Origin of the sequence: Streptomyces sp. Ag82_O1-12, from assembly GCF_900182715.1 — a bacterium.
Classification (GTDB): domain Bacteria; phylum Actinomycetota; class Actinomycetes; order Streptomycetales; family Streptomycetaceae; genus Streptomyces; species Streptomyces massasporeus.
On record NZ_FXUW01000001.1, the window covers coordinates 7603463 to 7661133 of the forward strand.

The 57671-nt window shown below is 70.3% G+C and carries 48 protein-coding genes and 1 pseudogene (2 of these 49 running past the window's edge); 31 read left to right on the plus strand and 18 right to left on the minus strand.

All coding sequences use genetic code 11. The features are described 5' to 3' along the window. Together QOL88_RS34625 and QOL88_RS34630 are read left to right on the plus strand one after the other, a co-directional pair. Window positions 1-6289, plus strand: the 3' portion of a protein-coding gene (locus QOL88_RS34625; protein WP_097222169.1) for a non-ribosomal peptide synthetase. It extends 4616 nt beyond the left edge of the window; the window shows 6289 of its 10905 coding nt (coding positions 4617-10905); its start codon lies off the left edge, out of view; it ends in the stop codon at window positions 6287-6289. After that, window positions 6279-7979 carry an ABC transporter ATP-binding protein gene (locus tag QOL88_RS34630; RefSeq protein ID WP_097222170.1) on the plus strand — a complete coding sequence of 567 codons (1701 nt, stop codon included), beginning with the start codon at window positions 6279-6281 and terminating at the stop codon, window positions 7977-7979. Before QOL88_RS34625 ends, QOL88_RS34630 begins: the two co-directional genes overlap by 11 nt. Window positions 7980-8258: 279 nt before the next feature. On the opposite strand, the gene QOL88_RS34635 is transcribed toward QOL88_RS34630, so the two are convergent. Then, window positions 8259-9365, minus strand: coding sequence for an alpha/beta hydrolase-fold protein (locus QOL88_RS34635; RefSeq protein WP_097222171.1), 1107 nt, complete (start codon window positions 9363-9365; stop codon window positions 8259-8261). A 94-nt stretch (window positions 9366-9459) separates the two neighbouring features. On the opposite strand from QOL88_RS34635, the gene QOL88_RS34640 reads away from it, so the two are divergent. From QOL88_RS34640 to QOL88_RS34650, 3 genes are read left to right on the plus strand one after another with little or no spacing between them, the layout of a single operon-like run. Then, window positions 9460-9672: an MbtH family protein gene (locus tag QOL88_RS34640; protein ID WP_097222172.1), complete on the plus strand. Its 213-nt coding sequence runs from the start codon at window positions 9460-9462 to the stop codon at window positions 9670-9672. An 8-nt stretch (window positions 9673-9680) separates the two neighbouring features. Further along, window positions 9681-11255 (plus strand): amidohydrolase, encoded by a 1575-nt coding sequence (locus tag QOL88_RS34645; protein ID WP_097222173.1) that lies wholly within the window; start codon window positions 9681-9683, stop codon window positions 11253-11255. 30 nt (window positions 11256-11285) lie between these two features. Next, window positions 11286-11807, plus strand: coding sequence for a GNAT family N-acetyltransferase (locus QOL88_RS34650; RefSeq protein ID WP_097222174.1), 522 nt, complete (start codon window positions 11286-11288; stop codon window positions 11805-11807). On the opposite strand, the gene argB is transcribed toward QOL88_RS34650, so the two are convergent. After that, complete coding sequence (gene argB, locus QOL88_RS34655; RefSeq protein ID WP_179879040.1) at window positions 11794-12681, minus strand: acetylglutamate kinase; 888 nt, start codon at window positions 12679-12681, stop codon at window positions 11794-11796. The genes QOL88_RS34650 and argB overlap by 14 nt on opposite strands. A gap of 230 nt (window positions 12682-12911) precedes the next feature. On the opposite strand from argB, the gene QOL88_RS34660 reads away from it, so the two are divergent. Next, window positions 12912-14003, plus strand: coding sequence for a beta family protein (locus QOL88_RS34660; protein ID WP_097222175.1), 1092 nt, complete (start codon window positions 12912-12914; stop codon window positions 14001-14003). A 445-nt stretch (window positions 14004-14448) separates the two neighbouring features. On the opposite strand, the gene QOL88_RS34665 is transcribed toward QOL88_RS34660, so the two are convergent. The 3 genes from QOL88_RS34665 to QOL88_RS34675 all read right to left on the minus strand — a co-directional run bounded on the left by QOL88_RS34665 (window position 14449) and on the right by QOL88_RS34675 (window position 17753). Continuing rightward, window positions 14449-15642: a threonine aldolase family protein gene (locus QOL88_RS34665; RefSeq protein ID WP_097222176.1), complete on the minus strand. Its 1194-nt coding sequence runs from the start codon at window positions 15640-15642 to the stop codon at window positions 14449-14451. A 72-nt stretch (window positions 15643-15714) separates the two neighbouring features. Next, the gene (locus QOL88_RS34670; protein WP_097222177.1) at window positions 15715-16422 is read right to left on the minus strand and encodes an MFS transporter; all 708 of its coding nucleotides are present in this window, start codon (window positions 16420-16422) and stop codon (window positions 15715-15717) included. Between the two features lie 449 nt (window positions 16423-16871). Further along, on the minus strand, window positions 16872-17753 hold the full coding sequence (locus QOL88_RS34675; protein ID WP_097222178.1) for a helix-turn-helix domain-containing protein: 882 nt from the start codon (window positions 17751-17753) through the stop codon (window positions 16872-16874). 171 nt (window positions 17754-17924) lie between these two features. Here QOL88_RS34675 and QOL88_RS34680 point away from each other — a divergent pair, with 171 nt between their 5' ends. From QOL88_RS34680 to QOL88_RS34730, 11 genes are all read left to right on the plus strand, one after another. Beyond that, window positions 17925-18941, plus strand: a complete 1017-nt coding sequence (locus tag QOL88_RS34680; RefSeq protein ID WP_097222179.1) for a zinc-dependent alcohol dehydrogenase family protein — start codon at window positions 17925-17927, stop codon at window positions 18939-18941. Between the two features lie 187 nt (window positions 18942-19128). Beyond that, window positions 19129-19794, plus strand: a complete 666-nt coding sequence (locus QOL88_RS34685) for an SDR family NAD(P)-dependent oxidoreductase (RefSeq protein WP_097222180.1) — start codon at window positions 19129-19131, stop codon at window positions 19792-19794. Window positions 19795-19811: 17 nt separating this feature from the next. Further along, entirely contained in the window at window positions 19812-20330 is a 519-nt protein-coding gene (locus QOL88_RS34690; protein ID WP_179879041.1) for a cyclophilin-like fold protein, read from the plus strand. Window positions 20331-20510: 180 nt separating this feature from the next. Then, on the plus strand, window positions 20511-21767 hold the full coding sequence (locus QOL88_RS34695) for an MFS transporter (RefSeq protein ID WP_097222181.1): 1257 nt from the start codon (window positions 20511-20513) through the stop codon (window positions 21765-21767). A 69-nt stretch (window positions 21768-21836) separates the two neighbouring features. Beyond that, window positions 21837-22604, plus strand: a complete 768-nt coding sequence (locus QOL88_RS34700; protein WP_097222182.1) for an SDR family oxidoreductase — start codon at window positions 21837-21839, stop codon at window positions 22602-22604. A 99-nt stretch (window positions 22605-22703) separates the two neighbouring features. After that, a complete protein-coding gene (locus QOL88_RS34705) occupies window positions 22704-23471 on the plus strand; it encodes an SDR family NAD(P)-dependent oxidoreductase (protein WP_097222183.1) in 768 nt (255 codons plus the stop codon). Window positions 23472-23507: 36 nt separating this feature from the next. Further along, window positions 23508-23921 (plus strand): (R)-mandelonitrile lyase, encoded by a 414-nt coding sequence (locus QOL88_RS34710; RefSeq protein ID WP_097222184.1) that lies wholly within the window; start codon window positions 23508-23510, stop codon window positions 23919-23921. 403 nt (window positions 23922-24324) lie between these two features. Next, complete coding sequence (locus QOL88_RS34715) at window positions 24325-24975, plus strand: (2Fe-2S)-binding protein (RefSeq protein WP_097222185.1); 651 nt, start codon at window positions 24325-24327, stop codon at window positions 24973-24975. 12 nt (window positions 24976-24987) lie between these two features. Beyond that, window positions 24988-25968 (plus strand): FAD binding domain-containing protein, encoded by a 981-nt coding sequence (locus tag QOL88_RS34720; protein ID WP_097222186.1) that lies wholly within the window; start codon window positions 24988-24990, stop codon window positions 25966-25968. Then, the gene (locus QOL88_RS34725; protein ID WP_097222187.1) at window positions 25965-28160 is read left to right on the plus strand and encodes a xanthine dehydrogenase family protein molybdopterin-binding subunit; all 2196 of its coding nucleotides are present in this window, start codon (window positions 25965-25967) and stop codon (window positions 28158-28160) included. Before QOL88_RS34720 ends, QOL88_RS34725 begins: the two co-directional genes overlap by 4 nt. A 168-nt stretch (window positions 28161-28328) precedes the next feature. Beyond that, window positions 28329-29459, plus strand: a complete 1131-nt coding sequence (locus tag QOL88_RS34730; RefSeq protein WP_097222188.1) for an XdhC family protein — start codon at window positions 28329-28331, stop codon at window positions 29457-29459. 247 nt (window positions 29460-29706) lie between these two features. Here QOL88_RS34730 and QOL88_RS34735 read toward each other — a convergent pair whose 3' ends face one another. Next, the gene (locus QOL88_RS34735) at window positions 29707-30666 is read right to left on the minus strand and encodes a helix-turn-helix domain-containing protein (RefSeq protein WP_097222189.1); all 960 of its coding nucleotides are present in this window, start codon (window positions 30664-30666) and stop codon (window positions 29707-29709) included. A gap of 223 nt (window positions 30667-30889) precedes the next feature. Here QOL88_RS34735 and QOL88_RS34740 point away from each other — a divergent pair, with 223 nt between their 5' ends. The 4 genes from QOL88_RS34740 (at window position 30890) to QOL88_RS34755 (ending at window position 34277) form a co-directional block, all read left to right on the plus strand. Continuing rightward, on the plus strand, window positions 30890-31735 hold the full coding sequence (locus tag QOL88_RS34740) for an SDR family oxidoreductase (protein WP_097222190.1): 846 nt from the start codon (window positions 30890-30892) through the stop codon (window positions 31733-31735). Between the two features lie 73 nt (window positions 31736-31808). Further along, the gene (locus QOL88_RS34745; protein WP_097223320.1) at window positions 31809-32291 is read left to right on the plus strand and encodes a nitroreductase family deazaflavin-dependent oxidoreductase; all 483 of its coding nucleotides are present in this window, start codon (window positions 31809-31811) and stop codon (window positions 32289-32291) included. Between the two features lie 383 nt (window positions 32292-32674). Then, window positions 32675-33655: an aldo/keto reductase gene (locus QOL88_RS34750; protein ID WP_097222191.1), complete on the plus strand. Its 981-nt coding sequence runs from the start codon at window positions 32675-32677 to the stop codon at window positions 33653-33655. Between the two features lie 82 nt (window positions 33656-33737). Then, window positions 33738-34277, plus strand: a complete 540-nt coding sequence (locus tag QOL88_RS34755; protein WP_097222192.1) for an NAD(P)H-dependent oxidoreductase — start codon at window positions 33738-33740, stop codon at window positions 34275-34277. A 307-nt stretch (window positions 34278-34584) separates the two neighbouring features. Here QOL88_RS34755 and QOL88_RS34760 read toward each other — a convergent pair whose 3' ends face one another. From QOL88_RS34760 to nac, 6 genes are all read right to left on the minus strand, one after another. Then, window positions 34585-35433 carry a GRP family sugar transporter gene (locus tag QOL88_RS34760; RefSeq protein ID WP_097222193.1) on the minus strand — a complete coding sequence of 283 codons (849 nt, stop codon included), beginning with the start codon at window positions 35431-35433 and terminating at the stop codon, window positions 34585-34587. After that, entirely contained in the window at window positions 35426-35971 is a 546-nt protein-coding gene (locus QOL88_RS34765; RefSeq protein ID WP_097222194.1) for a MarR family winged helix-turn-helix transcriptional regulator, read from the minus strand. The genes QOL88_RS34760 and QOL88_RS34765 overlap by 8 nt, the downstream gene beginning before the upstream one ends. Before the next feature lie 341 nt (window positions 35972-36312). Then, entirely contained in the window at window positions 36313-37341 is a 1029-nt protein-coding gene (locus QOL88_RS34770; RefSeq protein WP_097222195.1) for an L-idonate 5-dehydrogenase, read from the minus strand. Window positions 37342-37369: 28 nt separating this feature from the next. Beyond that, the gene (locus tag QOL88_RS34775) at window positions 37370-38140 is read right to left on the minus strand and encodes an SDR family oxidoreductase (protein WP_097222196.1); all 771 of its coding nucleotides are present in this window, start codon (window positions 38138-38140) and stop codon (window positions 37370-37372) included. Next, window positions 38137-39144 carry a 2-hydroxyacid dehydrogenase gene (locus QOL88_RS34780; RefSeq protein WP_097222197.1) on the minus strand — a complete coding sequence of 336 codons (1008 nt, stop codon included), beginning with the start codon at window positions 39142-39144 and terminating at the stop codon, window positions 38137-38139. Before QOL88_RS34780 ends, QOL88_RS34775 begins: the two co-directional genes overlap by 4 nt. Before the next feature lie 149 nt (window positions 39145-39293). Then, window positions 39294-40223, minus strand: a complete 930-nt coding sequence (gene nac / locus QOL88_RS34785; protein WP_097222198.1) for a nitrogen assimilation transcriptional regulator NAC — start codon at window positions 40221-40223, stop codon at window positions 39294-39296. Between the two features lie 323 nt (window positions 40224-40546). On the opposite strand from nac, the gene QOL88_RS34790 reads away from it, so the two are divergent. The 7 genes from QOL88_RS34790 to QOL88_RS34820 all read left to right on the plus strand — a co-directional run bounded on the left by QOL88_RS34790 (window position 40547) and on the right by QOL88_RS34820 (window position 47144). Continuing rightward, window positions 40547-41329 carry a LamB/YcsF family protein gene (locus tag QOL88_RS34790; protein ID WP_097222199.1) on the plus strand — a complete coding sequence of 261 codons (783 nt, stop codon included), beginning with the start codon at window positions 40547-40549 and terminating at the stop codon, window positions 41327-41329. 1 nt (window position 41330) lies between these two features. Continuing rightward, window positions 41331-42044, plus strand: coding sequence for a 5-oxoprolinase subunit B family protein (locus tag QOL88_RS34795; RefSeq protein ID WP_097222200.1), 714 nt, complete (start codon window positions 41331-41333; stop codon window positions 42042-42044). Then, window positions 42037-43023 carry a 5-oxoprolinase subunit C family protein gene (locus tag QOL88_RS34800; protein ID WP_097222201.1) on the plus strand — a complete coding sequence of 329 codons (987 nt, stop codon included), beginning with the start codon at window positions 42037-42039 and terminating at the stop codon, window positions 43021-43023. Before QOL88_RS34795 ends, QOL88_RS34800 begins: the two co-directional genes overlap by 8 nt. A 94-nt stretch (window positions 43024-43117) precedes the next feature. Beyond that, a complete protein-coding gene (locus QOL88_RS34805; protein WP_097222202.1) occupies window positions 43118-44434 on the plus strand; it encodes an MFS transporter in 1317 nt (438 codons plus the stop codon). 48 nt (window positions 44435-44482) lie between these two features. Beyond that, window positions 44483-45226: an SDR family oxidoreductase gene (locus QOL88_RS34810; protein ID WP_097222203.1), complete on the plus strand. Its 744-nt coding sequence runs from the start codon at window positions 44483-44485 to the stop codon at window positions 45224-45226. A gap of 3 nt (window positions 45227-45229) precedes the next feature. Continuing rightward, window positions 45230-46444, plus strand: coding sequence for an aspartate transaminase (locus QOL88_RS34815; RefSeq protein WP_097222204.1), 1215 nt, complete (start codon window positions 45230-45232; stop codon window positions 46442-46444). A 25-nt stretch (window positions 46445-46469) separates the two neighbouring features. Further along, window positions 46470-47144: a 4-carboxy-4-hydroxy-2-oxoadipate aldolase/oxaloacetate decarboxylase gene (locus tag QOL88_RS34820; RefSeq protein ID WP_097222205.1), complete on the plus strand. Its 675-nt coding sequence runs from the start codon at window positions 46470-46472 to the stop codon at window positions 47142-47144. Window positions 47145-47673: 529 nt separating this feature from the next. On the opposite strand, the gene QOL88_RS34825 is transcribed toward QOL88_RS34820, so the two are convergent. The 5 genes from QOL88_RS34825 to QOL88_RS34845 form a co-directional block, all read right to left on the minus strand. Next, window positions 47674-49626 carry an alpha-L-fucosidase gene (locus QOL88_RS34825; RefSeq protein WP_283445918.1) on the minus strand — a complete coding sequence of 651 codons (1953 nt, stop codon included), beginning with the start codon at window positions 49624-49626 and terminating at the stop codon, window positions 47674-47676. A 1423-nt stretch (window positions 49627-51049) separates the two neighbouring features. Beyond that, window positions 51050-52072 (minus strand): LacI family DNA-binding transcriptional regulator, encoded by a 1023-nt coding sequence (locus tag QOL88_RS34830; protein ID WP_097222206.1) that lies wholly within the window; start codon window positions 52070-52072, stop codon window positions 51050-51052. A gap of 78 nt (window positions 52073-52150) precedes the next feature. Then, the gene (locus QOL88_RS34835) at window positions 52151-52987 is read right to left on the minus strand and encodes an ATP-binding cassette domain-containing protein (protein ID WP_097222207.1); all 837 of its coding nucleotides are present in this window, start codon (window positions 52985-52987) and stop codon (window positions 52151-52153) included. Continuing rightward, entirely contained in the window at window positions 52987-54000 is a 1014-nt protein-coding gene (locus tag QOL88_RS34840; RefSeq protein WP_097222208.1) for an ABC transporter permease, read from the minus strand. The genes QOL88_RS34835 and QOL88_RS34840 overlap by 1 nt, the downstream gene beginning before the upstream one ends. A 146-nt stretch (window positions 54001-54146) precedes the next feature. Beyond that, window positions 54147-55163: a sugar ABC transporter substrate-binding protein gene (locus QOL88_RS34845; protein ID WP_097222209.1), complete on the minus strand. Its 1017-nt coding sequence runs from the start codon at window positions 55161-55163 to the stop codon at window positions 54147-54149. A gap of 266 nt (window positions 55164-55429) precedes the next feature. Here QOL88_RS34845 and QOL88_RS34850 point away from each other — a divergent pair, with 266 nt between their 5' ends. The 3 genes and pseudogenes from QOL88_RS34850 (at window position 55430) to QOL88_RS34860 (ending at window position 57266) form a co-directional block, all read left to right on the plus strand. Further along, window positions 55430-56416 carry a carbohydrate kinase family protein gene (locus QOL88_RS34850; protein ID WP_097222210.1) on the plus strand — a complete coding sequence of 329 codons (987 nt, stop codon included), beginning with the start codon at window positions 55430-55432 and terminating at the stop codon, window positions 56414-56416. Between the two features lie 14 nt (window positions 56417-56430). Beyond that, complete coding sequence (locus QOL88_RS34855) at window positions 56431-56730, plus strand: putative quinol monooxygenase (RefSeq protein ID WP_097222211.1); 300 nt, start codon at window positions 56431-56433, stop codon at window positions 56728-56730. Between the two features lie 45 nt (window positions 56731-56775). Beyond that, window positions 56776-57266: pseudogene (locus QOL88_RS34860) on the plus strand (nucleotidyltransferase domain-containing protein). Between the two features lie 52 nt (window positions 57267-57318). Here QOL88_RS34860 and QOL88_RS34865 read toward each other — a convergent pair. Further along, window positions 57319-57671: the final stretch of a glycoside hydrolase family 32 protein gene (locus QOL88_RS34865; RefSeq protein WP_097222212.1), read on the minus strand. 2206 nt of this gene lie beyond the right edge of the window; 353 of the gene's 2559 nt are visible here — the last part of the coding sequence; its start codon lies off the right edge, out of view; it ends in the stop codon at window positions 57319-57321.

A 57671-nucleotide genomic window follows, 5' to 3' on the forward strand; every position in this document is an offset into this window, starting at 1 on the left:
GACCATCACGGCCCTCGTCAACGAGGGCGCCCCGCACTACCCGCTGACCCTCGTGGTCGAGCGCGCCCCCGACGGCCGCCCGCGCTTCAACCTCATCTACGACGGTGAACTGCTGCGCGAGTCGACCGCCCGGGCGATCCTGCACACGTTCAGCGGGGCCCTGACCGGCCTGCTCGCGCAGCCGGACACCCTGGTCGACGACCTGGCGGCGGGAGCCGCACGACGCCCCGCCCCTCTCACCCCGACCACCCTGGGCGGACTGTTCGACACCGCGGCCCGCCGCGACCCGGCGGCCACCGCAGTCACCCAGTGCGGCCTCGACGGCGCCACCCGCTCCCTGACCTACGGCGAACTCTCCGCCGCAAAGAACGACCTCGCCTCCGCCCTGCGCGTGGCAGGAGTCGGCCCGGGCAAGCGGGTCGCCGTCGCCGTCCCCCGCTCCCTGGAGCAGGTCGTCGCCCTCGTCGCGATCGTCGGCGCGGGCGGCGCGTACGTCCCCCTCGACCTGGCCTACCCGGACGAGCGGCTGGAGTACATCCTCGCCGACGCGGCCCCGCAGGTCGTCCTCGTGGACCGGGACCAGCGCGACCGCTTCACGGACCTCCTGGCCCGGGCGGGGGCGCCGGCCCAGGTGCTGGTCCAGGGCGAAGAGCCCCCGGCCGCTCCCACGGAGCCCGCCCCCGAGCCCGACTGGCACACCCCCGCCTACGTGATCTACACCTCCGGATCCACGGGCCGCCCCAAGGGCGTCGTCGTCCCGCACTCCAGTGTCGTGTCGCTGCTCGCGAACACCGGGCCGGACATGGACTTCGGCCCACGGGACGTCTGGGTCCAGTTCCACTCCTTCTCCTTCGACTTCGCCGTCTGGGAGCTGTGGGGCGCGCTGGCGTTCGGCGGCGAGCTGCTGGTGCCCGAGTACGGGCTGACGCGCTCCCCGGTCGACTTCCACCGCATGGTCCGCGAACGCGGCGTGACCGTGCTCAACCAGACCCCGTCCGCCTTCCACCAGTTCATCGAGGCCGACCGGCTCGCCGGCGAACCGCTGCCCGCACTGCGCCGGATCATCTTCGGCGGCGAGGCACTGGACCTCGGACGGCTGCGCGGCTGGGTCGAACGGCACGGCACGTCCGCACCCGAGCTGGTCAACATGTACGGCATCACCGAGACCACCGTCCACGTCACCCACCGGGTCCTGACCGACGCCGACTTCGGCCCCGGCGACGACGTCAGCCCCATCGGCGGCCCGATCCCCGGCCTGGTCACCTACCTGCTCGACGACCGGCTCCGCCCGGTGCCGCCGGGCCGCGAGGGCGCCATCTACGTCGCCGGCGACCAGGTGGCCCTCGGCTACCTGGGCCGGCCCGGGCTCACCGCGGGCCGCTTCGTCGCGAACCCGTTCACGTCCGACGGCTCCCGCATGTACCACACGGGCGACCTCGCGCTCCGCACCCTCGACGGCGAACTGGTCTTCACCGGCCGCGCGGACGATCAGGTGCAACTCAAAGGATTCCGCATCGAGTTGGGCGAGGTGGAGTCCGCGATCAGGGCCATCGACGGCGTGACCGACGTGGCGGTGACGGTGGCGGACACCGGGGATCACCTGGTGGCGCATGTGGTGGGCAGCGTGCCGCCCGACCTGACGGCCCGTCTGTCGTCCAGTCTTCCCGTCCACATGGTCCCGGGCCAGATCCTCACGATCGAGGCCCTACCGCTGACGATCAACGGCAAGCTGGACCGGAAGGCCCTGGCCGAACGCCCCCTCAGGGGCGCGGGGAACTGCGCGACCAGCCCCCACGCACCCGCAGACGAAACCACCGCGGTAGCCGCACTCACCAACATCTTCACCGAGACGCTGCCCGGCGCTTCCGTAGACGCCGACACCGACTTCTTCCGCGCCGGAGGCGACAGCATCATCGCCATCACGGTCGTGAACAGGGCCCGCACCCTCGGCCTGCCCATCGCACCCAGGGACGTCTTCCTGCTCAAGACCCCCCGCGCGCTGGCCGAACACCTGAGCACCAGCACAGCCCCGACCCCTCAAGCCCCCACCCGCCGCGAGGACGGCCCCCTCACACCCACCCCGATCATCCTCCGCCAACGCGAACTCGGCGGCTCCCTCACCCGTTTCGCCCAGGCCAGGACACTCCGGGCCCCCGACGGCACCGGCTTCACGGACGCCGTACGCGCCGCGAACGCCGTGGTCGCCGCCCACCCGGCCCTGCGGCTGAGGCTCCGCACAGAGCACGGCGTGTGGTCCCTGCGCACCGAACCCGCCCACGACGTCACCGTCGTACGCCCGGACACCACCGACGCGACGGCCGTGGCGAACGAGGCGGCCGGACGACTCGACCCCGAGTCAGGGAACGTCATCGCGTTCGCGTGGCTGGAGGCGAGTCACACCCTCGTCGTCACCGTGCACCACCTCGCCGTCGACGCGGTTTCCTGGCTGATCCTGCTCGACGACCTGGCCACGGCCCTGCGCGGCGAGCCCCTCGCCCCGCCGACCACCTCGTACGCCGAGTACGCCGAAGCCCTGACGCTCCGGGCGGCCCAGGACCTCGACGACCTCGGCCACTGGGTCACCACCCTCCAGGCTCCCGAACTGCTTCCGCGTACGGGGGCGTTGCGCAGGACGACGGTGGTACTCGCCCCGGACGTGAGCGACAGCGTCACCCGCGCCGCCCCCGCCGCACTCGGCGTCGGCCTCACCGAACTTCTCTGCGGCGCCCTGCGCACCGCGCTGACCCGCATCCAGCCGTCCCCCGGCGACCTCGCGATCGACCTGGAGCGGCACGGCCGGGTCCCGGTCCTCGAACAGCACGACTACACCCGTACCGTCGGCTGGTTCACCGCCATCGCGCCCGTACGGCTCACCGCGCACACCGACCCCGTCGCCGCGGCCCGCGAGGTCGCCGAGCGCCAGCCGGACGAGCGCGGACACGTCGCCTACGGCCGGCTCAGGTACCTCGACCCGCAGACGGCCCCACTGCTCACCGCCCGCCCGCAGGTGCTGTTCAACTACCTCGGCCGGGGCAGCGAGTCCCAGGCGCTGCACCTCTCCGGCGGCGACCAGGGCAGCCCGTACGCCGTCGAGGTCAACGCCTGGACCGACGAGGCAACCGGCGCCCTGCTCGCCGAGTTCGTCCTCGCCGAAGGCGTCCCCGACGCGATCACCGAGTACTGGCGCAGCGCGCTGAAGCACCTCGCGGACGCCGCGACGACGGCCGAGCGCACCGCACCGGTCACCCCGCTCCAGCGCGGCCTGTTCTTCCAGGCCCAGATGGCGGGCTCGGCCGGACACTACGTCGCACAGAACTGGTTCACCTTCGACCGGCGCCTGGACACCGGCGCGCTGGCCGAGGCGATGACCCACGTGATCGCGAGGCACCCGGTCGCCGGCGCCGGCTTCGGCACCGACGAGGACGGAAACCCGGTCCAGATCCTCAAGGCCGGGCGACGGGTCGACGTCCGTACGATCGCCCTGTCGACGGACGCGGAGGTCGACGCCCTGCGCGCCCGGGACCGGGACACGGGCTTCGATCCGGGCGAGCCGCCGCTGATCCGGCTGACCGTCGTGCACCTGCCCGGCGACCGGGACGGCCTGCTGCTCAGCTACCACCTGCTGCTGTGGGACGGCTGGTCCCGGGAGATCGTCCTGCGGGACCTCTTCGACGCCTACCGCGCCGTCCTCGCCGGCGAGCCGCTCGATCCGACGCCCGCCACACCGAGCTTCGAGGAGTACGCCCGGGCCCTCGACGCCAGGGACCCGGCGGCGTCGGAGCGCTTCTGGGCGGACCACCTGGCCGCTCTCCCCGGCCCGACGCTGCTCGCCGGACCATCGCCGTCCTTCTCGGACGACCTGCCGAGTGCGCTCGTGCACACCCTGTCCGCCGAGCGGTCCGCGCTGGTGCGCGAGGCGGCCCGGGTGCACGGCGTCACCCTGAACTCCGTGCTGACCGGCGCGTTCGGCCTGCTCCTCGGCGCGCACACCGGCCGCGCCGACGCCGTGTTCGGCGTGACCGTCTCCGGCCGGGACGGCGAGGGGCGCTCCGACATCGTCGGCGTGCTGCTCAACACCGTGCCGATGTGGACCCGGACCCGCCCCGACGACACGGTCGGCGCCTACCTGTCGGCCGTCCAGACCGCCCGGGTCGAGGCAATGGAGCACGAGCACCTCGGGCTCGGCGAGATCCAGCGGGCCAGCGGGCACGACACCCTGTTCGACAACCTCTTCGTGCTCCAGAATTTCCTGGACATGGACGCGTTCGCCGAGATGAACACCCGGCACGGCATCACCTCGGTGAAGGCCGACGACTCCACCCACTATCCGTTCACCTGGGTCGTCACGCCCGGCGACCGGCTCACGGTCAAGCTGGAGTACCGCGACGGCGACACCGGCAACGCCCGCCGTCTCCTCGACGACTACCTGGGCGTGCTCGAAGACCTGGCCCGTGCCACCGGGCCGGTCGGCGCGCTGCGGGGTCTGGGCCCGGTGCCCGAGCCGGCCGCACGCACCGACGTCGGCACGGACACGGTCGTCGACCGGTTCGACCGGGCGGCGGACCGCGACCCGCAGCGGGTGGCACTCGTCGCCCACGGCTCGACGATGACGTTCGCCGAACTCCGCGACCGCAGCCGGGCCGTGGCGGGCGTGCTCGCCGCGCGCGGCATCGGACCGGAGACGACCGTGGGGCTCGCCATCCCGCGCTCCCTCGACTGGATCGCGGCGCTGTTCGCCGTCCTGCGGGTCGGCGCCGCATACGTGCCGCTGGAGCTGGACCACCCGGACGAGCGGATCGCGGCCATCGTCGACGACGCCCGCCCGGACGTGATCCTCACCGTGAGCGCGGTCTCGCCCCGGCTGACCGGCGACCTGATCGAACTGGACCGGCCACTTCCCGACGCCGAGCCCTACGTGACGTTCGCGCCGGACGACCCGGACCGGCTGCGCCACCCCGCGTACACGATCTACACCTCCGGCTCCACCGGGAAGCCCAAGGGCGTGGTGACCGAGTACGCCGGTCTCACCAACATGCTGATCAACCACCAGCGCAGGATCTTCGAGCCGGTGCTGGCCGAGCACGGACACCGCCTCTTCCGGATCGCGCACACCGTGTCGTTCGCGTTCGACATGTCGTGGGAGGAGCTGCTGTGGCTCGCCGACGGCCATGAAGTGCACATTTGCGACGAGGAGTTGCGCCGGGACGCGCCCAGGCTGGTCGCGTACTGCCTGGAGCACGGCATCGACGTCATCAACGTGACGCCGACCTACGCGCAGCAACTCGTCGCCGAGGGCCTGCTCGACGACCCGGCGCGGCGGCCGGCGCTGGTGCTGCTCGGGGGCGAGGCCGTCACGCCGACGCTGTGGCAGCGGCTCGCCGACACCGAGGGCACCGTGGGCTACAACCTGTACGGGCCCACCGAGTACACCATCAACACCCTGGGCGTCGGCACCTTCGAGTGCCAGGACCCGGTCGTGGGCGTGGCCATCGACAACACCGACGTGTACGTCCTGGATCCGTGGCTGCGGCCGCTGCCGGACGGTGTGCCCGGCGAGCTGTACGTGTCGGGCATCGGCATCGCGCGCGGCTACCTCGGGCAGCCCGCCCAGACGGCCCACCGTTTCGTCGCCTGCCCGTTCGGCGAGCCCGGCGAGCGCATGTACCGCACCGGTGACCTGGTGGTCCGCCGTCCGGACGGCAACCTGATGTACCTGGGCCGCACCGACCAGCAGGTCAAGATCCGCGGCCACCGCGTCGAACTCGGCGAGGTCGAGGCGGTGTTCGCGGCGCACCCGGCGGTGCGGTTCGTCGCCGCGGTCGCCCAGCCCGACCCGCAGGTCGACGGCGCCCACCGGCTGGCCGCCTACCTGGTCCTGGACGGGGCGGATCTGGCGGACGTCGCCGCCGACGTGGGCGCCGGACTGCCGGACTTCCTGCGGCCCACGCACTACGCCCAGGTCGACAGCATCCCGCTGACGGTGAACGGGAAGGCTGACACCAAGGCGCTGCCCGAGGCCAAGCCGCTGGGCGCGCTGACCACGGCGGGGGAGCGGGGCCCGCAGACCGAGACCGAGACCGTGGTGTGCGAGTACTTCGCCGAGGCACTGCATCTTGACGACGACGAGGTGAGCGCGGTGAGCGACTTCGTGTCCCTGGGGGGACACTCCATGCTGGCGGTGCGGCTCGTCGGGCTGCTCCGCCGCGAGTACGGTCCCGTGCTCACCATCCGCGATCTGTTCACCCTGCGAACCCCGGAAGCGATTGCCCGCCACCTCGATGACAACTGACACCCAGCGGCCCCGCCACGGGGCCGCCATCCTCCGGACCGCCCTGCGCCGCAACATCGGCGCCATGGCCTGGGGCACCCTCCTCATGGGCCTCTACCAGGCCGGCGAGACGGCCTTCCCCATCGCACTCGGCCTGATCGTCGAGCACACGCTGCGGGACGGCCGCAGCCTCCAGGCGCTCGCCGTGTCGATCGGCGCCCTGGCCGTGATCATCACGACGGTTTCGCTGTCGTGGCGGTTCGGCATGCGGATCCTGCAGAAGGCCAACACGACCGAGGCGCACCGCTGGCGGGTGAAGGTCGCGGCCTGCGGTCTGCAGCCCGTGGCCCGGGACGTCGACCTCAAGTCCGGCGAGGTGCTGACCATCGCCACCGAGGACGCCGACCAGACCGCCGACATCATCGAGGTGGTGCCGCTGCTGATCAGCTCGCTCGTGGCGGTGCTGGTCGCGGCGGTCGCCCTGGGCCTGGCGGACATCCGGCTGGGGCTGCTGGTGATCGTGGGCACCGTCGCGATCCTGTCGATCCTCAGCGTGATGTCCAAGCGGATCGGCAGCAGCACCCAGGAGCAGCAGGCCCGGGTGGCGCGGGCGGGTGCGAAGGTCGCCGACCTGATCGCCGGCCTGCGCCCGCTGCACGGCTTCGGCGGCAACCACGCCGCCTTCCGGTCCTACCGGCAGGTCAGCACGGAGGCGAGACGCCAGTCGATCACCGTCGCCAAGGTGAACGGCGCCTACGCGGGCACCGCGCTGGCCCTCAACGCGGTCCTCGCCGGCGCCGTGACCCTGACGGCGGGCTGGCTGGCGTTCGAGGGACGGGTCACCATCGGCGAACTCGTCATGGCCGTGGGCCTGGCGCAGTTCATCATGGAACCGCTCAAGCTGTTCTCCGAGATGCCCAAGTACGTGATGATCGCGCGCGCCTCGGCCGAGCGGATGGCTCTGGTGCTGTCGGCCCCGCCGGTCATGACCCCGGGCTCCGAACGCCCGTCCGGGGGCGGCGACCTGGAGATCGACTGCGTCCGCCACGGCACCCTGACCAACCTGAAGTTCCAGGTGAGGGCAGGTGAGTTCGTCGCCATCGCCCCCTATCAGCCGCGCGCGGCGGCCGACCTCGCCGCCGTCCTGGCCGTGCGCGTCCCGCCCACCGCGTACGAGGGAACGGTACGGATCGGCGACAAGGACCTGGCGGACCTCTCCGTCGAGGCGATCCGCGAGCACCTGCTGGTCAACCCCTACGACGGGGAGATCTTCGCAGGCACCCTCCGCACGAACATCGACCCGTCGGGCACCAGCCGTTCGGTCCCCGAGGCGGTCGAGGCGTCCATGCTGACCGACGTCGTGGCCCTGCACCGCGAGGGCCTCGACTACGGCGTCCGCGACCGGGGCGCCAACCTCTCCGGAGGTCAGCGCCAACGCCTCTCCCTGGCACGCGCCCTGGCCGCCGACACCGACGTCCTCGTCCTGCACGACCCGACGACGGCGGTGGACGCGGTCACCGAACAACTCGTCGCCCGCAACGTGGCGAAGCTGCGCCGGGGCCGCACGACGATCGTGATCACCAGCAGCCCGGCGTTCCTGGACGCGGCGGACCGCGTCCTGGTCCTGGACGACGGAGCCATCACAGCAGAGGACACCCACCGCAACCTGCTGGCAAGAGACCAGAAATACCGCTCGGCGGTGGCACGCTGACCTTCGGGGGCGCGGGGAACTGCACGATCGGCCCCCACGCACCGGCACCCGACGCCGTGCGCCGAGTCCACGTGTGGATTCTGAAGGGGCCAGGGGGACATGCCCTCAGGGGGCGCGGGGAACTGCGCGACCGGCCCCCACGCACCCGCACCCGACAACGGCGTTACACGCGAAGCGCCGAGGTCAGGTGTCGATTCTGAAGGGGCCAGGGGGACATGCCCTCAAGGGGCGCGGGGAACTGCGCGACCGGCCCCCACGCACCCGCACCCGACAACGGCGCTACGCGCGAAGCGCCCAGCCGACATCCCTGAGCAGCGCATGACGCCACCCCGCCCGGTCATGCCCCGACGCGGACCGGGACACCCGCACGGTCGCCCCGGCCCGCTCCACCAAACCCTCGGTCACCTCACAGTGGGGCAGCATCCGGTCCTCGTGCTCCCCGACATCGAACGCGACCCGCAGCCCCGACAGATCAACCCCCGCCCGCAACCGCTCGGCGATCACACCCCCGACCGAACCCCCCAACGGATCAGCCGCCCGCAGGGCATCCGGCGTCCACCAGAACGACCCCGACTGACACGCCACCCGCGACACCAACTCGGGATACTCCAGCGCCGCGTACACCGCACTCAGCCCCCCGAGACTCTGCCCGGCGACCACCAGCCGCTCCGGATCGGCAGGGACGCCCGACTCCGCCACCAGCGGCAGCAGTTCGTCCCGCACCGCCTCCCACAGCTGGGGCCGGCACGTGAACTCGGCGACCCGGTCCTTGGCGGGCAGGAAGACCAGAGTGACGGGCGGCACCTCACCCGCCGCCACCGCCGAGTCGAACGCGGTCACGGCCGGATGCAGATGGAGCCAGTCGTCGCCGTCGAGCAGCAGCACCACCGGCCCACCGCCCCCCGCCGGATGAACCCGCACGGTCCGCCGCCCGCCCAGTCGCTCACTGGCCCACCGGATCCGCGCCCGCGGCAGGGGCAGCACCGCGTCCGCCCCGAGGACGGGCCAGTGCGGCTGCTCCGGGGCATCCGGGGTCGCGGCGATGGACCGCTCGCCGCCCGCCCCGGCCGGGTTGAACGGGTCGGCATGGAAGACCTCACCCGCCAGGAACCGGTACGTCACCCGCAGCCGCTGAGGCATGCGTACCTCGGCGTACCAGCAGTCGGTGTCCTGCCAGCGGCGCAGGGCGACCGGCTCCGACCAACTCTCGAACTCGATGGTCACCGGCGACGACCCGCGCCACAGGAACAGCGTCACCCAGCCGCCGCCCTCGGCGGGCACCGACGAGGGCGCCCCCACAGCAGCCCAGAACGCGGAACTGCCGGGCGCGCCCGGCAGCCCGAACCCGGCGAACGCGTCCTGACTGCCGGCCGCGGCCACGCGCATGAGCGTCTCCTTGTGAGAGGGAAGGGGCAAAGGCTAAGCTCCGTCAATTAGGCGAGCCTAACCTAATCTTGACCCCTTCGAGGAGGCGCGAAGCATGAGCACCAACCCCTTCGACGACAACGAAGGCCGGTTCCTCGTCCTGGTGAACGACGAGGGCCAGCACTCCCTCTGGCCGTCCTTCGCCGAGGTCCCCGGGGGATGGGCGATCGCCTTCGCCGAGAACACCCGCGAGGCATGCCTGGAGTACGTCGAGACCCACTGGACGGACCTGCGCCCCCGGTCCCTCGCCGCGTCCCAGGACGCCTGATACCGCCGATGCTGTGCACCAGGCTGACCAACGCCCGTTTCCTCACCATGGATCCGGACCACCCGGTCGCTCATGACCTGGGCATCTGGCAGGGCCGGATCGCGGGCCTCGACGAGGCCGTGACCTCCCTGCCCGCCCGGGACATCGTCGACCTCCAGGGCGCCACGGTGCTGCCGGGGTTCATCGACGCCCATGTCCACCTCGCCTGGACCGGGTTCAAGCAGAACACCCCGAGCGTCGCCGGCCGCACCCGCGTCGAGGACGTGCTCGCGGTCGGGGCCGAGGCGGTCGCCCGCACCCGGGCCCCCGGCGACTGGGTGAGCATCGCCGGCTACGACCAGCGGGCCCTGGGCCGCCATCTGACCGCCGCCGAACTCGACCGGGTGAGCGACGGACGCAAGCTCTATCTGCTGCACGACTCCGGGCACGGCTGCGTCGTCAACACCGCCGTCCTGGACCTGCTCCCCGCCGGCATCCCGCACGACAACGGCTTCCTCGCCGAGCGGGCCATGGGCGCCGCCCGCGCCCTGCGCCTTCCGCACGCCCAGGAGGACCTGGCCGAGGCGATCGGCCGCGCGGCCCGCACCTGTCTGACCGAGGGCGTCACCGCCTGCGCCGAAGCGGGCATCGGCGGCACCCTCTTCGGTCACAGCCCCGTCGAACTCGGCGCCTACCAACTCGCCCGGGACAAGGACCTGTTGCCGCTACGGGTGCAGCTCATGGTGTCCGCGGACCGGCTGCGCCGGGTTGCCGCGCACGAGGCCGACGGCATCCCGCGCGCCCTCGACCTCGGCCTGCGCACCGGCTTCGGCGACGACCGGCTCTCCGTGGGCGCGCTGAAGGTATACACCGACGGCGGCATGATGGCCCGTACGGCCGCACTGACCAGCCCGTACGAAGGGCTCGACCATGCCGGGCAGTTGCAGGACGACCCGGTCGTGCTCACCGAGCTCATCGTGGACGGCCACCTCGCCGGCTGGCAGCTCGCCGTGCACGCCATCGGCGACCGTGCGGCCGACATCGCCCTGGACGCGATCGAGCGCGCCCAGCGGATCCGGCCCCGCCCCGAGGCCCGCCACCGCATCGAACACGCCGGGCTGATCCGGCCCGACCAGCTCCCGCGCATGGCGCGGCTCGGCGTCAGCGCGGTCGTCCAGCCGAACTTCCTGCGCTGCTTCGGCGACGACTACGCCTCGATCATGGGCGAGGAACGGGCGCCCTGGATGTACCGGGGCCGGGCCTTCCTGGATCACGGCATTCCCCTGGTGGGCAGCTCCGACCGGCCCGTCGCCGACGGATCGCCCCTGCTCGCCGTCCAGTTCATGGTCGAACGCGCCTCTGCCTCCGGGCAGCTCATCGGCCCGGACGAGGCCGTCACCGTCGACCAGGCCCTGCACGCGTACACCGTCGCCGGCGCCCGCGCCTGCCACTGGGAGGGCCGCCTGGGCTCTCTCACCCCGGGCAAAAACGCCGATCTGGTCGTCCTCGCCGACGACCCCCGGAGCGTCGACACCTCGCGCATCGGCACCATCGAGGTCGTGGAGACGTACGTGGACGGCCGTCCGAGCCGTCCACGCGCTTGATCCCCGGTCCGGAACCGAGGAAGGAACCCCTTGACCACGGCTGCGCCGCGCCCTGCCGTGCTCCCGCACGCCCTTGCCGCACCGACGTCCACCGTGCGTACCGCCCGCCCCGACGAGGCCGCCGCCCTCGCGGCCCTGTCTCGGCCCTTCGTGCGCTCGGGCGCACTGCGCGAACGTCCCGTCTCCCTCTATGCCGCCCACGCGGCCGACTTCCTGGTGCTCCAGGCTCCCGACGGCACCCTCGACGGCTGCGTGGGCCTGCGCGCCTACTCCGCGGACCCGGGGGAGGGCCGCGAACGCGCGGGCGTTATCTACAACTTCTGCGTGGCCGCGCACCGGCAGGGGAGCGGAGCGGGCGCGGGGCTGTTACGCGCGGTGCTCGCCACGGCACACGCCCGGTCGCTCGACGCCCTGTTCACGGCGACCACCGGAGGCGCCGGACTGTTCCTCCGCCACGGCTTCACGCCCACGACCGCGCACCGTGCGCCACGGCCCTGGGCGGAGTCCCTGGACCCGCGGCGCGGGGCACGCGTCCTGGTCAGGACGTGGTGACGGCGTCGGGAACCACGGTGGTGCCGGGGCTGGTCCCGGCGAGCACACTGTGCAGCACCGCGCGCGGCACGCGCCCGTCCACCACATGCGCCTTGCGCACCCCGCCGCGGACGGCCCGCAGACAGCCCTCCATCTTCGGCAGCATCCCGCTCGCCAGCCCGGGCAGCAGCCCGTCCAGCTCCCGGGCCGTCAGATGCCCGATCACCTCGGTGCTACGCGGCCAGTCCGCGTACAGCCCCTCGACGTCGGTGAGCATCACCAGCCGCTCGGCATCGAGTGAGACGGCGAGGGCGGCCGCCGCGAGATCGGCGTTCACGTTGTAGACCTGCCCGTCCGCGCCGCGTGCGACGGGGGAGACGACGGGGATGCGGTCCTGCTCCAACAGGGCGCGCACCATAGCCGGATTGACGTCCACGACGTCGCCGACGAGGCCGATGTCCACCGCCCTGCCGTCCACCCGGACCGGCCGCCGCACGGCCGTCATCGTGTGGGCGTCCTCCCCGGTCAGACCCACCGCGAAGGGGCCGTGGGCGTTGATGTGTCCGACCAGCTCCCGCTGCACGCGACCCGTCAGCACCATGCGCACCACGTCCATGGTCTCGGGCGTGGTCACCCGCAGCCCCGCCTCGAAGCGCGTCTCCAGGCCGAGCCGGTCCAACATCGCGCTGATCTGCGGCCCGCCGCCGTGCACGACGACCGGGCGCAGGCCCGCGTGCCACAACTCCACCACGTCCTGGGCGAACGTCAGTTGAAGTCCCGGGTCCACCATGGCGTGGCCGCCGAACTTGACCACGACCACGCTGCCCCGCAGGTCCTCGGGCCAGGGAAGGGGCTGGGCGGACGGCTCCCCTGCTCGGGCGTGTGTCACGGTCACGCGGTCACTCCGTTTCGTGGCGACGGCTGCGCGGGAAGACGCCGCGGCCCACGGCACCCGGAGAAAGCTCGGGGTACCCACATTAGCTAAGGCTAACCTAATGATGGCTGCTCTGGACGGCGAACCGGTAAGGGGCTGGCCTGAATCGCGCTCTTTCGAGCAGCAGCTGCTCCCCGCACCCTTCGATCAGGGGCGATACGGCGACAGGCGGAATCGACGGGGGAGCCGCGATGGTGGAGCCGATCTACGTACCGGTGTTACCGACGACGCGGGCGGCCCGGTCGGCCTACGCGCAGCTGGATCTCAGCGTCAGGCGACGCATCGCACCGCTGTGGACGCTGGCCCCACGAGTCGGGCCCGAGCGCCCACGGGGACGCCGTACCTTCCCTGACCCCGACACGGATTCGGCTGAACTCGGCAGGTGGCTCGCTTCACGCGTGGGGCCCCTGGTCGAGGTGATGGACGGCCTACCCGGCTGGGTGGACGCGGCGCATGTCGAATGCCATGTCGAGGCATGGGCCTCAAGCCTGTGGCAGCTGACGACCAGGAGCACACTGCGGCTGGTCACCGGACCGGAACGGGGTCGGGAGCACCAGCGTCATGCCGCCGACCTGGCTTTCATGAGCGGGCGCGGTCTCGGCATACGAGTCCTGGTCGACGATCTGCCGGAGGCACACTCCGCCACGGAACTCATGGAGTTGGTCGACCGGCTGCGCCTGCAGTCCTCACAACTCGACCTTCTCCTGGACATCGGGCCGGTCACGGACTCGTCGGACGCGGGGAAGAGGGCCCTCGCCGCGGTCGACGTCCTCGGGGCTCTTGTCGCCTGGCGCCGAGTCGTCCTCGTGTCGGGTGCCTTCCCCCGCACTCTGCGGGACCTCGAGGTACGTCCCACCCGCCACGTCGAGCGCCATGACTGGCAACTGAACCGCTTACTGCGGGCGGCCCGCTCCGGGGCCCGCGGGAACATCGTCTACGGGGACTACTCCACGGAACACGCATTCAGCGCGAACATGGCGTCGGTACGGCAGCCCGGCCCGGGCTGGGGACTGGTGCGCTACACCACGCCCGAGGGCTTCCTCATCGCCCGGGCACCCACGCGGGGCTCTGATCACCGGTCGCGGGCGCGGGAGATGGCTCGCTGGATCGTGGAGTCCGGATGGTTCCGTCGGATCGGCCAGAGCGAGGGGGAACGCTGGCTGCACGCGTGCGCGTACGGCGAGGGGGCGCGTGGATCCGGCAGCGCCGAAAAGTGGATCCAGGTGGGGCATGTTCAGCATCTGCACTTCGTGGTCGACCAGTTGACACCGACGATCGGCTGACTGGCCCTCACACAGCCTTGGGCCCCGTGAACGAGACGGCCGTCGCTCCGGGACCGCCGCCGGACCGCTCAGCCGACTACTGCCAGACGCACCAACGGCAGTGGTACAGACCGGAGTCGTCCCAAAACCGTCGGCCCGTTGTGTCGCGCCGGGTGCCGCTGTGAAGCAGCGCAGCTTCTCGATGTGGTAGGAGCGCAGTTGGACGAGATGGCACACCCCTTGGGACATGGTCCTGGGCCGACTGGAGGGGACCTCGTACACCGTGACGCTGCTGACGTGGCGGTCGAACGACAGCGTCGCGGGGGTGGCAGCGGCGGGGGCAGCCTCCTCACGTGATCCCGGGCATGGTGCCGAGCAGTGGACCTCGAACTGGAGGACCTCTTCGTGCTTCATCTGCCGGGGGGCAGGGCGCTCGGCTGTCCCCCCTCAGGCTTCCCGCCGCCGTCTACTTCGTCCTGCGGTTCGAGTCAGGCTCTTTCCCCAGCGCTTCGATCGTCTCCTCCATTTCGCGGACCTTACGGCGCAGTCGCACCAGTTCCTCGCGCTCGGCCACGGTCAAGCCCCCCGCCGGCCCTTGGCCTCGCTCCGTCGCCAGCTCCTCCGCGATCGCCGCCGCGAACGCGTCCACGTCGCCCTCGGTGGTGTCGAAGGAGGTCATCCAGCGGACCTCGCCGGCCTGCTCGTCCCAGGTGTAGAAGCGGAAACGCTTCTGGAGACGCTCGGTGACGGCCGGCGGCAGGACGGCGAAGATCTGGTTGGCCTGCACCGGGCGAGAGATCTCCAGGCCCGGCAGTTCGCGCACCGCCTCGTACAGCCGCTGGGTCATCGCGTTGGAGCGGGCCGCCGAGCGCTGCCAGAGGTCACCGCCGAGCAGCGCCTCGAACTGCACCGACATGAAACGCATCTTGGAGCCCAGCTGCATGCTCGTCTTGCGCAGATGGGCCATGCCGCGCACCGCGTCCTCGTTGAGCACGATCACCGCCTCGCCGAAGAGCAACCCGTTCTTGGTGCCGCCGAGCGAGAGGACGTCCACGCCGGCGTCGGTGGTCATCTCGCGCAGGGGCACGCCGAGGGTGGCGGCGGCGTTGGCGAGCCGGGCGCCGTCCAGGTAGACGAGCATGCCGAGGTCGTGCGCGTGGTCGCAGATCGCACGGATCTCGTCCGGCGTGTAGCAGGTGCCGAGCTCAGTGGACTGGGCGATGGAGACGACCCTGGGCCGGGCCCGGTGCTCGTCCTCGAAGCCCCAGGCCTGACGGTCGATCAGCTCAGGGGTGAGCTTGCCGTCCCATGCGGGCACCGTCAGGAGTTTGATCCCGGCGACCTTCTCGGGCGCCCCGCCCTCGTCGACGTTGATGTGGGCCGACTCGGCGCACACCACGGCGTCCCAGCGGTCGAGCATGGTCTGGAGCGCTACCACGTTCGCGCCGGTGCCGTTGAAGACCGGGTACGTGTGCGCGGTGGGGCCGAAGTGGCCGCGCACCACTTCCTGGAGGCGCTCGGTGTAGACGTCGGCGCCGTAGCTGACCTGGTGGCCGCCGTTGGCCAGGGCGATCGCTGTAAGGATCTCCGGGTGCACGCCCGCGTAGTTGTCGCTGGCGAAGCCGCGCTCTTCCGGGTCGTGTCGTCGCTGTACGGTCATGCTGCGCTCGCTTACTTGTCTCGGTCGGACGGGTGTGACACATGGGGTCCGGACGGGCGCCGGCCGGTCCGCTCAGGCCGGCGCCGGCTCCGTCCGCGCGCGGGTCTTCTCCAGGCCGCGCACCAACGGCGGCGCGGCGAGCCCGAGCAGGGCGAAGAGCGCCGCGAGGATCAGCCAGCCGGTCCCCGCCGCGCCGACGACCAGGGAGGTCATCAACCACGGCCCGGCGAACTGCTGGAGCCCGCGCCCCAGGGAGAACACCGCCTGGTACTCCCCCTGACGGCCCGCCGGGGCGAGCCCGAAGGACAGGCCCCAGCTCGCCGACGCCTGGTACAGCTCGCCGAGGACGAGCACCAGCGCACCGCCCAGCAGGGCCGCACTGTCCAGGAGCGCGCCGTGCCCCCCGCTCATCGCGAAGACCAGGCAGGACGCCCCCAGCGCCCACCCCGCCCAGCGCAGCATACGTGCCGCTCCCGCCGGGGTACGCACGCCCTTGCTGACCGTGACCTGGAACAACAGCACCAGGACGGTGTCCAGGATCAGCAGCCTCGACACCAGCAGCGCGGGCGCGTCGGTGCCGGTGACGATCCACAGCGGCAGACCGACCGTCAGCAGCGGGTGGTACAGCTCCAGAGCGCCGCAGATCAGCGCGACCGCCACATAGCGCACGTCCCGCAGAGCGGCGCTGCGCAGTACCCCGCCCGGCGCCTCGGCGGCGGGGGCACGGGGCCCGGCTCCCGTGGGCAGCCGCAGCCCGAGCAGCACGGCGACGGAGACCAACTGCAGGGCGGCGTTGGCGAGGACCGTGGCGCAATCCCCCGGGCAGAGCTGTTGGACCGGACTCGGATCGCGATCCTGGTCGTGATCTTTCTATCCGGGCGCCTTGGCCCCGGTCAATGGATCACCGCAAAATTATCTGTGAGAGCGAACCTGAGCCGAACATTTTCCGGAACAAGGCCCCTGGCGGCGCCTGATCGACTCCGGGACGCCGACAGAGACATGGTGACGTGACCTCGTCAGGGCGGGGTGACATCACGGGCCCTGGGCCTGCTGCTCGGGGGCCTGAACCTGGCCACCGTCGCCGGGGTACCGCTGGGCTCGCGGCTGGGCAGACGGAGATGTCCATCGGCTGCGGAAGTATCGCCCACACCGACCAGGCACGAGCCTCCCTCTGTGCCGGGCGACCGGCACGATCCACCGGCCGCTCCTACAGCAGCTGCCGGTCGCGGTCAGCTGAGGGGGGAGGAGGCCGGCAGGTTCTGGTCGGCGGCCCAGGAGGCCAGGATGCGCAGTCGTTCGTGGGTGGGGGAGCCGGGTGCGGCGGTCCAGACGGTCAGGTGCTGGTCGGGGTCGGTGTTGGCGGTGAGGGTGTCCCAGTCGAGGACGAGTTCGCCGACGACCGGATGGTTGAGGGTCTTCGTGCCGACGGTGCGGGCGGCGACGTGGTGTTCGCCCCACCAGCGGGCGAACTGCTTGTCCCGCAGGGACAGTTCACCAACCAGCTCGATCAGACGGGGGTCCTCGGGGTACTTCGCGGCCTCCATGCGCAGTTGGGCGACGGCGATGTGCGCGGAGGTCTCCCAGTCGGCGTACAGATTGCGCATCGCGGGAGTGGTGAAGATGATCCGCGGATAGTTGCGGTGCTTTTCCGGGACGCGGGAGAAGTCGGTGACCAGCGCGGAGGCCAGCGCGTTCCAGGCCAGGATGTCGCCGCGCCGGCCCTGCACGACGGCCGGGGTGGCGGTGAGGTCGTCCAGGACGCGCTGGAGCTGCGGCTGGACCTTCTGCCGGCCTCGGCGCCGCGCGCGGGTGGTGGTCTTGCCCGCGAGCTGGAAGAGGTAGCCGCGCTCGTCGTCATCCAGATGGAGCACCCGGGCGAGGGCATCCAGCACGGGCGCCGATGCCTGCATGCGGCCCTGTTCGAGGCGGGTGTAGTAGTCGGTGCTGATGCTGGCGAGCTGGGCGACCTCCTCGCGGCGCAGCCCGGCAACCCGGCGGGGCTTGCCGGTCTCGGGCAGTCCGACCGTGCGCGGGCTCAGCTCGGAGCGGCGCTTCTTGAGGAATTCTCCCAGCTCATTGAGGGGGACGTTGGCGGTCATGCTTCCCAGCATGACACCGATTCCACTCAGGAAAGGGGGGAGATTTCACTCCCAGGATGTTCTCCTCCCGGGATGAATTTCTCCGCTTTTCGCACCTTCCCCCGCCTGTGAGGCTCGAAAGCGAGCAGCCGATCCCGACCCCGGCTGCGCGCTCACCGATCCTCGCCCCGAAGGAAGTCCCCCATGCGCGGAGCAGTCATCTACGCCCCCGGCGACGTGCGCTTCGAGAACCTCGACGACCCGAAGATCCTCCACCCGACCGACGCGGTGATCCGCACGGTCGCCACCTGCGTGTGCGGCTCCGACCTGTGGCCCTACCGCGGCGCGGAACCCATCGGCGACCCGCACCCGATGGGGCACGAATACGTCGGCATCGTCGAAGAGGTCGGCAGCCAGGTCACCAACGTCAAGCCCGGCCAGTTCGTGGTCGGTTCCTTCGCCACCTCGGACAACACCTGCGTGAACTGCCTGGGCGGCTGGCAGTCCTCCTGCCTGCACCGCGAGTTCATGAGCACCTGCCAGGCCGACTACGTGCGCATCCCCAACGCCCACGGCACCCTCGTCGCCACCGACGAGCACCCCGACGCCGAGATGGTGCCGAGTCTGCTCGCGGTCTCCGACGTGATGGGCACCGGCTGGTACGCCGCCCTCGCCGCCGAGGTGAAGACCGGCTCCACCGCCGTGGTCGTCGGCGACGGAGCGGTCGGCCTGTGCGGCGTCATCGCCGCCAAGGAACTGGGCGCCGAGCGGATCATCGCGATGAGCCGCCACGACTCCCGGCAGAGGCTCGCCCTGGAGTTCGGCGCCACCGACACCGTCAGCGAGCGCGGCGACGAGGGCATCGCCCGCGTAAAGGACCTCACCGGCGGCATCGGCGCGGACTCCGTGCTCGAGTGCGTGGGCACCGCCGAGTCGATGCGGCAGGCCCTGCACGCCACCCGGCCCGGCGGCAACGTCGGCTTCGTCGGCGTCCCGCACGACGTGGCGGTCGACGGCGAGGAACTGTTCTTCTCCCACGTCGGCCTGCGCGGCGGCCCCGCCCCGGTCCGCCGTTACCTGCCCGACCTGATCGACCGCGTCCTGTCCGGCCGCATCAACCCGGGCAAGGTCTTCGACCTCACCCTGCCCCTGGACCAGGTCGCCGAGGGCTACAAGGCGATGGACGAACGCCGCGCCATCAAGGCCCTCCTCAAGCCCTGACCCCACCGCCCTGTGACCCGCTGCCCCTGTCAAGCACCACAGAAATTGGCCGCACCGGAGGGCGCCGGGCGCACATCGTCCTCAGCCCTCGGCCTCCTCTCGCCCCGCATCCACACCATCGGACCGCATGACCGGCAGCGCGGATGCGGGCGGGAACCACCACCTCACGCAAGGAACGACGAACCCCATGACGACCTTCGCTCTCATCGGCGCCGGCCCGGGACTCGGGCTGGCCACCGCCCGCCGCTTCGGAAGCGCCGGCCGCACCGTCGCCCTCATCGCCCGCAACGCCGAGCGCCTGGAGGAGATGACCGCCGAGCTGGCACGTGACGGTATTCAGGCGCGCGGCTTCACCGCCGACGTCCTCGACATCGAGTCACTGGACGCGGCTCTGTACGCGGCCGCCAAGGACCTGGGTCCCATCGAGGTCCTCCAGTACAGCCCCGTGCCCCGCGCCGACTTCATGAAGCCGGCCCTGGACACCGGCGCCGACGACCTCGACGCGCCCCTCGCCTTCTCCGTCAAGGGCCCCGTCACCGCCGTGAACGCCGTCCTGCCCGGCATGCGCGACCTCGGCCGCGGCACTCTGCTGTTCGTCAACGGCTCCAGCGCCGTACGCCCCAACCCGAAGGTGGCCGGCACCTCGATCGCGTTCGCCGCCGAGAGCGCCTACGCCCGCATGCTGCACGACACGCTCGCCGAGGAGAACATCTACGCCGCCCAGCTGATCATCCCGGGCGCCATCCGGCCAGACGCCGAGCACAGCAGCCCCGACGTGCTGGCACAGCGGCTGTACGACATCCACCAGCAGCGCGATGGATTCCGCCACTACTCCGAGCCCCTGCCCGACTGATCTTCTGGACGACGTCCATGAACTCGGCCGCCCTCCGTGTCCTCGCCCGTGCCGTCACTGCCACCGCTCTCGTGCTGACCGTGGCGGCCTGCACCGACACCTCCCCGGCCTCCCCGTCCGGGACCACCACCGAGCAGCAGACGCCGACGCCCGAGGCACACACCGCACCATCCGACAGGAACACCGCCATGAACATCCGGGTCACCCTCGACGGCCACCCCGTCGGCGCCACCTTGAACGACAGCCCTGCCGCCCGTGACTTCGCCGAGCTGCTCCCGCTCACCCTGGACCTGAAGGACTTCCACCAGACGGAGCGGATCGCCGACCTGCCGCGCAGGCTGACAACCTCCGGCGCTCCCGAGCCACGCGCGCCGAAGGCCGGCGACCTTGCCTACTACGCGCCCTGGGGCAATGTGGCCCTCTTCTACCGCGACGGCGACTCCGCCAACGCCGACCTGCTGATCCTCGGCAGCATCGACGCCGATGCGGACAGGCTTGCCGGGACCGACCGCATCGCCATCGAAGCCGCGCCCTGACCCGCCCCACCGCGCGCCCGTCACGCAGAGCACCCGAAGAAGGGGGGAGGAGATCCTCCCCTTTTCGCCCGGTCCGTTCCATGGAACCGTCGAAGACCTGGCTGCGCCGTCCGCCCATCCGCCGCGACGGCTTCAGCCGCCCCCGATCCGCCGATTCCCACGCAAGGTGAGACCACACGTATGCCTTCCGCATCCGGGACCACCCCCGGCAAGCTTCCCTTCGTCGTCTGGGTGCTCGCCGCCGGCACGTTCCTGATGGGGACCACCGAGTTCGTCGTCGCCGGCCTCCTGCCGGAGCTGGCCGGTGACCTCGGAGTCAGCGTCTCCCACGCCGGTCTGCTGATCACCGCCTTCGCCATCGGCATGATCATCGGCGCGCCGACCATGGCCATGGCGACCCTGCGCCTTCCTCAGCGCCAGACACTCATCCTGGCCCTGGCCGTGTTCTGCCTCGGACATCTGGTCGCCGCCCTCAGCACGTCCTTCACCGTCGTCCTCATCGCCCGCGTCGTCACGGCCCTGGCCACCGGAGCGTTCTGGTCCGTCGGCTTCGTCGTCGCCACCAGCGCTGCCGGGCCGCGCAACGCCACCCGCGCCACGGGCGTCATGATCGGGGGCCTGACCCTGGCCAACGTCGTCGGCGTGCCGATCGGCTCCTTCGCCGGCCAGTTCACCGGCTGGCGCGGCCCCTTCTGGGCCCTGGCCGTCCTCTCCGGGCTTGCCGCCGCTTTCATCGGCCGCTTCATCCCGGCCCAGCAGGAGCGCGTCGAGGTGTCCCTCCGGGCCGAGGTCCGGGCTCTGCGGCAGGGCCGGCTGTGGCTGGCGCTCGGCGCCGCGATGCTGATCATGGGCGGTGTCCTGGCGACGTACACCTATGTCACGCCGCTGCTGACGGACCGCGCGGGTATCCCCGCAGGTGCCGTACCGCTCGTCCTCATCGCCTTCGGTATCGGCGCCCTGGGCGGCACCACCACGGGCGGCCGCCTGGGCGACCGGCGTCCGATGGTCACCACCATCACGGCCGCCGCGGCCACCGCTCTGGTCCTGCTGCTGATGATCCCGCTGTCCGGCAACCCGGTGACGGCCACCCTTCTCGTCTTCCTCATGGGCCTGACCGGCTTCACCGTCAACCCGGTCGTCACCGCCCTCGCCATGCGCTTCGCAGGCGATGCCCCCACCCTCACCTCCTCGCTGACCACCTCCGCTTTCAACACCGGCATCGCCGCCGGCTCGGCGATCGCCGGTACGTCCCTGGACTCCTCCCTCGGCCTGACCGGCCCGCCCCTGGTCGGCACCGTCATCGCCGCTCTCACGCTGCTGCCTCTGATCGCCCTCGCCGTCCACGGCACTTCTGACAAGGGCCGGATCGTGGCCCGGGGCGTCGCTCCCACGCACACGCGACACGACGAACCCGCGCAGGTGTCGTCGCAGCACTGACTCAAGCCCGGATCCGCGTCCTGCCGACACGTACCCGACGACGTACCAGCATGCGAGAGGAATCTGCACATGACTGTGAACACCGCGGACTTCACCGGCAAGGTGGCGTTCGTGACCGGAGCCGGCTCCGGCATCGGCCGCGCCACCGCCGTAGCCTTCGCCCGCGCGGGCGCCCGCGTCGCCCTCGCCGACCTGTCCTCGGACGGCCTGCGGGAGACAGTACGGCTCCTCGAGGAAGCGGGCGGGCAGGCTCTGGCCCTCGCCTGTGACGTCACCAGCGAAGACGACGTGCGGTCCGCGCTGGACGGCACCCTTCAGGCGTTCGGACGACTGGACGCCGCCTTCAACAACGCCGGAGTCGAGCAGCCGGTCAAGCCGGCCGCGGACATCGAGAAGGACGAGTGGGACCGCGTCATCGGCGTCAGCCTGACCGGGATGTTCCTGTGCATGAGGCACCAGATCCCCCTCATGCTCCAGCAGGGTGGCGGCGCGATCGTCAACGCCTCGTCGGGCGCCGGCGTCAAGGGCTTCAAGGGACAGGCGGCCTACGCCGCGGCCAAGCACGGCGTCATCGGCCTGACGCGCTCGACGGCCCTCGACTACGCGGCGTCCAACGTCCGCGTCAACGCCGTCTGCCCCGGCATCGTCGACACCGAGATGATCCAGCGCTTCGCCGAAAGCACACCCGGAGGACGGGACGCCCTGATCGCGGACGAGCCCGTCGGACGCCTCGGCACACCGGACGAGATCGCCGGCGCCGTCCTCTGGCTCTGCTCCGACGCCGCCTCCTTCACCACCGGCCACGCCCTGGTCGTCGACGGTGGTCAGACCGTCTGACGGCGGTCCATGGCAAGGCGTCGTGCCGCCGCAGCCCATCCGTGCAGCCCCGACGCCACTCGCGCCGGCACACCTCTTCACTCGAACGGAGACCACGACGTGAACCCCACGTACGACTTCACCGGCCAGGTCGCGCTCGTCACCGGAGCCGGCGCCGGTATGGGCCTGGCGACCGCCCGCGCGTTCGCCGAGTCCGGCGCCGCCGTCGCCCTCACCGACGTCGACGAAGCCGCCCTGAACGCAGCCGCGAAGGACCTCACCGACGCGGGCCACCACGTCCTCGCCCTCACCTGCGACGTCAGCGACGAGGACCAGGTCGCCGCCGCGGTCGACCGCACCGTCGAGACCTTCGGCCGCCTCGACATGGCCTACAACAACGCCGGCATCCAGATCCCGCCCAGCGACGCCGCCGACGAACCCGCCGAACGCTTCGACCGCGTCAACGGAATCAATCTCCGTGGCGTCTGGGCCTGCATGAAACACGAGCTGCGGCACATGCGCGCCCAGGGCAGCGGCGCCATCGTCAACTGCTCCTCCCTCGGCGGCCTCGTCGGCCTCCCCGGCCGCGCTTCCTACCACGCGTCCAAGCACGGAGTCATCGGCCTGACGAGCAGCGCCGCCCTCGAATACGCCCCGCGCGGCATCCGCGTCAACGCCGTCTGCCCCGGGACCATCGACACCCCGATGGTCAGCGACATGATCGCCAAGGGGGAGCTGGACCGCGCCGAGGCCGAGGCCAACCAGCCCATCAACCGACTCGGCACCGCCGAGGAGATCGCCCAGGCTGTCCTGTGGCTGTGCAGCCCCGGAGCGGGCTTCGTCATCGGCGTCGCCCTCCCCGTGGACGGCGGCTACGTCGCCCGCTAGAGACAGCCCACGCATCGACAACACCGGAGAGACACCATGGAATTCATCAAGCAGCAGCCCAGCAGCAAGGCCCCGGCGGACTGGTTCACCGGCGACGTCTGGTGGGACGTCATCGTGGCCGGCCAGGCCCCGTCCAAGATGCGCGCCAACCTGGTCCGCTTCTCACCGGGCGCCCGCACCAACTGGCACTCCCACGCCCTGGGCCAGACCCTGCACGTCGTTTCCGGCATCGCCCTGATCGGCACCCGGGACGGCACCGTCTTCGAGGCCCACCCCGGCGAGACCGTCGCCTGCCCGCCGAACGAGGAACACTGGCACGGCGCCGCCCCCGACCGGTTCATGGAGCACATCGCCCTGTGGGAAGGCACGGGCGACGACACCCCGGAGACCGCCTGGGGCGAGCCGGTCACCGACCAGCAGTACGACGGCCCTCGCACCCGCAACCGGTAGCCCCGGCCCTTCGATCACGCAACCCGGGCTCACCCAGGACGTCAGGGCATCCCGCAGAAGGGCCGTGGCCGGAGACTTGCTCGAAGCGGACGATCAGTCCGCCACGCACAACGACGCGATGAGCGACGCGGACGCCACCCACAAGCGGGGAGGCGCCGCGGCTCTGCCCTGCCTCGCCCGGCGCGCAAGTGCCCCCGACGACGTCGGCCAGTCGCTCCTGGCGGAGCGTAAAGGGGGAGGAAAGTCTCCCTGTCACGAGCGTTGCCGGCGGTGCGAGACTCCCCAGGTGACCAGTCGCCGCTGCCGAAGCGCGCGGTTGCCCATATCCCTGCGGTGACGACGATCCGGTCTCCCGTCCCGCTGTTGTGTACGGCCGATCCGTCCGCGATACGAAGGCGTACGTATGTCAACTGAACTTCCCGAGCCCGCCGCTCCATCCTCCGCCGGAGCCGGCGAGTCCTCCCCGGCGCCCACGCGGCGCACGTTCATCGCCACCAGTACCGCGGTCGGTGGTGCCGTCGTCGCGGGCGGCGTGATCGGAGGGACCTCCCCCCTCGGCGCGGAGGAGGCGACAGCCGTCGAGAGGCCGCCGTCCAGCCGGGTCTCCCTGACGGTCAACGGCACCCGCCGGACCGTGACGGTCGACAACCGCACCTCGCTGCTGGACCTGCTCCGCGAGCACCTCGGCCTGACCGGCTCGAAGAAGGGCTGCAACGCCGGGGCCTGCGGTGCGTGCACTGTCCTGGTCGACGGGCAGCGGCACAACGCCTGCCTCACGCTCGCGGTGCGGTTGCAGGGCGCAGAGGTCACCACGATCGAGGGCCTTGCCGACGGGGACGAACTCCACCCGCTGCAGCAGGCTTTCATCGATCAGGACGCCTTCCAGTGCGGCTACTGCACTCCCGGCCAGATCGTCTCCGGCGTCGGCTGCATCCAGGAGGGGCATACCGGTTCGCCGGAGGAGATCCGGGAGTGGATGAGCGGCAACATCTGCCGCTGCGGCTGCTACGTGAAGATCGTGCGCGCGGTGGAGCAGACCGCGGGCCGGAAGTAAGGAGCGGCAACCGTGCATCCCTTCTCCTACACACGCGTCTCCGACACCCGTGAAGCCCTCAACGCCGGGCGCCACGGCGGACGTTACATCGCCGGGGGCACCACGCTGGTCGACCTCATGCGTGAGACCGTCGAACGCCCCGAGACCCTCGTCGACATCGCGGCCCTGCCGCTGGGCGAGGTCACCGTCACCGAACGCGGGGGCTTGCGCATCGGCGCCCTGGTGACCATGTCCGAGGCCGCCGGCAACGCCAAGGTGCGCGCCCTGTATCCCGTCGTCTCCGAGGCGCTGGAGCTGAGTGCTTCGGCGCAGCTGCGGAACATGGCGACCATCGGCGGCAACATCATGCAGCGCACCAGGTGCACCTACTTCCGTGATGTGACCGCCGACTGCAACAAGCGCGAGCCCGGCTCCGGTTGCGCCGCGCTGCACGGCTTCAACCGCACCCACGCCATCCTCGGCACCTCCGACGCCTGCGTGGCCACCCACCCCTCCGATGCCGCTGTGGCCTTCGCCGCCCTGGAGGCCCGGGTGCACCTGCTGGGCCCGGACGGAGCACGCCAAGTCCCCTTCGCCGATTTCCTTCTGCGGCCCGGCAGCACCCCACAACGCGAACAGGCCCTGCGTAAAGGTGAGTTGATCACGGCGGTCGAGATCCCCGCTCTTCCGCGGCCGCTCAAGTCCGGCTACCTCAAGGTGCGGGACCGGCAGTCCTACGAGTTCGCCCTTACCTCAGCGGCCGTCGCGCTGCACGTGCGCGGTGGGGTGATCCGTGAGGCCAAGGTCGCCGCCGGGGGAGTGGGCACGGTGCCGTGGAAGCTGCCCGCCGTCGAGCAGCACCTCGTCGGTGAACGCCCCTCGGGGGCCCTGTGGTCGGCCGCTGCCGCGAAGGCGGCGGACGGCGCCAGTCCCCTGCAGCACAACCGTTTCAAGGTCGAGCTGCTCAAGCGCACGGTCGAACGCCAGTTGCGTGTCGTAGGAGGTACCAAGTGAGTCCCCAGCCGCAGGCAGCCGTGGGTGCGCCGCTGTCCCGGGTGGACGGCCGGCTCAAGGTCACGGGCAAGGCGCTGTACGCCGCCGAGCACGAGGTCGAGGGGACCGTGCACGCCGTGATCGTCGACGCGAGCATCGGCCTCGGCCGCATCACGTCGATCGACACCGGCGCCGCCGAAGCCCTTCCGGGCGTGCTGAAGGTGCTGCACCACCGCAACGCGCCGAAGCTGCCGTACCGCGACAACTCCGGGTCGAACAATCCGCCCGGCCGGCGACTGCGCGTCTTCCAGGACGACCGTGTCCGCTTCCACGGCCAGCCGGTCGCCGTCGTGGTGGCCACCACCCTGGAGGCCGCACAGCACGGTGCGAGCCTGGTCAAGGTCGGCTACGACGCCGAACAGCCCTCGACCGACCTGACCGAGGCCGAACCGGACAAGCCGACCACCTACGCGCGCGGCGACGCCGAAGCGGCCCTGCGCTCGGCGGCCGTACGACTGGACCTGACGTACCGCACGGCGCGCAACCACCACAACCCGATGGAGCCGCACGCCACCATCGCCCGCTGGAACGGCGACAAGCTCGCCGTGTGGGACAAGACCCAGTGGGTGGTGGGCACCCAGACCGAACTCGCCGCGGTGTTCGGTCTGGACATGGACGCGGTGCGCGTCATCTCGCCGTTCGTCGGCGGCGGTTTCGGCTCGGCCCTGCGCTGCTGGCCGCACGTGGTCGTCGCCGCGCTGGCCGCCCGTGAGGCGAAGCGCCCGGTCAAGCTGGTTCTCAACCGCAAGCAGATGTACCTCGGGACCGGTTTCCGGCCCTCGTACGATTACCACCTGCGCCTCGGCAGTGACCGGCGCGGCCGGCTGTCCGCCGCGGTGCACGAGCTGGACGCCGAGACGTCGTCGTACGAGACCTTCACCGAGTCCATCCTCACGGCCGGGCAGATGCTCTACAGCATGCCCGACGTGGCGCAGAGGTACCGGACGGTGCCGCTGGATCTGCCCACGCCGCTGTACATGCGCGGCCCCGGCTTCCAGACGGCCTCCTTCGCCATCGAGTCGGCCATGGACGAACTCGCCCACAAGCTCGGCGTCGACCCCATCGAGCTGCGCCTGCGCAACGAACCGAACGAGGACGAGTCGTCCGGGCTGCCGTTCTCCACCCGCCGCCTGCGCGAGTGCTACACCGTCGGCGCCCGCGAGTTCGGCTGGCACCGACGCAACCCCAAGCCCCGCTCGACGCGTGAGGGGGACTGGCTGATCGGCAGGGGCATGGCCGCCGGCGTCTACGACACCGCGCGCATGCCCGCTCAGGCGCGAGCCCGCCTGGACGCCGACGGCACGGCGCTGGTCGAGGCCGCCGCCACGGACATGGGCCCGGGTACGTACACCTCCCAGACCCAGGTCGCCGCCGACGCCCTCGGGCTGACCGTGCGCACGGTCACCTTCCGGCTGGGGGACTCCCTCTACCCGCCGACCCCACCGCACGGTGGCTCGATGACCATGGCCAGCGTCGGCTCCGCCACCCTCGACGCCTGCAACAAGGTCCGCCGTCAGGCGATCCGACTGGCCGTCGAGGACCGCGAATCACCGCTGTACGGGACACAGGCGGACGATGTCGTCGTACGCAACGGCCGACTGCACGCGAAGAACGACCCCACGCGCGGGGAGACGTACCGGAGGCTGCTCGCCCGCAACGACCGCACCCACCTCGAAGCGGACGGCTCCTTCGCGCCGCCGACAGGCCCGGAGCGGCACTCCTTCTACGGTTACAACGCCACCTTCGCCGAAGTGGCCGTCGATGCGACACTCGGCCTGGTACGCGTGCGGCACGTGCTCGGCGTCTACGACGCGGGCCGCATCATCAGCCCCAAGCTCGCCGACAGCCAGGCCCTCGGCGGCATGGTCGGCGGCATCGGCACGGCCCTGCTGGAGCACACGGTCACCGACCACCGCGACGGGCGGATCGTCAACGCCAACCTCGCCGACTATCTCGTGCCCGTCAACGCCGACATCCCGGACCTCAAGGCGATCTACCTGGACGGCGAGGACCGCGAGGCGGACCCGCTCGGCGTCAAGGGCCTCGGAGAGCTGGTGATGATCGGGGTGGCGCCCGCCATCGCCAACGCGGTCTTCAACGCCACCGGCCGCCGCGTCCGCGAACTGCCCATCACGGCGGAGGCGTTGCTCTGACCCCAGGCCCCATGGGCCGACGGAGCACGCACCGCTCGTCCGGCAGCCTGTCCCCCCGTCCGGCTGCCGGACTTCCCGGGCCGCCGCCGCGTGACGTTTCCCCGCGTCGCGGCGGCGGCCCGCTCACCTTCCGATCCTGATCCCGCCATGGGGACATGGAGAACTGCCATGCTGAACATCGCGGACGCATTGCACCGCTGGTGCCGCGAGGCACGTCCCTTCGCCCTGGCTACCGTCGTCGGTGTGCACGGCAGCGCCCCGCTGCCGGTCGGCACGTCGGTCGCGGTGGACGAGGACGGCGACGCGGTCGGCAGCGTCTCCGGCGGCTGCGTCGAGGGACAGGTCTACGAGCTGTGCCGACAGGTGCTCCGTGACCGGGGCGCTCCGCAGCGCGCATGGTTCGGCTACTCAGACGAAGACGCCTTCGCCGTCGGCCTGACCTGCGGCGGCGAACTGGACGTCCTCGTCCAGCGCGTCGACCCCAGGGCCCAGCCGCATCTCGTCAACGCCCTCGACGAGGTCATTCAGGGTCGGCCTGCCGCCGTGGCACAGGTCATTGACGGCCCGGAGAGCCTCCTGGGCTCCACGCTGAGCATGTTCGGCGGTGACCATGTCGCCTGCGGGCGCGTGGACGGCGGGTGGGCGGACCGGGCGGTGGCCGACCGGGCCAGGGCCCTGCTGCGGGCCGGCCGCACCGCCCGTGTCGACATCGGCGGGACCGGGGACGGATGCCCTGAGCACCTGTCCGTCCTCGTCCACGTGGCGGCCACCCGCCCCCGCATCCTGATCTTCGGCGCGGTCGACTTCGCCGCCGCCCTCAGCCGGGCCGGCCGCTTCCTGGGGTACCGGGTCACCGTCTGCGACGCCCGCCCCGTCTTCGCCACCGCGGCACGCTTCCCGCACGCCGACGAGGTCGTCGTCGACTGGCCCCACCGCTACCTTGAGCGCACCGGTGTGGACGAGCGCACCGCCGTCTGCGTCCTCACCCACGACGCCAAGTTCGACATCCCCCTGCTGCGCCTGGCCCTCGACCTGCCGGTCGCCTACGTGGGGGCCATGGGCTCCCGACGTACCCACGACGAGCGCCAGCAGCTCCTGCGCGAGGTGGGCGTCACGGAAGACCACCTGGCCCGGCTGCGTTCCCCGATCGGCCTCGACCTCGGAGCCCGCACGCCCGAGGAGACGGCCATCTCCATCATCGCGGAGATCATCGCCCACACCAACCAGGGAACGGGCCGGCCCCTGACCCAGATCACCGGCCCGATCCACCGGCCGCCGAGATCGACGAGCTCCCGGTAGGCCGGCCTCATCGACTCTGGACATCGCCGAGTCCGACACCGCCGAACTGTACCCGGCGCTCCTGCGTGCCCTCAGCCCGCTCGGTCGGGCCTACCTCCACGTGATGCACGTGGGCGACGAGGACCTGCTGGGCACTCTGCGTACGCTGTGGCCACCAAGAGAACGAGTCGGACACGGAACACGGCGGACCGTGCCGCTATGTCAGAGCCGTTGACGACTTCGCGGATCGACTCGCGTGGCGGGTAGGTCAGTCGGGCGTCTCGGACGAGTCGGCCGACCGGGGGCCGTCGGCCGACGCGGACCGCTCGATGTCGTCGTTGGCCGCGGCCCAACTGGCCAGCAGGTCGAGGGCGTCCTGAGAGGGAGAGCCGGGCTCGGCGGTGTAGGTGAGGAGGAACTGGCTGGGGCCGTCCCCGAGTGGGAAGGTTTCGAAGGGCAGGTCGAGATCGCCGACGACCGGGTGGTGGAGGAGCTTCACGCCGGTGGTGTGCATGCGGACGTTGTGGGCCGCCCAGCGGCGACGGAATTCCTCGCTGCGGGTGGATAGTTCGCCGATCAGGTCCGTGAGCCGCCGGTCGTAGAGATCGCGGCCTGCCTCGGCACGCAGCATGGCGACGGTGTCGCCTGCGACTTCGTCCCAGTGGCGGAAGAACTCGGTCGCGTGCGGGCTGAGGAAGACGAACCGGGCGTTGTTCGGCGGCCGTACCGGATCGGCGTAGACGGGGGAGAACAGGGCGCGCCCGAGGTGGTTGGCGGCCAGGATGTCCCCGCGTCCGCTGAGGATGAACGCGGGTGTGCCGGCCATGGAGTCGAGGACGCGCTGCACTGCGGGCCGCACGCGCTGCTGGGCCGGGCGTCGGCGCGGCGGACGGGTGGTGCCGGCGCCGCGCAGGAGGTCGAGCAGATGGATGCGTTCGGCCTCGTCGAGCTGAAGCGCTTGGGCGATGCCTTCGATGACGCTCTCGGAGACGCCGGTGGCGTTGCCGCGCTCCAGCCGTGTGTAGTACTCGCTGGAGATGCCCGCGAGGAGGGCGACCTCCTCACGGCGCAGCCCGGTGACCCGTCGGCGCTCTCCGCCGTACAGGGGCAGTCCGGCCTGTTCAGGGGTGACCCTGGCCCGTCGCGTGCCGAGGAATTCCCGGATCTCCGCGCGGAAATCATCACGGATGTCGCGGTTGGTGCCGTTGGGGTCGTTTCTGCCTGCCATGCGTTTCACTCTACGAGCGCATCCGCCGGGTTGGGGGTCCCTGTCAGTGACCCCCTCACCAGGGACTCCCACACCCCCGTGACAACCGGTTCTGTTGGTGGTGCACCGCCCACGACGGTGTGAACGGCCCGGATACGGCGGCGCTCGTGCCGCCGCGCGGGCCGCACGCCCCCGCACACACCGGGTGCCCGACCACGGCGCCCCGACAAGAGTCAGGACCCCCATGAGCAAGGTCATTTTCGTCACCGGCGCCGGACGCGGTCTGGGCACGGACATCGTCCGCGAGGCCCTCGCCACCGGCCACCAGGTCGTCGCCACCGGCCGCCGCCCCGCAGACGTCGAGAAGACCCTGGGCGGGCCACAGGACAACCTGCTGGTCACAACGCTGGACGTCACCAGCATCGAGGACGCCGAGGCCGCCGCGCAGGCCGCTGTCGACCGCTTCGGTCGCATCGACGTCCTGATCAACAACGCCGGGAACCTCTTCACCGGCTACTTCGAGGAGATCTCGCCCGAGCAGATGCGTCGGCAGTTCGAGACCAACCTCTTCGGCCCGATGAACGTCACCCGCGCCGTCCTGCCGATCATGCGCCGCCAGCGCGCCGGCCACGTCATCACCATCACCTCGACCGCCGGTCTGGTCGGCATGGAATTCACCTCCGCCTACGCCGCCTCGAAGTTCGCGGAAGAGGGCTGGATGGAGTCCCTGCGCTACGACGTCGAGCCGTACAACATCCACACCACGATCGTGGAGCCCGGCTACTTCCGCACCGAACTCCTCGTGGACGGCTCCACCAACTGGCCCGAGCTGTCCATCGAGGACTACGCCCCGCGCACCGCCCCGAGGATCGAGGGCATGAAGAGCATGAACGGCAAGCAGCCCGGCGACCCTGCCAAGCTCGCCCGCGCCCTGCTCACCATCGCCGGCCATGACAAGCCCCTGCAGCGCTTCGTCGCCGGTGCGGACGCCATCGAGGCGGCCAAGGCCAAGGCCAAGGAGCTCCTCGCCCAGGCCGAGGCGTCCCGCGAACTGGGCGGCAGCCTCGCCTACGACGACGCCCACGCCTGAGCACCACGCCCCGCACCCCGGCTGATGCGCAGGACCGCGCCGGGTGCGTTTCGACAACACGGAGAGAGTCAGCATGCCCCTCAAAGGGGAGTACGAGCCGAGCAAGGCGCAGTTTGTACGTGACCAGGTGGAGCTGTACGAAAGCTCCGGCGGTACCCAGGGAACGACGCTGAGTGTCCTGGTCACACGGGAAGAAGACGAGAGGCTCCGGGACCTGCCCGTCGTCATCCTGACCACCTTGGGCGCGAAGAGCGGCAAGATCCGCAAGACCCCGGTCATGCGGGTGGAGCACGACGGCTCCTACGCCGTCATCGCCTCCATGGCAGGAGCCCCCAAGCACCCGGTCTGGTACCACAACGCGGTGGCCGACCCCCGGGTCGAGCTACAGGACGGCCCGGTGCGCCAGGACATGCTGGCACGCGAGGTGAGCGGGGACGAGAAGGCGCTGTGGTGGACCCGGGCCGTCGAGGCGTTCCCCGACTACGCCGAGTACCAGAAGAACACGGACCGCGAGATCCCGGTCCTCGTTCTGGAGCCGGCGGCCCGGGAGCACTGACGCGGCGCAGCCGGTGCCGCCCACGGATCCCCCGCCACCTGCCCTTGGCAACACCGGCGTCAGACCCTCCTGACAGCGGCCGGCTCGAATCCCTCACGGACGGCCCGGGCCGCCTGCACGAAGTGCATTACCGGCGACCACGGCGTTGATCTCGTCGGCGCCGGCCGACGACGAACCCCACAGCTGGGCAGGGCGCCCCGCACCCCCGGCCGAGCCGGAAGCCGCCTCCGGGTGGACCTTCGGCAGCTGACCCGCCGGCCGGGCAACGGTGCCCGTGCCGGCAGCGCGCGGACCACCCGAGCACCGTCCGCCAACTGGTTGGCGCACCTCACTGATCATGACCACCGATCGGCCTGTCGGCCGTCAACGACTAGGAGTACCTGATGAAGCACGTGACACTGGGCGGGCTCGATGTCTCCCGCATCGGCCTGGGAGCCATGACCATGGCCGGCATGTACACCACGGGCGGAGGGCTCGACGACGCCGAGTCGATCCGCACCATCCACCGGGCGCTGGAGCTTGGGGTCACTCACATCGACACCGCCGAGATCTACGGCCCCTTCCACAGCGAGGAAATCGTCGGTAAGGCCATCAGGGGCTGCCGCGATGACGTCGTCGTGGCGACGAAGTTCGGTCTCGTCTCCCACGCCGGCGACGGCCCCGGTGTGATCGACAGCAGCGCAGGCAATGTGAAGGCCGCGGTCGAGGGCTCGCTCCTGCGGCTCGGCACCGACCACATCGACCTCTACTACCAGCACCGCGTCGACCCGAACACGCCAATCGAGGAGACAGTCGGCGCGCTGGCCGAGCTGGTCGCCGAGGGCAAGGTGCGCCACATCGGCCTCTCGGAAGCCGGTCCCGAGACGATCCGCCGGGCACACGCCGTGCATCCGGTGGCCGCCTTGCAGACCGAGTACTCGCTGTGGACCCGTGACGTCGAGGCCGAGATCCTCCCGCTGCTGCGCGAACTCGGCATCGGGTTCGTTCCCTACTCGCCGCTCGGCCACGGCCTGCTGACCGGGCAGATCCGCACCGTCGACGACTTCGCCGACGACGACTGGCGCAAGACCAACCCGCGCTTCATCGGCGAGAACTTCCAGCGCAACCTGCGCATCGTCGACGAAGTCCGGGCCATCGGCGCCGAGATCGGCGCCACCCCGGCACAGACCGCGCTGGCGTGGCTGCTGACCCGCGGCGACGACATCGCCCCGATCCCCGGAACCCGGCGGGTCTCGCGCGTCGAGGAGAACACCGCCGCTGACGGCATCGAACTCAGCGCCGCTCAGCTGGACCGCCTCAACAACCTCACGCCGGCCGCGGGCGAGCGTCACGACGAGGCGAACATGGCCACCATCGACCGGTGATCACGCCTCGGTGAATCCCCGACCCGTCACACCCATCAACGCATCCCTCACCCCTCCCTGATCACTGAAGAGGTTCCTGATCATGTCGAAGGTTCTCCTTGTCGTAGGTCACCCCGACCTGTCCCAGTCGAAGGCCAACAGGGCCCTGGTGGACGCCGTCCGCGAGCTGGCCCATGTCACCGTGCACGACCTCTACGCCGCTTACCCCGACTTCCAGATCGACGCCGACGCCGAGCAGGCGCTGCTGGCCGGGCACGATGTGATCGTCTTCCAGCACCCGGTGTACTGGTACAACACCACTCCTCTGTTCAAGCAGTGGCAGGACAAGGTCTTCACCCTGGGCTGGGCCTTCACCATGGACGGCTCGCCCTCACAGCTGGCCGGCAAGAAGGCCGTCGTCGCCGTCACCGCCGGCGTGCCTGCCGACCACTACACCCCCGAAGGCTCGAACCAGGCCACCATCGAGACCCTCCTCAGCAACTGGCACGCGACCCTGCGGCTGTGCCAGTTCGACATCCAGCCGATGGTCACGCTGTACGGCACCGCCTTCGGCCTCTCCGACCAGAACCTGACCGCCGCCGCAAAGCAGTACAACGAACTACTCGCCTCCTTCGCCGCCTGACCGCACTCCCAGCGGTGGGGCCTACTGCGACGGCGTACCCGGCAGCCGCGCCCTGGACGCGGAGCAGGATTCAGTGGTCGTTGATGGTCGACATTTTGCGGCCCGGAAGATCGACGCGGGTTGTGTCTGGATCGACTGCCATATCCGTGTCGCCGCCGAGATGCCACACAGCGGATTCAACACTCCGGATAAGGCAAGGACCTCTCCTCCTACAGCCTGGAGGACTACACCCGCACCAAACACGTCATGTCCTACCCGGAGTCCTGGACGCGCCCGCCGGCCCTGGTGGAAGCGGGCCGGCGGGGGTTCAGCGCAGCGCGATGAGCCCGATCGCAAGTGCCGCGCAGACGAGACCGACGGCCTGCCGACGGTTCAGGCGCTCCTTCAGCAGCACCAGGGCCAGGAGGACGGGGATGGCGGGGTAGAGGGCGGAGAGCACGGTGGCGATGGCCATGAGCTGTTGTCTGGTGGCTTCCAGATACAGCACGATCGCCAGCGTGCCCAGGGCACCGGCCGCCACCGTCGCTGCCCATGGCTTTCCCGTCAGCCCCCAAGGGGCAGCGTAGGAACCCAGGACCGCGGCGATGACCAGGACGGAGACCACCCGGCTCAGTACCACCGGCCACAAGCCGCTGTCTGTGCCTATCTGTGCCATGGCGAGGAACTGCACGCCGAATCCCACACTGGCAATCAAGGCGCTGGGGACCCCTGCGGACATCGCCCGACGCTGCTGGTCACCGAGATCCGCAGAGTTCTGCGAGACCAGCCACAGCGCTGGCAGGACTGCGGCGATGCCCACCCATACCGGGAGGGCTGGGCGCTCTCCGAGGAGACACACTCCGACCAGGACCGGAAGAGCCACGGCTCCGACATCGCTGACCGGGACGACCACACTCATCGCCCCCTGCGACATCGCCCGGTACAGGAAGGCGACCCCGACTCCCGTCCCCATGCCCGACAGCGCCCCCCAACCGTAGTCGGCAAGCGAGGCGGTTCCACCGTCCAGAAACAGTGCCAGGAGCAGCCCGAGTGCGGTGCCGGCCAGTTGGGCGTGAAGAGCGACGGTCAGCCCGTTGTGTCGGCGCGAGACCAGGCCGTTGACGAAGTGCGTGATGCCGAAACACAGAGCGGACAGCAGAGCGAGCAGTTCACCCATGGTCGCGCTCGTGGCCTGCCCGATGGTCCCGGTCCGCCTGGCCCACCGGGCAAGTCGCACCGTCCCGAACGCAGGCACACCGGTCACACAGCCTGCAGATACGTTCGGCGTCACCGGGCTGCCGGTACAAACCCGCCAGGACCTTGCCCAGCAACTGACCGAGCTGCTCACGCTCGCCGTCATCGAGACGGCTCAACGCCTGTCGCAGGACGTCGCTCCGGCTGGTGAGGAGAGCGTGCGCTGCCTGCGAGCCCAGATCACTGAGCTGAAGGCGAACCCACGCCCCCCAGCTGGCTTCTTTGCGTACCAGTCCCTGTTTTTCCAGGCCATCGACCATACGGGCCGCCGCAGACTGGCTCAGTCCCACCCGCCGACCCAGCTCGGTGACACTCAAGCCAGGATCCGTGGACAACACCACCAGCGCGGCAGCCCCGCTCGAACTCGTGCCGGCCGCCCGTGTCGCCTCGGCGACCACCACATCGCTGAGGGCAAGTGCGGCGGCCCCCAAGAGATTCGCCGTGTTGGATTCCTCATGCATGAGTCATGCATGCCCCCAATGATGTGCTGTATGTCGCGACTCGTTGCGGCTCCTCGCGGGCCCCGATCAACTCCTCCATCGGGCGACGCCGCCCTCGCCCCGTTGATGTGCGGCGGACCACGGGCGGCACGTGATCGACACCCAGGACCGATGGGCTACACGGCGCCGATAGGGGAGTACCGACGTGTGCTGGGGGCACGGCAGACGCGCGAACGGTGCGATACAGAGGAGAGCTTGCGGCAGTCGCTTTTTACCTGACGCCACCTCGGATAACCACGTCCTGTCTCTCGCTGGTGGGACACCACCACGGGACGCAATCGATGCTGTGACCGAGTCCTCCGTCACACGCGAGTCAGGTCCAGCAGGACCTTGGAGGCCACGGCCCGGTCATGGGCGATGTCGAAGGCGGCGTGCGCCTCGGCGAGTGGGAAGGTGTGCGTCACGATCGCGTCGACGGGCAGACCCCGGGCCAGCAGGTCGATCGCTTCGTCGAACTCCGAGTCGAAGCGGAAGGCACCCCGAAGCTCCAGTTCGCGGGTGACGGCGATGTTGCCCAGCAGGGGCACCTCGCCGGGCGGCAGCAGACCGAGGAGTACGACGGTGCCCCCGCGCCGCACTCGTTCGACACAGCTTCGTAGCCCCGCGGGCGCTCCGGACGCCTCGACGGCGATGTCGAACGGGTCCCTCCACCCGCCGTCGTCGGTGGCGTCCGCCCGTACCGTGGCGGTGGCCCCGGACGCGGTGGCGATGCGCAGGGGGGTGTCGAGGAGGTCGCTCACGACGACCTCGGCTGCGCCCTTGTGGCGCAGAACGGCGGTGACCAGGCAGCCGATCGGCCCTGCTCCGGTGACCAGGACGCGCTTGCCCGTGACGTCACCGGCCCGGTGCACGGCGTGCAGGGCCACCGACAGGGGTTCGGCCAGGACGGCGTGGCGCAGGTCGAGTTCTGGCGGCAGCGGGCGGATCTGCGCTGCGGGCACGGTGACGAGTTGGGCGAAGCCGCCCTGGACGTGGGGCGTACGGGCGGCGCTGCCGAGGTAGCGGGTGTCGGCGCAGATGTTGCGGCGGCCGGCCACGCAGTCGGGGCAGTGGTCGCACGGTGTGGCGGGGTGGACCGCCACCGGGGTTCCTGCGGCCGGTCCCTCGGCGCCGGCTCCTAGCGCGGCGACGTGGCCGACGACCTCGTGGCCGAGGACCATCGGCTCCTGGACGGTGAAGTCGCCGACCCGGCCGTGGCGGTAGTAGTGCAGGTCCGATCCGCAGATTCCGCCGAGGGCGACGGCGACGGCCACCTGGCCGTGGCCGGGTCGGGTGGGGGAGCGGTGCTCGACCCGCAGGTCTCCTGCCGTGTGGACGACGCAGGCTTGCATGGTGGGTTCCCTTTCGTTGCGGCGTCCGTCACAGGACGGAGAGCATGCCGCCGTCGACGTAGAGCACTTGGCCGCCCACGAAGTCGGAGGCGGGGGACGCCAGGAAGATCAGGGCCCCCACGAGGTCGTCGACGGCGCCCCAGCGGCCGGCCGGTGTGCGTCTGCGGACCCAGGCGCTGAATTCCTCGTCGGCCACCAGGGCCGAGGTGAGTTCGGTGGCGAAGTAGCCGGGGCCGATGCCGTTGACCTGGATGCCCAGGGGGCCCAGGTCGGCGCACATGCCCTTGGTGAGCATCTTCAGGCCGCCCTTGGTGGCGGAGTAGGCGGCGATACCGGGCCGGACCGCTTCACTCTGGAGCGAGCAGATGTTGACTATCTTGCCGTGGCCTCGGGGCGCCATGCGACGCGCGACCTCGCGTCCCACGAGGAAGGCACTGGTGAGGTTGGTGTCGAGGAGACGGTGCCAGTCGGCGTCGGTGAACTCCAGGAGGGGACTGCGGTGTTGGACTCCGGTGTTGTTCACCAGGATGTCGATCGGCCCGGTCTCCTCCTCGATGCGGGCGATGGCCGCGGTGACGGCCGCCGAGTCCGTCACGTCGAAGGCGGCGGTCCGTACCCGGTCCCCGAAGGAGTCCGCGAGTTCCGCGGCGGTCGCTTGCAGGGCGGTGGTGTCGCGTCCGTTGAGGACGACCGTGCAGCCGGCTTCCAGCAGACCCTTGGCCAGCGCCTTGCCGATGCCGCGGCTGGAGCCGGTGACCAGGGCCGTCTTTCCGGTGATGTCGAACAGTGGGTGGCTCATGCGCGCGCTCCGGCGGTGCCGGCCGGGGTGCCCGGCACCGCCGGGCTGCCGGGGAGGGGCGTCCGGGCGGGGCGTTCGGAGAGGACGTCGAGGATGTTGTCGACGGCCAGGTCGACCATGGCGGCTCGGGTGGCCTCGGTGGCCGAGCCGATGTGGGGCAGCGTGACCACGTGGGGCTCGGAGACCAGCGGGGACAAGTCCGTTCCCATCGGCTCGCGTTCGAAGACGTCGAGCCCGGCGGAGTGCAGCCGCCCCTCCCGGACGGCGTGCAGCAGGGCCTCCTCGTCGACGACTCCGCCGCGGGAGGTGCTGACCAGTGTGGCCGTGGGTTTCATCGCGGCCAGTTCGCGGCCGGAGATCAGGTGCCGCGTCTCCTCGGTGAGTGGCACGTGCAGCGAGACTACGTCGGACGCGGCCAGCAGCGTGGGCAGATCCACCGAGGCCGACAGGTCGTCGTCGGGCGCGTAGGGGTCGTGGTGGAGCACGCGCATGCCGAAGCCGTGGGCTCGGCGGGCCACTGCGCGGCCGATCTGACCGTAGCCGATCAGGCCGAGCGTGGCTCCGTGGATGTCCAGACCGAGGTAGTCGTGCATTCGGAAAAGCTCCCAGGAGCCCGAGGCCAGGCTCGCTTCGGCGGCGCCGATCCGCCGGCGGGCGGCGAGGATCAGGGCGAAGGCGAGGTCGGCAGTGGTCTCCGCCAGCACGCGAGGGGTGTGGGTGACGACGATGCCCCGCTCGGCGGCGGCGGACCGGTCGACGTTGTCGAAACCCATGCTCGCCAGCGCTATGACCCGCAGCGAGGGGCCCGCCGCGTCCATCAGCGCTCCGTCCACCGGATCGTTGCCCAGGGCCAGAACGCCACTCGCCCCGGCGGCCGGCGTGGCGAGGTCGGCGGGCCCGGGCTTCCCGGTCCCGGGCCAGGCCACCACCTCCGCCACCCTGGACAGACGGTCCAGGCCGCGGCCGGGCAGGTTTTCACGGGTGATGAGGACACGCTTTTTCATCTATGTCTCCAGTGACGAGCCGTGCATGTGCCGACCGGCGGCTGGCGTCGAAAGAACCGGGGCCTGTAAGACGCGGTTCTGTATGGCGCTGGTTCTGAAAGACGCTAGCCGGGGCGGTCACGGGAAACAAATAACGGATTTGTGTGACGCTATTGGCGATCCTTATCCCCGTCGGGGGAGCCGTCAAAGGTGGTGATCAGCTCGAGGAAAAGATCGTGCACCGCCAGGGCGGGTTCCGAAAGGGGCTGATTGTCCGACGTCACGACGGACAGTTTGACCTGGATGACGGGATCCACGATGCGGCGCACGGACAGGGCGCGGACGTCGAGGATCGCGCGCGCCGCCGACCAGGGCAGGACGGTGGCGCCGAGGTCCGCGTCCACGGCGTTGACGAGCGTCAGCGCGGACTCGACCTCGCCCACCACGTGCGGCCGGAGCGACGCTTGCTGGAAGGCGGCGTCCACCACCTGCCGGATCGTGTGGATGCGGCTGGGGAGCAGCAGCGGCACGCTCTTGAGTTCCTCCAGGCTGACCTCGCCCTGTCCCGGCGGGGCCGTCGCGCCGGATGCGCCGATCAGGAACAGGTCCTCCGTGCGTACGGGCTCGAACTGCACGCCCCGCAGCGGGCCGGCCCCGTAGATGAACGCCATGTCCATCCGCCCGGTCATGATGGCCTCGCTGATCACGCCGCCGAAGTTCTCGTTGATGTGCAGCAGGATGTCCGGGTAGCGCTCACGCACACTCTTCAGGAGCGGCAGCGCGAGGGCCGCCCCCAGGCTGTACGGCGCGAGGCCCACCGACACGCTGCCGGCGGGCGCCCGGCCGGAGACCTCCACGGCGGCGTGCGCGAGGTCCACCTGCCTCAGGATCAGCTGCGCATGCCGGTACAAAGCCCTGCCCGCCTCGGTCGGGGCGACCCCGCGCTTGCTGCGGATCAGCAACTGCTGCCCGAACTGCGCCTCCAGCGCGGACAGCTGCTGGCTGAGCGCGGGCTGCGCGATGTGCAGGATGTCGGCCGCGCGCGTGATGCTCCCCGCGTCAATGATCTTGATGAACGAGTACAGACGCCTGGTGTCCATGCGGGGCCTTCCACGGGGAGCGGAGCCTCATCGTAGGGAGGGGTCGCCCGTGAGCGCAGCCCCGTGAGCGCCCGGCGTGTGAGGCAGGTCATAACCATCCGCGATAACGCCAGATCGAACGCATATTGGCGGTCAGGCGAGCATGGGCTTAAGTTGAGCGGAACATCCAGCCCGGAACCGCCCGAAGAAGTCGAAGGAATCGGTTCCCAGGAATTCTCTCTGCTCGCGACCTTCGTCCTTGTGTCCGAGAGTGCGGATCTCAATCGGGATATCGCGAAGACGTGATGGCATCTCTTTCCTCATATTCTTTCCCGGAGGACGTCATGACCCCCATGGTTGACCTCGTCGCCGATCTCGGCGAGGGATTCGGCGCCTACACGATGGGCGACGACGCAGCCCTCCTGGAAATGCTGACGTCCGCCAACGTCGCCTGCGGGTTCCACGCCGGTGATCCGCGCATCATGGACGCCACCGTCCGGACCTGCGTGGAGAAGCGGGTGGCCGTGGGCGCTCACCCGAGCTTTCCCGACCTGGTCGGCTTCGGCCGCCGCGCGATGGACCTCACGCCCGAGGAGGTCCGCACGGACGTGCTGTACCAGATCGGCGCCCTCCAGGCGTTCGCCGTCGCGCACGGCACCCGGGTGCAGCACGTCGCCCCGCACGGACGCCTGGGCAACCTGGTCGCCGTACGCGCCGACTACGCCGGTGCCGTCGTGGACGCCGTCGCCTCCCTGGACGAGTCGCTGATCGTCCTCGCGCAGGACGGTGAGCTCGCCGACGCCGCCCGGGCCCGCGGACTGCGCGTGGGCATCGTCGGCATCGCCGACCGCGCGTATCGCGACGACGGGACCCTCGTCCCCCGCTCCGAGCCCGGAGCGGTGATCCACGACCCCGACGAGGTGGCCCGCCGGACCCTGCGCATGGTCACCGAAGGGGTCATCCGCAGCGTCGACGGCAAGGACATCCCGGTCGCCTGCGACACCGTCCTGCTGCACGGAGACAGCCCCGGAGCGATCGCGCTGGCCGGCCGCATCCGCGAGCAACTCCTCGCCGCCGGTGTCGAGATCACCTCTCTCGACAAGGCGCTGAGCGGGACGGGCGCCTGACATGAACGGCAACATCACGATCACGGACTGCGGTGACTCCGCCCTGACCGCCAGGGCCGTGGGGCTGGACGCCGAAGACGCCTGGCGGCTCGTCCACACCCTGGCCGACGCCCTGGACGCCGTACGGCTCACCGGAGTCCACGACGTGGTGCCCACCTATGACGCCCTCCTCGTGGAGTTCGACTGCACCCGCACCGACCACGACACCCTCCGGCGCATCGTGGCGCACGAGGCCGCCCGCCTCGGGCCGCACCCCGCACCGACGGCCCCGCCACGACGCTTCGTCGTACCCGCCGTCTACGGCGGTGAGTACGGGCCCGACCTGCCCGACGTCGCCCGACAACTCGACCTGACCGAGCGTGAGGTCATCGCCCTCCACTCCGGGACCGACCTCACCGTACGTTGCCTCGGCGCACCCGCGGGGGCACCGATGACGGACGGCCCGGCCTTCCCGAAACCGGTGCCGCGGCTGGCGTCCCCCCGCACCCGCGTCGATCCCGGCTCCGTCGCCGTCGCCGGCCGGCAGGCCGTCATCTGCCCGATGCCCTCGCCCGGCGGCTGGCCGCTCCTCGGGCGAACCCCCGTACGCGTCCTCGACCTGCACAGCGACCCGATCACCGCCTACCGGCCCGGAGACACCTTCCGCTTCGTCCCCATCACGCCCGACGAGTGGGACGACTACGCCGGTACGCCCCTGGCGGCCTGTCATGGCTGACACCCTCACGATCCGCACCGCCGGCATCGTCACCGTGCAGGACCTCGGCCGAGTCGGCCGCTCCCGCTACGGCCTGCCCGCCGGCGGAGCCGTCGACCAGCACTCGGCACGCGTCGCCAACGTCCTGTGCGGCAACGACGACCGCGCCCCGCTGCTGGAGATCACGGCACTCGACTTCGCGTGCGTTCCCTCCGGCGACATCCTCGTCGCGGTGACCGGCGCGCCCGCCGACGTGACCGTCGAGGGAGTCGTCCGCCCGCAGTGGGAACCGGTCTCCGTGCGCGCAGGCGAGATCCTCCGCGTCAGCGGCATACGTCAGGGACTGCGCGTCTACCTGGCTGTGCTCGGCTCGTTCGAGGCCGACTACCTGCAGGGCAGCTGCGCTCCTGACACCATCCTGGGGTTCGGCCCCGCCCTGCGTGACGGTGACGAACTCGTGCTGCGCACGACCTGCCCGCCCATCGACCACCCCTTCTCACGGATCCCGTTGTTCCGCCTGAACGCCCCCGTCCTCCCGTTCCCCGCCACCTGGACGATCGACGTCACCGACGGCCCCGACCGGGCCGAGTTCGCAGACACGGGAAGCCGCCTGTTCGACGCCCCCTTCACCGTCAGCCCGCGCAGCAACCACATCGGCCTGCGCCTGCAGGGCGACGTGCCCCGCCGCGTCACCACGGGCGAGGTCCTCTCACGCGGAGTCCCCATCGGCGCCGTCGAAGTGCCGGCAGGGGACGAACTCCTCGTTCTGCACCGCGGCCGCGGCGTCACGGCCGGCTACCCCGTCCTGGCCGTCGTCACCGCTACCGGTCTGTCCGCCCTGGGACAGGTGCGCCCCGGGCAGACCATCCGCTTCCGCCACCGCACCCTCGACCAGGCGGTCACCGCCCACCGCACCCAGCGCCACGCCGTCGACGCACTGCGAACCCGCGTCCGCACAGCTTTCGACGCCCTGCGCATCCGCGCCCCCGGTGCCGGCTGACCCCCGATCCCCACCGCCGCCCGACCGCACCCCTCGCCCCCCGCACGGAGCCGAACGCCCCTCGTCCCCAGCCCGCCGCAAGACAGGAGACGCCATGACCACCATGGCCGCTCAGCCAGTCCCCGTCCCCAACACAGTCGATGCCAGAACAGCCCGGAAGGTCACCCTCGCGGGATGCGTCGGCATCTTCGCCGAGCTCTACGACAACGGCATCTTCGGGTTCATGGCCGGAACGCTCGCCGCCGTCTTCTTCCCCGGCTCCGAGAACGCCATCCAGCTCGTCTTCCTCGGCTACGCCGTCTCCTTCTTCTTCCGCCCCCTCGGCGCCGTCATCTGCGGCCACCTCGGCGACCGCATCGGACGCCAGCGGATGCTGGTCTTCGTCATCCTGCTCATCAGTGCCGCCACCGCGGCCATCGGCATCCTGCCCGCCTACGCGAGCATCGGCATCGCGGCGCCGGCCCTGCTGATCCTGTTGCGCGTCGCCCAGGGCTTCTCCGTCGGCGGCGAGGCGTCGGGCGCCATGAGCTTCCTCGCCGAGCACGCCCCGGAGGGCAAGCGCGGCCTCTACACCAGCTACGCGCAGATCGCGTCGTTCCTCTCCCTGCTCACCGGCACGCTGGTCGCCGCCGCCATGACCAGTGGACTCGGCGCCGAGCGCATGGAGTCCTGGGGCTGGCGCATACCGTTCCTGCTCGCCGTCCCGCTCGGCATCACGGGCATCTACATCCGCAAGCGCATCAGCGACACGCCCAACTTCACGCGCCTGAAGGAAAAGGGCGGCCTGTCCAAGAACCCCCTGAAGGAAGCGTTCGCCTCCGCCGAACACCGCCGCGCCATGCTGCTGGCCCTGTTCATCCCACTGATGAACGGCTCCGGCTACTACGTCCTGTTCAGCTACATGCCCACCTTCATGAGCACCGAGCTCGGCTTCGGCAAGGTCCAGGGGCTGCTCGTGACGGCCTCCAGCCTGGTCGCGATCTGTATCGCCATCCCCTACATGGGCCGTCTCTCCGACCGAATAGGGCGCAAGAAGGTCATCGCCGGCTCGGCGATCGCCATGGCCGTCGTCGGCGTCCCCTGTTACCTGCTGATCGGCACCGGGAACGTCGCCCTCGCCGTACTCGGCGCCTGTCTCATGGCCGTCGTGTTCGCCGGGCACACCGGCGTCATCCACATCCTGCTCGTCGAGCTGTTCCCGACCCGCGTGCGCTACTCCGCCTACGGCCTGGGCTACAACGTCTCCTCCGCCCTCTTCGGTGGCACCGCCCCGCTGCTGATGACCTACCTCATCGCCCGCACGGGCAACGTCAACATGCCGGCCTTCTACGCCGTCGTCACCGCCCTCGGCACGCTCATCGCCGTGTCCCGTGTGAAGGACCGCGCCCATCTGCCCCTGCGCGACGCCTGACCGACCCACGCAACCGCACACACCCCCCACACCAAGGAGCACACCAGCATGCCCATCTCCGACTACAGGACGGCCCTCGTCACCGGAGCGTCGACCGGCATCGGAGCCGTGGTCGTCGAGCGACTCGCCAAACGCGGCCTCGAGGTTCACGCGGTGGCGCGCAACGCCGAGCGGCTCGACGCCCTCGCCCGCGACACCGGTTGCATCCCGCACGCCGTCGACATCACCGACACCCAGGCGCTCACCGCCGCACTGGACGGCCTGGAGATCGACGTTCTCGTCAACAACGCCGGCGTCTCGCGCACCGGCAACATCCTGACCGCCGACGAGTTCGCCGTCGACGAGCAGGTCGCCGTCAACATCCAGGCCGTCCTGCACCTGGTACGCCTGCTCATGCCTGGCATGGTCGAGCGCGACCTCGGCCACATCGTCAACATCAGCTCCATCGCCGGCGTCTACAACTTCGGCGGCAACACCATCTACCACGCCACCAAGGCAGCCGTGCACACCCTCTCCCGCCAGCTGCGGGTCGACGGCTACGGCCGCCGGGTCCGCGTCACCGAGATCTGCCCGGGGCGCGTGGAGACCGAGATCTTCGGCCGCCTGCTCGGCGACATGGAGGAGGCCCAGCGGCAGTTCTACGACGGCTACGAGTCCCTCAAGCCCGAGGACATCGCCGACTCCATCGAGTTCGCCGTCGATGCGCCCCGGCACGTCAACCTCGGCCACATCGAGATCCTGCCCACCTTCCAGGTCCCCGGCGGCCTCAACTTCGAGCGCCGAGAGGGCTGAGCCATGGACACCGCGGAGCGCGTACGCCGTATCAAGCCCTCGCCCAGCACGGCGGCGGCGCAGCGCGTACGCGAACTCAAGAGCCAGGGCCTCACCATCCTCGATCTGACCGTCGGCGAGCCCGACTTCGACACCCCCGATCACGTCAAGGCCGCCGCGATCGAGGCCATCGAGGCGGGCGAGACGAAGTACACCCCCGTGAACGGCACGCCGCGGCTGCGCTCGGCCATCGCCGGGAAACTCCGCGAGCGCCACGCGCTGGAGTGCACCGACGCGCAGATCACGGTCGGCGGCGGAGCCAAGCAGGTCATCTTCCTCGCCCTGATGGCCACCCTGGACGAAGGGGACGAGGTCATCGTCCCCGCCCCGTACTGGGTGTCCTATCCGGACATGGTCCGCGCGAACGACGGCACACCGGTCGTCGTCGACTGCCCTGAGGCGGACGGCTTCAAGCTGACTCCGGAGCGGCTCGGGGCGGCGATCACCGCGCGAACGCGCTGGGTCGTGCTCAACACGCCAGGCAACCCGACCGGGTCGGCGTACACCCCTGCCGAACTGCGCGCGCTGGCCCAGGTGTTGCTGGACCATCCACGGGTGAGCGTCCTCACGGACGAGATCTACGACGAGATCTGGTACCGAGAGGAGGTCGCCCCGTCCCTGGCTGCGGTCGAACCCCGGCTGGCCGAGCGGGTGTTCCTCACCAACGGCGTCTCCAAGACGTACGCGATGACAGGCTGGCGCCTCGGGTACGGGGTTGGCCCGGCGGATCTGGTGACCGCGATCAACACCCTGCAGTCCCAGACGTCCTCCTGCCCCTCTTCGGTGAGCCAGGCCGCCGCTGCCGCCGCGCTCACAGGACCGCAGGACTTCGTCAGGGACACCGTGCGCGTCTACCGCGAACGCCGCGACGCCACGGTGAAGCTCGTCAACGACGTTCCGGAGCTCAGCTGCACCGTGCCCGACGGAGGCTTCTACCTCCTGGTGAACTGCCGTGACGTCATAGGGAAGTTCACACCGTCGGGAAGCCCGATCCAGAACGACGAGGACTTCGCCCGCCACCTGCTCGACAGCCGGCAGGTAGCGGTGATCCACGGAGCCGCCTACGGCGCGACCGGCTACTTCCGCATCTCGTTCGCCACGTCTGCGGACGTCCTCACCGAGGCATGCGCGCGCATCGCGGCCGCATGCGCCGAGCTGTCCTCCGCTCCCTCCGTCTGAAAGCCCCTCCGCCTGAAAGGTCATCATGATCCGCGTCAGCACGAAATTCGAGCGGCCGGACGCCGCGCTGGTCGAGCAGCTGCGTGCCTTCTCGTCGGCCACCATCCACGAGGCGCAGGGCCGACTCGGGGCGCTGGACTCGGCCATCAAGCCGGTCGACCACCGCATGTCCCTGTGCGGCCCCGCCTTCACGGTCCAGTGCGCACCCCGCGACAACCTGATGCTGCAGACCGCCATCGCTTACGCCCGCCCCGGTGATGTCGTGGTCGTGTCCGCCGGTGCCTACGAGGAGGCGGGTTCTTTCGGGGACGTCCTCGCCAACGCCTGCCAGGCCAAGGGGCTCGGCGGCCTGATCACCGACACGGGCGTCCGGGACACCGAGGACCTGCGCGCCCTGGGATTCCCCGTCTTCTCCCGCAGTGTCTGCATCAAAGGCACCGTCAAGGAGACTGTCGGACCGATGTGCGAGCCGGTCACCATCGGCGGCGTGCTCGTCCGCCCTGGCGACGTGATGCGAGCCGACGCCGACGGCGTGGTCGTCATACGCCGCGAGGACGCCGCGGAGGTGGTCACCGCGTCGCAGGAACGGGTCGATGCCGAGGCCGGGTACATCGCTGCCTACCGGACGGGCAAAACCGTCGTCGAGATGTGCAACCTCGCCCCGCTTCTCGCGTCGAAGGGGCTGGTGATCGAGGACTAGCGACACCGTTCAGTGCGATGCGGGCGGGCAATGGTCTTTGGTGCGGTTGCCGGCATCGGTGGGCATCGGGCGGGCTTGCCGAGGCTGTCCCATTCGGCGGGACGAATGAGGGCGTGGCGGCCTCGCCGGAAAACGGACATGCTGTCTCGGCGGGTTGGCGGAGCGGGAGCCGCGTGACACGGGCCGGTCCGGTGTGGGTGGGGAGGCCAAGGCGAGGTCTTGTGCCATCCGGTGGCCGGAAGGTGCCAGTCGCCGCCGAGCATGCGCCCGGAGCCCACGGCTCCCTCGGTCTGCTGGACTGAAAGGTCGATGTGACACATGGTCAGGGGTGGGCAGTGGCAGGAGGGTTCGTCTCCGCACAGAACTCCGTCGTCGTCGGTGGCCTGACGGTGTGGGGCTGGCCGGTGTGGTGGTAGGCGTCCGCATGGGGCTCGTTGAGCACGGTCGCCTGGCTTCTGGTGGTACCGAGCGGTGTTTGTGGCCGTTCGCGTCCAGCAGGCCGTAGCGGAGGAGAGGGGCGGAGGGCAGGTCAGGACGGGGTGATCCGCCATTGCTGCCACGCCTGTGACGCGTATGGCTGCTGTTCGATGTTGGCTCCGTCGGCGGCGCTGCCCTCGTCGACGCCGAGGCAAAGCCCGCTGTAGCGGTTGATGAGGAAGTAGTGTCCGTCACCGGTGGGCGTGACGGCCCAGTGCTGCTGGGGGGCGCGAGCGTCTGCCCAGATGCCGACGTTGCCGCCGTCATCGCGGGAGAGACCCGCGACCTCCAGCAGCTTGCCGCTGCCCGCACCCTTGATCGTGTAGTAGCCGTCGCCGGTGCTGGTGAAGGTCCACTTCTGGTTCGCCTGGTTGAGCCATGGCCACTGATGGACGTTGGTGCCGTTGGTGGTGCGCCCGCCCTCCACGTCGGTGATCTTGCCGCTGTGCCGGGCGAGCAGCCGGTAGACGGTGCCGTCACCGGGGAGTGTGGTGGTCACCAGCGTGGGCTTGGCCGACCGGCCGCCGATCCTGACGCCGCTGATGTTGGCGTAGTCGCCGGTGGCGGCGTGGACCTCGATCCGTACGAAGCCCACGTTCCGGTTGGGCCACTCGACCAGCTTGGTCTTCTGGTTGCCGGCCCAGGTGCCGGTGGCGACCTGGGTGAAGTCGACCCCGTCGGTGCTGGTCAGGATGGTGCACGAGGTGATGTCGCCGTCGGTGGAGTTGTCGCGGTTCCACTGCTTGGGCAGGTACTCCAGGGTGGAGACGTTGCTCCACACACCGCCCAGGTCGATGGTGATGGACTGCGGCAGCGGCGCCCGCAGCCCCCAGGTTGACCAGCAGGTCTCGTAGCGGACGTCACTGAGTCCGTCGATGGCGTGGAGTGGTCCCTCGCCGGTGTGGAAGCCGGTGGCGTACGCGCTGACCGGAGTGACGGGGTGCTCGGCGCGCAGCAGTTGGGCGGGGAGCGGCGGCCGGGAGGTGCCCGGGCTCCATGCCGCGCCGACCTCTGCAAGCCGGTTGACCACGTTGGTGTCCAGCAGGCCGTTGCGGTTGGGCGGGCAGTTGAGGATGAACGAGGTGTACTTCGGCTCCAGGTCGGCCAGGTGCGACAGGATCGCGGCCTTGCTCATGAGGCCCTCGGTCGGAGTGGAGGGATGCCAGAACCAGCCGTTGCTGATCGTCTGCCCCTGCATTCCGGCGTAGGTGTTGCCCCCCGGCGCCGTCACCCCCAACGGCTCCTCGAAGAAGATCGCGTCGCTGAGGAAGGGCTCCGACAGTCCGCCGATGTCGATCATGACGCAGTCCGGCTGCAGCTGCTTCACCAGCGAACGGATCCGCTGGTAGGAGACGGCCTGCTGCCCCATCTGCCATGCGTAACCATCGGTCATGAACATGTCGATGGTGCCGTAGTGGGTGAGCAGCTCGCGAATCTGACCGAGGATGAAGGTCATGTGGTCGGGCTTGACGGCATCGGTGACTTCGAGCCCGGTCACCTTGTGCCGGCTCTCCCACGCCTCGACACCGAAGGTGCGGTCCCAGATCGAGTAGTAGAACCCGACCTTCAGCCCTTTCGCCCGGAAGGCGTCGCAGTACGCCTGGACGACGTCGTGCTTGTAGGAGCTGTTCGCGACGTTCTGGGTGCCATAGGCGCTCGGCCACAGGGCGAAGCCGTCGTGGTGCTTGGTGGTCAGGATGCCGTAGCGCATCTTCGCGGCGACCGCCGCGTCGGCCCACTGTGCGCAGTTGACGCTCGGGGGAGCGAAGAGGGTGGGGCTCTGGTGGGGTTCGGCCCACTCCTGGTTGGTGAAGGTGCCCAGGCTGAAGTGGTTGAACATGCCGAACCGCATGTCGACCATCTTGCTCAGATTGCTCTGTGCGTCCGCGGCGGCCGCCTGCGGCAGAAGGCCGGAGAAGCCGGGGACGATCGGTAGGGCGGTCGCGGCGGTCGCGGCACCTGCGGCGCCGAGAAACGTGCGGCGAGTCATTCTGCGTGAGGACATGGCTCACTCCTGTGGATCGATGGCATTGATCACGGTGACGACGTCCCAGGTGCAGTCGACGTCGACCCTGGGGCCGGGACATGCGCGGATCGTCAAAGTGGCTGTGGCACGGTGCTCTGCTGGGACCTGCCGGTCAGTGGGGGATCAAGCGGAAGGTGACCGCCCAAGGTTGGCCTCCAGGCCGTCGTGGGGTGGCTCGGTGGGCTCGGCATCGAGCGGTAACCGTGCGGGTCGGGGCTGCCCGCTGCCCCTGGCCGGCGGGACAACACACCGTGTCGCCGCTCGACGACCGGGGGGCTGGAGTGACCAGCCGTCCTCGGACGGCGAGCAGGAAGAAACCACCCGTATGGTGTGTGCTTCGCCGCAGGGACATCGGATCTATTAAGGAGCTTCAGCTGGAGTCTGTCCAGGGGGTCGGCAGGAACTTCGCGATTGCAGCTGATGGGATGCCCAAGCCTCAGACTCGGCTGCCGAAGCGGTTGATGTGAATGGTCCGATAGATCGGGTGAATGAGGATGGCTGGAGCCCTGGTGAACGCGTCTCTGGACGCGTCCCCACGGGGGTCCTGCTCCTGGGTGACGAACTCGCGGGCGCGCGTCCGGTCCCGGCCGTGGTCCCGCAAGTCCCTTTCACTCAGCGCTTGTTGCCGTCCGTCTTCGCGACAGCAGGTGGTCACGGCTCGAGCGTCCTCCGTGCGGTGCTCGGGTCGGCCCTGGCGCTGTCGGCGAGTAGTCCGGGCCGTCGGCGTCGATGCTCTCGGAGGTCACTCCTCAGCACGCTCTGAGTCATCGCCGGCGACCCCTCTCTTCGTGGTCCCGCCGCCCGAACAGATCCGCTTCAGCGAGGCGGTGAACTGCGGGCCGCGCGACTCCCGGGCGCCACCGAAGTGATGAGTGGGGTGCGTCACCCGAACTGCTTGCCCTCACCGTCAGGCAGGCGATCGAGCAGGTCGGAGACATCCGCCGGATGAGAACCCGGCCTCGAGCCCTCGTGCTGAGGCGGCGCTTCAACGAGGCCGGCGCCACTCCGCGCTGTTCCGCACCTGGTAAGTCGGCATCCAGTCAGCATTGGACCGGGAGAACCTTCCGTAGATGCTCTTGGTCGACGGCTTCGCGGCAGCTTGCGTTTCGCGCAGATCACGCAGATCACGCAGGTGAGAAGCCTGCTCGCCACGGCGCACGATGTTGTGGAAGGTCTTCGAGCCGAAGGCATGCCGATGTACAGCGAACGACGCCCCTGACCTGCAGAGAACTGGCGGGGAGCCGTCTTCCAGGGGGCCAAAGTGCTGCGTACTCTGTTCAAGTCCAAGACCTAGTGTCTGGGTGTTTCCGCAGGTCAGAGTGACCACCACTGTGCTCGCAACCAACTGCTGGGTTGTCGAGGCCTCAGGGTTATGAGGCCCTCGAAAGCAGCGGCATCCCGTCTACGGCCTGGGCGCAGGTTGTTCCCCCGAGCCCCGGACGATCAGCCGGGTGGGAACGGTGATGGTGCGAGCCCGGGAGCGGTCGCCGTCGAGGCGGGCCAGGGCGGTGGCCGCGGCGGTGCGGCCGAGTTCTTCGGGGTCCTGGGCGACGACGGTAAGGGCCGGTTCGAGTGCCTCGGCGAGTGATACGTCGTCGAAGGCGACGACGGCTACGTCCTTGCGCTTGCTGCGGGCGAGTTCGGCGACGATGCCCAGCGCCATGATGTTGTTTCCGGAGAACAGGGCGGTGGGAGGATCGGCCAGTGCGAGGAGTTGGGCGGTCGCGGCCTCGGCGCCTGGCTGGTCGTGGCTGTTGGCGAGGAGCGCGCGGTCGTAGGGGATGTCGGCTTCTTGCAGGGCCGAGCGGTATCCGGCGAGGCGTTCGCGACGGGTGTAGAGCTTCGTGGGGAGGTCGCCGACGAATCCGATGCGGCGGTGCCCGTGGGCGATGAGGTGGGCGACGCCTTCTTGGGCTCCGGCACGGTTGGAGCTGACGATGCTGTCCGTGGGCAGGCCGACTCCCGGGCGGTCGAGGAAGACGATGGGCAGCCCCGCCGTGCGGTGGGACTTGAGGTGGGAGTGGTCCGCGCCGACGGACGGCACGACGATGAGGATGCTGACGCGCCGGGCGAGGAACTTGTCCGTCAGGGCTCGTTCGCGGTCGGGCTCGTCCGCGGACGAGCCCATGAGGAGGGTCAGTCCGCGTTCACGGACGGTGTCCTCGATGGCGCGGGCCACGGCTCCGAAGAAAGGGTTGGCGAGGTCGGGGATGACCAGTCCGATGGTGGTGTCCGGACCGCCGACGCGGATGTTGCGCGCCATGAGGTTCGGCTGGAAGCCCAACTCGGCCACCGCGGCGAGTACCTGTTCCCGCGTCTGCGCCGAGACGGGCCCGTCCTCGTTGAGGACACGGGAGACCGTCTTGGCGCTGACGCCGACTTCTCGTGCGACATCGGCAAGGGTGGGGCGGCGGCTCGCTGCCATGGGAAGAAACCGTCTCCTGAGTGCTCTCGGGTTCCGGCAGTGGCCTCGGCCGGAACATGCGGGAGCGGGGTTGAGCTGTCAGGTGGCCTGGACTCCGGCGGCTTTCGCCGCCGCGGAATCCGCTACGACAGTATCTCCGGCCGCGTCGACGGTGAGGGCGCCGGTCATGATGGCGACGACCTCAGCCATGGAGTAGTCGGAGGGCTTGATCACGGCGGCGCGCCGGCCCAGCCGGTGGACGTGGATCCGGTCGGCGATCTCGAAGACATGGGGCATGTTGTGGCTGATCAGAACGACCGGCATGCCCTTGTCGCGGACGCGGCGGATGAGGTCGAGGACCTGTCCGGACTCCTTGACGCCGAGGGCGGCGGTGGGTTCGTCCATGACGACGACGCTGCGCGCCCAGGCGACGGCGCGGGCGACCGCGACGGCCTGCCGCTGTCCGCCGGAGAGGGTCTCGACCGCCTGGGTCAGCGAGCGCAGGCCGATCTTCAGGTCGGCCATGTGTTCGGCGGCCTCCTGGCGCATGCGCTTCTTGTCGAGCATGCGGAAGGCGCTGCCGAGGATGCCCGGGCGGCGCAGCTCGCGGCCCAGGAACATGTTCGAGGCGATGTCCATGGAAGCTGCCACGGCGAGGTCCTGATAGACCGTCTCGATGCCGTGAGCGCGTGCGCTCTGGGGGCCGGAGAACTGGATCGTCTTGCCATTGAGGCGGATCTCGCCCTCGTCCGGTACCACCGCGCCGGTGAGGGCCTTGATGAGGCTGGTCTTGCCGGCGCCGTTGTCACCGATGACAGCGAGGACCTCACCGGGCAGCAGGTCGAAGTCGGCGCCGTCGATGGCGGTGACGTGACCGTAGCGCTTGACCAGACCGCGGGCCTGCAGGACAGGAGTGGGGGAGGAGGTGGCGCTCATCAACGGGCCTTCTTCCGGGAGATCTGGTCGACGGTCACCGCGAGGATCACCAGGACTCCGGTGATGAGGGTCTGGTAGATGGAGGCGACGCCCATCAGCTGCAAGCCGTTGCGGAAGACTCCGACGATGAGGACGCCGATGAACGTGCCCAGGACCGATCCGCGTCCGCCGAAGAGGCTGGTGCCGCCGAGGACCACGGCGGTGATGCTGTCCAGGTTGTCGGTCTGTCCGGCCTGCGGGTCGCCGACGCCGGTGCGGGAGATGAGCAGCAGGGCGGCGATGCCGTAGAGGATGCCGGCCACGGTGTAGACGCCGATGGTCAGCCGGGAGGTCCGGATGCCGTTCAGCCGGGCCGCTTCCGGGCTGTTGCCCAGGGCGTAGACGTGCCGTCCCCAGCCGGTGCTGCTCAACGCGTAGGCGAGGAAGAGGAACAGGGCGATGGTGACCAGCGAGCCGTAGGTGATGTCGGTCTTGCCGAGCGGGAAGGTCTGCCCGAGAGCCGTCAGCGGGCCGGGCAGGTTGGTGACCGTCTGCTCCTCGGAGTAGATGTGCGTCAGCGCGAATGCCACATTGAGCATGCCGAGGGTGACGATGAACGGCGGCAGCGGGATCTTCTGCACCAACGCGCCGTTGAGCATGCCGAAGCCGCCGCAGACGACGAGGCCCAGCGCGATCGCGGCGAGCGGGGGCAGGGAGCCCTCGGCGGCCATCTTGGCGATCACGATGCTGCCGAACGCCATCACCGCTCCGCACGACAGGTCGATGCCCGCCGTGAGGATGATCAGGGTCTGGCCGATGGCGAGGGTGCCGACGACCATGACCTGCTGCACGATCAGGGAGAAGTTCCCGCCGGTGAGGAACTGGTCGCTGGAGACGGAGAAGAAGGCACAGGCCAGGAGGAGGGCGACCAGCGGGCCGGTGGTCGGTTGCGTGAGCAGTCTGCGGACCGGGGTCGGTGCTTTGAGTTCCGCGTACGGCGTGGACGTGGAGGGTGGCGTGGACGTGGCAGTCATGCGAGGTCCTTGTCGGAAGACACAAGTCCTTGTCAGGACTGGTCAGTCGTTGTCGGACGGCAGGAGGGGGAGGGGGCGGCCGTCCCCGGTCGGGGAGGAGGGGCCGGCCGCCCCGCTGAGGGGTGTCGAACGGCGGCAGCTGGGGCTCAGCCCCAGCAGTTCTCCAGGCCGTAGGCGGTGTCCTTGGACGTGACGCCGTCCTGCGCCTTGTCGGTGATCAGGGTGACGCCGGTGTCGGTGTAACCCGACGCCTTCTTGCCGTCCTTGGCGTAGGTCACGACGGCCTTGACGCCCTCGGCGGCCATCTTGAGCGGGTACTGCTGCGAGGTCGCGGCGATCTTGCCGTCCTTGACCGCCTGGGTGCCCGTGCAGCCACCGTCGACGGAGACGATCAGGACGTCCTTCTCCCGGCCCTTGGCCTTCAGCGCGGTGTACGCGCCCAGGGCGGCCGGTTCGTTGATGGTGTAGACGACGTTGATGCCGGGTTCCTTCTGGAGGCAGTTCTCCATCGCCGTCTGGCCCTTGGACTGGTCGCCGCCGGTGTCCTGAGCACAGGCGACGTCCTTGTCGGTGGCGCCGAAGCCCTTGAGGAAACCGTTGTGCCGCTGGACGCCGACGGACACACCCGGCGCGAGGTCGAGGGCGGCTATCTTCGCGGTCTTGCCCTTCATCGCGGCCTTGGCGTACTCGCCGATCAGCTCACCGGCCTTGAGGTTGTCGGTGGCGAAGAGAGCGTCGACGGCGCTCTGCGGCTCGGTCGGGGTGTCCAGGGCGATGACCAGGACACCCTTGGCCTTGGCCTTCTCGATCGCGGGCACGATCGCCTTCGAGTCACTGGGGGTGATCAGAATGCCCTTGACGCCGGAGGCGACCATGTTCTCGATGGCGGTGACCTGACCGGCGTTGTCGCCGTCGAACTTGCCGGCCGCGGTCATGAGCTTGACGCCTTCGGCCTTCGCGGACTTCTCCGCGCCCTCCTTCATCTTGACGAAGAACGGGTTGGTGTCCGTCTTGGTGATCAGGCCGACCTTGACCTCGCCCGAACCGGTGCTCGCGCTGCCCGATCCGGATCCGGATCCACAGGCGGTCAGGGTGAGGGCCGCGATGCCCGTGCACGCGGCGGCTCTGAGCAAGGAGGAGGGCAGACGAGAGGTGCGTGACATGAACGACTCCAGCGGGATGTCGGGCGGGTGGTCGGCAGCGAGGCCTGCCGTCCCGCGATGTCAACGATGACTGATGTCATCGTTGACACTGCTTGGCGAGGATGATGGACTCCGCTCACCGGCAACGTCAATGCCTTGCACCCGTCACAAATCGGCAACGTCCCTCGGCGGTCGCCCGCCCCGAAGCCGTCAACCGGTGTGCCCGGGTCATGCCCGTTTCCGCTCCGCGCGTTCCAAGAAGGCGCGTTCCAAGAGGAGAGCAGCCCATGAACCCGCGCCAGATCACCGTCCTGGGAGAGTGCGTCGCTGACGCCTTCACCGAACCCGCGCGTGCCCGGAACGAACTCGCCCTGCGTGTGCTGCCGGGCGGCGGACCCGCCAACACGGCGGTGGCCTTGGCCAGGCTCGGCACTCCGGCCCGCTTCCTCGCACGGCTGTCCGGTGATGTGTTCGGCCGCCTCTTCCGGGCCCACCTCGAGGCATCGGGCGTGGACCTCTCGCACGCCGTCGAGGCCGCCGAGCCCAGCACGCTCGCCGTGGCCGAGCTGGACGCCCATGGGCAGGCCACGTTTTCCTTCCACGCCCAGGCCACCGCCGACTGGCAGTGGACCGGCGCGGAACTGGCCGAGGTGGACCTGACCGACACCGCTTGCGTCCACACCGGGTCACTGGCCCTGGTCAAGGAACCCGGGGCAGGCGTGGTGGAGGACTTCCTGGCAGCGGCCGCCCCTCGGGCCACCATCAGCATCGACCCCAACGTCCGCCCCCTCCTGGTACGTCCCGAGGTCTACCGTGCCCGCCTGGCGCACTGGTGCGGCCTCGCCGATGTGCTGCGGCTGAGCGAGGACGACCTGGAACTCCTCCTGCCCGGAACGCCGCCCGAGCAGGCGTGCGACACCTGGCATGCGGCGGGCGCGCGGCTCGTCGTGATCACACGCGGCGCCGACGGCGCCCTGGCTTCACTCGACGGGGAGCGGGTGCAGGTGCCGGCGGTGTCGACACCGGTCGTCGACACGGTCGGCGCGGGGGACTCCTTCACCGCGGGACTGCTGCACCACCTCGGCACCCGCGGACTCCTCGGCGGCAGGCTGACGGACCTGCGTCTCGGCGATGTCGAGGCAGCCTGCCTGTTCGCCGCACAGGTCGCGGCCCTGACCTGCTCCGTCGCCGGCCCGAACCCGCCGTGGCGCGACCAGGTGGCGCCGTTCCCGACGGACAAGGCCGTCGTCCGGCACCTCGACTCCACCCACTGAAAGGACAGGAAACCATGACGAAAATCCTGCTGGCCGAGTTCACCGCCCGAGAGGGAGCAGAGGACGAGGTCGCTCGCCTGATCCGGGACTACGCCCTGAAAGTGCGCGAAGAAGAAGGAAACCTGGCCTTCGACGTCTACACCAAGGCGACCGATCCGCGCGCCTACTGGATCTTCGAGGTCTACCGGGACGAGGACGCCTTCACGGCACACCTGAACGCCCCGTACGGCGCCCCGTTCAACGCCGCCCTCATCCCACTGATCGAGGAGGACGCCTCTGTACTGACGTTCCTCGAGGAGATCGACCGCACATGAATCCACTCGCCCGCCCACGTGATCACCGCTAACGTGCGCAAGGTGATGACGGCAGACGATGTGTTGTCCATCCTTGCGGTGCTGCGGAACGCGGACGTCGACATCTGGATCGGCGGCGGCTGGGGCATCGACGCCCTGGTCGGCGAGCAAACCCGCCTGCACCGCGACTGGACCTGATGCACCGGGAGGACCAGGAAGCTGACGTCGTGGCGGCTCTCGCGAACGCCGGCTTCGTCGAGACCCTCGACTGGCGCCCCGTACGGTTCGTCGTCACCGGTCCTCATGACCGGGAGATCGATCTTCACCCGCTGGTCTTCGCCGCGGACGGATCCGCCGTGCAGGCGTCACTCGACGCGGGGCACCCGTTCGCCTATCCCGCCTCGTGTTTCGTCACCGGCACGATCCTCGGGGTCACCGTCCCGTGCCTGTCGCCCGAGCAGCAGGTCTCTTTCCACCAGGGCTATGAACCTGCTGATCACGATCGTCACGACATGGCCCGGCTCCGGCAGACCCTCGGGATCACCACCCACTTCTGAGCCCGCGCGCCGGAAGCGGCTCCTGGCCGACCGGCGCGCGGACCCCGGCGCGTTACCGCCAGACGGACTTCAGCCGCCACGCCCGCATGTGGTCGAGGGTGGCGGTGCCGCCTTCGGCGAAGACCTCGACGCCGGTGCTGGAGGGGTCGGGGAAGATCTGGTCGGTGATCACGGCCTCGCCGCTGCCGCCGAAGACCTCGACGGAGGACCAGTCGACGAGGATCCGCAGTTTGACCTTGCCGTTCTTGGGCTTCAGTGGTGCTGTCTGGACGCCGGGGAAGGTGCTGTTGAAGTCCCCGGCTCCGGAGCGGGTGCGGTCGACGTACAGCTCCTGCGTCGTGGTGTCGTAGCCGATGACGGTCTCCTCGCCGCCCGCGCCGGTGCGCACCTTCAGGCCGAAGCGGT

What these genes read in the sequence shown, in the direction of transcription:
- QOL88_RS34630 (WP_097222170.1), top strand. Translation starts at nt 6,279, where the DNA reads ATGACAACTGACACCCAGCGGCCCCGCCACGGGGCCGCCATCCTCCGG.
- QOL88_RS34635 (WP_097222171.1), bottom strand. Translation starts at nt 9,365, where the DNA reads ATGCGCGTGGCCGCGGCCGGCAGTCAGGACGCGTTCGCCGGGTTCGGG.
- QOL88_RS34640 (WP_097222172.1), top strand. Translation starts at nt 9,460, where the DNA reads ATGAGCACCAACCCCTTCGACGACAACGAAGGCCGGTTCCTCGTCCTG.
- QOL88_RS34645 (WP_097222173.1), top strand. Translation starts at nt 9,681, where the DNA reads ATGCTGTGCACCAGGCTGACCAACGCCCGTTTCCTCACCATGGATCCG.
- QOL88_RS34660 (WP_097222175.1), top strand. Translation starts at nt 12,912, where the DNA reads ATGGTGGAGCCGATCTACGTACCGGTGTTACCGACGACGCGGGCGGCC.
- QOL88_RS34665 (WP_097222176.1), bottom strand. Translation starts at nt 15,642, where the DNA reads ATGACCGTACAGCGACGACACGACCCGGAAGAGCGCGGCTTCGCCAGC.
- QOL88_RS34675 (WP_097222178.1), bottom strand. Translation starts at nt 17,753, where the DNA reads ATGCTGGGAAGCATGACCGCCAACGTCCCCCTCAATGAGCTGGGAGAA.
- QOL88_RS34680 (WP_097222179.1), top strand. Translation starts at nt 17,925, where the DNA reads ATGCGCGGAGCAGTCATCTACGCCCCCGGCGACGTGCGCTTCGAGAAC.
- QOL88_RS34685 (WP_097222180.1), top strand. Translation starts at nt 19,129, where the DNA reads ATGACGACCTTCGCTCTCATCGGCGCCGGCCCGGGACTCGGGCTGGCC.
- QOL88_RS34690 (WP_179879041.1), top strand. Translation starts at nt 19,812, where the DNA reads ATGAACTCGGCCGCCCTCCGTGTCCTCGCCCGTGCCGTCACTGCCACC.
- QOL88_RS34695 (WP_097222181.1), top strand. Translation starts at nt 20,511, where the DNA reads ATGCCTTCCGCATCCGGGACCACCCCCGGCAAGCTTCCCTTCGTCGTC.
- QOL88_RS34700 (WP_097222182.1), top strand. Translation starts at nt 21,837, where the DNA reads ATGACTGTGAACACCGCGGACTTCACCGGCAAGGTGGCGTTCGTGACC.
- QOL88_RS34710 (WP_097222184.1), top strand. Translation starts at nt 23,508, where the DNA reads ATGGAATTCATCAAGCAGCAGCCCAGCAGCAAGGCCCCGGCGGACTGG.
- QOL88_RS34715 (WP_097222185.1), top strand. Translation starts at nt 24,325, where the DNA reads ATGTCAACTGAACTTCCCGAGCCCGCCGCTCCATCCTCCGCCGGAGCC.
- QOL88_RS34730 (WP_097222188.1), top strand. Translation starts at nt 28,329, where the DNA reads ATGCTGAACATCGCGGACGCATTGCACCGCTGGTGCCGCGAGGCACGT.
- QOL88_RS34735 (WP_097222189.1), bottom strand. Translation starts at nt 30,666, where the DNA reads ATGGCAGGCAGAAACGACCCCAACGGCACCAACCGCGACATCCGTGAT.
- QOL88_RS34740 (WP_097222190.1), top strand. Translation starts at nt 30,890, where the DNA reads ATGAGCAAGGTCATTTTCGTCACCGGCGCCGGACGCGGTCTGGGCACG.
- QOL88_RS34745 (WP_097223320.1), top strand. Translation starts at nt 31,809, where the DNA reads ATGCCCCTCAAAGGGGAGTACGAGCCGAGCAAGGCGCAGTTTGTACGT.
- QOL88_RS34750 (WP_097222191.1), top strand. Translation starts at nt 32,675, where the DNA reads ATGAAGCACGTGACACTGGGCGGGCTCGATGTCTCCCGCATCGGCCTG.
- QOL88_RS34755 (WP_097222192.1), top strand. Translation starts at nt 33,738, where the DNA reads ATGTCGAAGGTTCTCCTTGTCGTAGGTCACCCCGACCTGTCCCAGTCG.
- QOL88_RS34760 (WP_097222193.1), bottom strand. Translation starts at nt 35,433, where the DNA reads ATGGGTGAACTGCTCGCTCTGCTGTCCGCTCTGTGTTTCGGCATCACG.
- QOL88_RS34765 (WP_097222194.1), bottom strand. Translation starts at nt 35,971, where the DNA reads ATGCATGAGGAATCCAACACGGCGAATCTCTTGGGGGCCGCCGCACTT.
- QOL88_RS34770 (WP_097222195.1), bottom strand. Translation starts at nt 37,341, where the DNA reads ATGCAAGCCTGCGTCGTCCACACGGCAGGAGACCTGCGGGTCGAGCAC.
- QOL88_RS34775 (WP_097222196.1), bottom strand. Translation starts at nt 38,140, where the DNA reads ATGAGCCACCCACTGTTCGACATCACCGGAAAGACGGCCCTGGTCACC.
- QOL88_RS34780 (WP_097222197.1), bottom strand. Translation starts at nt 39,144, where the DNA reads ATGAAAAAGCGTGTCCTCATCACCCGTGAAAACCTGCCCGGCCGCGGC.
- nac (WP_097222198.1), bottom strand. Translation starts at nt 40,223, where the DNA reads ATGGACACCAGGCGTCTGTACTCGTTCATCAAGATCATTGACGCGGGG.
- QOL88_RS34790 (WP_097222199.1), top strand. Translation starts at nt 40,547, where the DNA reads ATGACCCCCATGGTTGACCTCGTCGCCGATCTCGGCGAGGGATTCGGC.
- QOL88_RS34795 (WP_097222200.1), top strand. Translation starts at nt 41,331, where the DNA reads ATGAACGGCAACATCACGATCACGGACTGCGGTGACTCCGCCCTGACC.
- QOL88_RS34800 (WP_097222201.1), top strand. Translation starts at nt 42,037, where the DNA reads ATGGCTGACACCCTCACGATCCGCACCGCCGGCATCGTCACCGTGCAG.
- QOL88_RS34805 (WP_097222202.1), top strand. Translation starts at nt 43,118, where the DNA reads ATGACCACCATGGCCGCTCAGCCAGTCCCCGTCCCCAACACAGTCGAT.
- QOL88_RS34810 (WP_097222203.1), top strand. Translation starts at nt 44,483, where the DNA reads ATGCCCATCTCCGACTACAGGACGGCCCTCGTCACCGGAGCGTCGACC.
- QOL88_RS34815 (WP_097222204.1), top strand. Translation starts at nt 45,230, where the DNA reads ATGGACACCGCGGAGCGCGTACGCCGTATCAAGCCCTCGCCCAGCACG.
- QOL88_RS34820 (WP_097222205.1), top strand. Translation starts at nt 46,470, where the DNA reads ATGATCCGCGTCAGCACGAAATTCGAGCGGCCGGACGCCGCGCTGGTC.
- QOL88_RS34825 (WP_283445918.1), bottom strand. Translation starts at nt 49,626, where the DNA reads ATGTCCTCACGCAGAATGACTCGCCGCACGTTTCTCGGCGCCGCAGGT.
- QOL88_RS34830 (WP_097222206.1), bottom strand. Translation starts at nt 52,072, where the DNA reads ATGGCAGCGAGCCGCCGCCCCACCCTTGCCGATGTCGCACGAGAAGTC.
- QOL88_RS34835 (WP_097222207.1), bottom strand. Translation starts at nt 52,987, where the DNA reads ATGAGCGCCACCTCCTCCCCCACTCCTGTCCTGCAGGCCCGCGGTCTG.
- QOL88_RS34840 (WP_097222208.1), bottom strand. Translation starts at nt 54,000, where the DNA reads ATGACTGCCACGTCCACGCCACCCTCCACGTCCACGCCGTACGCGGAA.
- QOL88_RS34845 (WP_097222209.1), bottom strand. Translation starts at nt 55,163, where the DNA reads ATGTCACGCACCTCTCGTCTGCCCTCCTCCTTGCTCAGAGCCGCCGCG.
- QOL88_RS34850 (WP_097222210.1), top strand. Translation starts at nt 55,430, where the DNA reads ATGAACCCGCGCCAGATCACCGTCCTGGGAGAGTGCGTCGCTGACGCC.
- QOL88_RS34855 (WP_097222211.1), top strand. Translation starts at nt 56,431, where the DNA reads ATGACGAAAATCCTGCTGGCCGAGTTCACCGCCCGAGAGGGAGCAGAG.